Origin of the sequence: Telluria aromaticivorans (genome assembly GCF_013003915.1) — a bacterium.
Taxonomy (GTDB): Bacteria; Pseudomonadota; Gammaproteobacteria; order Burkholderiales; family Burkholderiaceae_D; genus Telluria; species Telluria aromaticivorans.
Window position 1 is genome coordinate 515501 of record NZ_JABAIV010000002.1, and the last position, 57671, is coordinate 573171.

Consider the following 57671-nt stretch of genomic DNA (forward strand, 5'->3'; position numbering starts at 1 on the left):
ACCTTGGTCTGGATACCTCTACCCCTACCGGCAAACTGATGCTTACCATGCTTGGTGCTGTAGGCCAGTTTGAGAGGGAAATTATGCTAGAGCGTCAGAAGGAAGGCGTAGCCAAAGCAAAGGCTGAGGGCAAGTACAAAGGCAGGAAGCCTACCGCGCAGGCCAAGAAGGCCGATGTGCTGGCACTGGTGGCCTCAGGGGCAACCAAGGAAGCCGTAGCGAAGCAGCTTGGTATTGGTGTTGCGAGTGTCTACCGGATGCTTAAGAGCGGCTGAAAATACCTCTTATTTGCTCTGAAAGCCACTGGTCTACACTAGGCTATTCGACCTCCTGCTTTCGGCCAAGAGAGGACATGCTTCGCGAAACACCGAGAACGCCAATGGTGCACTTTCACTGACGATTGAACGGCTGACTAACGATAAATGCGCCCAATGGCAACCGTTTTGCCGCTGTAATAGTTACCTAGTTTGGGACTTCTAGAGGGTGTTTCGCGGATCGCTCCGGTTGAATGAGAAGTAGGTCCAATCAAGCCGCTTGTCAATAATGTACCGATTGTCATAGTAACCCGCTCGTTGGTGAGTACGATCATACGGGTCTTCACGCGGGTACTTCTTTTCAACCAGATTCCGCAACTCGACCAACTGAGCCTTGGCGATTTTGTAGTACTTATTGAAGTCGTCAAAGGCTTCGTGGCGCTTTCGTTTGATGAGTACGCCTTCTGCATTTAGGGAATAGAACTGGCTGTACCCGGTTGTTTCTGCATCAGTCCTACCAAATACGATCACTGGGTGGGCGTCAGTTCGGTGGTGGGCAAACGAGTTGCGTAGCTGAATCACCATCACGAGCGGGTTCTTCTGTAGCTTGAAGCCCATCTCGTTAGCGATTGCCATGACGACCTTCTGTTTCGCAGCGAGAGCCATGACAGAGGTATCCAGAAGGATGTGCCACACGAACGACCACTGATCCTGACGCGTACCGATGTAGTGCGAGATGATCTGGTTGAACAGGTTCTCGACCATGTCTGCACGGTTGATGACGGTCACCAAGTCCGGTTGTGGCTGCTGTTCTACGTCGCTCATGAATTTGTCCCTCATTGACAAAAGTGCATCCTAGCACGACAGGTAGGCGTCGCCCGCCATGGCGACGACAGCGGTTATTAGCATAAGCACTGCTGCCCTGGGAGGGCATTCCTCGCGCTGCTTGCTCTCTCATTTGCTGGAGGTGCGTTGAGAGGTAAAGTCTGGCCCTCTAAAGCGTACGATGAGACCTAGACGACGATCCCTGAGTCGCGCCGATGTAAATACATCGAGTATATAGGGTGGGCAAGAATGGTCTGTTTTGAAAGGTCTCCCTCATAGGGGAAAACCTAATACACACACCTAAAGAGAAGCTATAACCCACAGCTAAGAGAACAGGGTTACCGATTTGGGGGGGTAGGGGGGAAACCTAAGGATACTAGAGATAACCTAAAGACAACTAATGATGCCTAAGTATCCCCTGTAGTGCAATCCAAAAGGAAAAAACCTAATGGTCTTTCTCCTATGATTTGTACTTACAGCCTACCTATGCCGACTTAGGCTATCCAAAGGTATCTATAGGGATGATGGTCTTCCCTGTAGGGGTAGATAGTCTCCCCTTTATTGGGGGCGTATGGTCTCCCTAACCAGTCAGGTGCAATGATCCTGATTGGTGTTTTTTTCTCCCCTACAGCGGGAACGACAGAACCCCTTAGGGAGGCCGTAGAAGGCCGTAGGGGCGTTTTAAGTGGTGAAGGGCAACAACCCACAGGTGAAGCCTGAAAACGCCGTATGCGGCTTCCTAGTGCATTTTGGAGTGCCTCAACTCATACGCGTGTGTGGCTTCGGTATGAATGCCCCTAGGAGGGCCGTACAGCCCCTGCAAGGTGTTTTCAGGAGCAGGTGTATACAACCTAAGGGTTGAGCCTGAAAGCAGCGTATACGGCTTCCTGATGCGGCTGCTTTTGCACAGGGATAACTGTTTCGCAATTCAGCACCAGGTACGCAATACATTAGGCATGGCAGATTACTGTCATCCTATGCCCATACAGCGGCCATGGCCTTTTTGACCCACTCAGCTAATACTGCCAACGGATACCCTTGCCCGTATCCAGCGCCAACCCCACGCGTCGTATGACCAAGGATTTGGTCCTGAATGGAATCAGGGCACTGGACGGCCCGCAAACGGTCTTTCATCGAATGACGCAGGCTATGATTATCCACCTTTGCGTTTTCAAAGCCATTACGACTACGAAGCCACTTAATCAAGGTAGCTGAGACCGTATTAATGTTGCATTTGTCTACCGTCGTGTACCGAGGAAACAGGAACTTGGAACCTTTAGACAGCCCCTGAGCGGCTTTGATAGCCTCAATTGCCCTAGGCGTCAACGGAACCTTGCGAACGCTTGCTTTGTCATTCTTCAATGAGCGCCAAGGGTGTTCCATGAGGTCAATATAAGGGGGTTCGGTATCCAGATGAACATCGGCTGATGCCAAGCCCGTGACTTCTGCCAACCTACAGCCGGTTTCGGCCAAAACCGTGATAATACAGCGGGGCTGGTCCCAACCTTTAGCAGAGACCCACTCATCCACTACGCGATGCAGGGTCTTTAACTGTGATAATTCAAAAGGAAGACGCTCTTGAGCATCCTTACCGGCATTGGGAATCTCAACGCTGGAAAACTGGTTCTTGATGTCGAGTTCGTTTTCCTTGATAGCGCGGCCAACCGCAGCAATGATGCTGTTCAAGTAACGGGCAACGGTCGTCGTCGTGATCGTCTTACCGTCTTTATTGTGTTCACCAGCAAGCAGCCATTTCACGAAGTCATTCACGTCTTGGCGACGGATTGAAGCAAGCCCGCGATCTTCCTTGAAGAAGTCCCTCAGGTAGCCAAAGGCAATCTTTGCCGTCTTAGCGGCCTTCTCAGAGCGCGAAGTAACGTACTGGTCAAGACAATCGCTCAGGGTAAATTCCCGGCGTCCTTGGACGATTTGCAGCGCCGTAGCCACCACAGGGGATAGATGCAGATCAATATCCCGCTTGGGACTAGTCGCGTAATCCTGTTCATAGGCTTCTTGCAAGTTGTCCTTTACCCTACGGGGCAGACTGTCCTCAACAATGTCGAAAAAATGGCTTAGCGCCTGTTCGTCCTCATTGGGTGCAGCAGGGTCAATACCTCTATTCCGAAGTAACGTCTCTGCCTGTGCCAGCGTCCCGACCTTGGACGGATTGCGCAACTCTTCCCATTCCTTGTCATGCTGTGCGGTCAGCTTGACAATCTTGGGCGCTGCGGTCTTGGGGTCGGAGGTTTGAAGGCTAATTACGATTTGCGATTTACCTGCCCACTCGGAACCCGCTGCTTCCAGCAAGGGCTTGAGGTCCTCAGGGATGCGGCGGCGGTAGTACAGAAGGGAACTGTTGGGCTTCTTCCAGATGTGTTTCAGCTTGAGGGACACGATTGGGGAGAGGGAAAATAGGGGCATGTGTCAGCATGAGTGATACGGGTGTGATACCCATTTGTGATACCACTCGTGCTAGGGACTCTAACTAAATCCCAACCAAATCAATGACTTGGAAGGGTTTAGGTATTCAAACTTGGTGCCGCTGACCGGAATCGAACTGGTGACCTTCGCATTACGAATGCGCTGCTCTACCGACTGAGCTACAGCGGCTCTACGTGGGCGAACCCGACGAAGAACCGTATTCTAGCAAACAACCCAGCACACTTGCTAGTCCGACTCGGCAATTCGCTCCAGAATTGCTACAAAGTCATTATTCGTCGTGGTAGGCGGTGACCAGCTCCACTTCCGATTTCGAGCCCAGGAACACCGGCACGCGCTGGTGCAGCTTGGTCGGCGGGATCTCCATGATGCGGCCACGGCCGTCGGTGGCGGCGCCGCCGGCCTGTTCGACGATCATCGCCATCGGGTTGGCTTCGTACATCAGGCGCAGCTTGCCCGGCGACGCAGGGTCGCGCATGTCGGCCGGGTACATGAAGACGCCGCCGCGGTTCAGGATGCGGTGCACGTCGGCGACCATCGAGGCGATCCAGCGCATGTTGAAGTCCTTGCCGCGCGGGCCGGTGGTGCCGAGCAGCATCTCGTCCACGTAGCGCTGCACCGGCGGGTGCCAGTGCCGCTTGTTCGACATGTTGATGGCGAACTCCTTGGTGGTTTCCGGGATCATCATGTTGCTCTCGGTCAGCACCCAGGAACCCATCTCGCGGTCGAGCGTGAAGCAGTGCACGCCGTTGCCGGTGGTGAGTACCAGCATGGTTTGCGGGCCGTACACGGCGTAACCTGCCGCCACCTGCTGGGTGCCCGGCTGCAGGAAGTCCTGCTCGGTCGGTTCGGCCATGCCTTCCGGCGCCTTCAGCACGGAGAAGATGGTGCCGATCGAGACGTTGACGTCGATGTTCGAGGAGCCGTCGAGCGGGTCGAACAGCAGCAGGAATTCGCCCTTCGGATAGCGGCTCGGGATCTGGCGGATGGTTTCCATCTCTTCCGATGCCATGGCCGCCAGGTGGCCGCCCCACTCGTTCGCCTCAAGCAGGATTTCGTTCGAGATCACGTCGAGCTTTTTCTGCACTTCGCCCTGGATGTTTTCGGTGTCGGCGCTGCCCAGCACTTCGCCGAGCGCGCCCTTGCTGACCGAATAGCTGATGCGCTTGCAGGCACGGGCGACGACCTCGATCAGGAGGCGCAGCTCGGCATTGATGGTCTGGTGCTGGCGTTGTTCTTCGACCAGGTATTGGGTGAGGCTGACGCGTTTCATGAATTCCCTTTGGTTTGGATGTTGTAGGGTGGGCGGCTTCGCCGCCCGCGCGTTCAATCCAAACATGCGTTGTGGCTCGGCATGATCTGGTTGAACGCGCGGGCGGGAAACCCGCCCACCCTACGGGTTATTGTTAATTTGCGAGCGCCTTGGTGACCACTTCGCGTACGTCGTTCGACAGGCGCTGCTGCCCCGCGACCTGCTGCAGCGCGGTCTTCATGTGCACCTGCAGGCTCGGGGTGAAACGGCGCCAGCGGTCCATCGCGCGTGCCAGGCGGGCGGCAACCTGGGGGTTGAGCCCGTCGAGCAATGTCACGTGCTCGGCCCAGAACAGGTAGCCGCTGCCATTCGGGGCATGGAACTGCACCGCATTGTTCATGCAATAGTTCGCGACCAGGCTGCGGGCGCGGTTCGGGTTGCGCAGGTTGAAGGCCGGGTGGCGCATCAGCTCGCGCACCTTGGCGATGTCGGTGGTCGGGGCCGAGGCCTGCATGGCGAACCATTTGTCCACCACCAGCGCCTCGCCCTGGAATTCGTCGTAGAAGCGGGCCAGCTCGGCCTCGGCTTCCGGCGCGCGCGCATGGATCAGGGTGCTGAGCGCGGCGGCGCGGTCGGTCATGTTGTCGGCATCAACGCACTGGCGCGCCGCCAGCGCGATGGTTTCCTCGTCCGGCGCGGCGTTCAGGTAGGACAGCGCCAGGTTCTTCAGGGCGCGCTTGCCGGCGGATGCGGCGTCCGGGCTGTACGGTCCGGGCGTCAGGTTGGCCTGGTACTGCGCCATCAGCTCGGTGCGCAGGGCTGCCCCGATATTGGCGCGCATGAATTGGCGCGCCACGTGCACGGACAGCGGGTCGACCTCCGACAGCTGCTCGGCGATCATGGTTTCCGATGGCAGCAGCAAGGCCTGTTCGCGGAAGGCCGGGTCGAGCGATTCGTCGACCAGCATCCGGCGCATCGCCTCGATGAAGGTGTCGTCGAGGCTGAGTTTCGCGTCCACCGCCGTTTCGCCGGTGAGCTTGAGCAGGCGGCCCATCGCCAGGCGCTGGCCGGCCTCCCAGCGGTTGACCGGGTCGCTGTCGTGGTTGAACAGGTGCAGCAGGTCGGCGTCGGTATAGCCGCCCTGCAGGATCACGGGCGCCGAAAAGTCGCGCAGCACCGACGCCACCGGCTGTTCGGTCACGCCGGTGAAGACGAAGGTCTGCCGTTCTTCCAGCAGCTCGAGCACGGCCGTGGTGCCCATGTCCTTGCCGTCCACGGTGAGCGGCATGTCGCGCCCTGCGCGATCGAGCAGGCCGACCGCGACCGGGATGTGGAAGGGCAGCTTGGTCGGCTGGCCGGGAGTGGCCGGGCAGCTCTGGAACAGCGTGATGTCATAGGTCTGCGCCGCTTCGTCATAGCGGGTTTCGAAGCGCAGCTGCGGGGTGCCTGCCTGGCTGTACCAGCGTTCGAACTGGGTAAAATCGCGCCCGCCCGCATCGGCCATCGCCAGGCGGAAGTCGTCGCAGGTGACGGCCTGCTCGTCATGGCGCTCGAAATACAGGTCCATGCCCTTGCGGAAGCCTTCACGTCCCAGCAGGGTCTGGTACATGCGCACGACTTCGGCGCCTTTTTCGTAGACGGTGACGGTATAGAAGTTGTTGATCTCGACGAACGAGTCCGGGCGCACCGGGTGGGCCATCGGGCCGGCATCCTCGGGGAACTGGGCCTGGCGCAGCGTGCGCACCTGGTCGATGCGGGTGACGGCGCGCCCTAGCTCGGTGCCGATCATGTCCGAGGTGAATTCCTGGTCGCGGAAGACCGTCAGGCCTTCTTTCAGCGACAGCTGGAACCAGTCGCGGCAGGTCACGCGGTTGCCGGTCCAGTTATGGAAGTATTCGTGCGCCACCACCGCCTCGATGCCCTGGAAATCGATGTCGGTCGCCACACGCGGGTTGGCCAGCACGAACTTGGTGTTGAAGATGTTCAGGCCCTTGTTTTCCATCGCGCCCATGTTGAAGTCGCTGGTGGCGACGATCATGAAGCGGTCGAGGTCGAGCTCGAGCCCGTAGCGCTCTTCGTCCCAGCGGATGCTGTGCTTGAGCGACTGCATCGCATAGTCGGTCTTGTCGAGGTTGCCCTCTTCGACCCACACCTGCAGCAGCGCGTCGCGCCCGTCTGCAAGGCGGAAGGTCTCTTCCTGGCAGACCAGCTGTGCGGCGACCAGGGCGAACAGGTAGGACGGCTTCTTGAACGGGTCTTCCCATTTGGCGTAGTGGCGGCCATCTGCGAGGTCGCCCTCTTCCAGCAAATTGCCGTTGGACAGCAGCACCGGATAGCGCTCCTTGTTGGCACGCAACATCACCGTGTAGGTCGCCATCACGTCGGGGCGGTCCGGGAAATAGGTGATGCGGCGGAAACCCTCGGCCTCGCACTGGGTGAAGAAATTTCCGTTCGACGTGTACAGGCCGCTCAGCGTGGTGTTCTGCTCGGGCACGCACAGCGTTTCGATCTCGAGCGTGGCTTCTTCCGGCGTGTTCGGGATCGTGAGCAGGGAGCCGTTGACCGCGTAGTCTCCCTCCTGCAATAGCCGGCCATTCAGGCGCAGCGCCACCAGTTCGATGTCTTCGCCGTAGAGCTCGATCTCGCGCTGGGCGCTGTCCGGGTTGCGGCGCAGGGTCAGCCGGTTGGCCACGACGGTGCGCGTGGGGTCGAGGTCGAAACCGAGTTCCACGGTGTCCACCAGGTAGCTCGGCGGAGTGTAGTCACTCCGGTAAATCGTCTGGGGCGTATCGGTGCGCATAGGGAGGGTCCGCTAAGACAGAAGTTGAAGTGCTTATTTTACCAACAAGATTTTCCGGCGCCCGCACCATTTGGCATATGTATCGGAATGTACGCCTAGTAACCGCGAGTAAATTATTCTGCGAGAATGTGGAAGGAGTCCTACGCTAGACGCTCGCACAAGTCCGTATTGACCAGGGAGAGAGTAATGAAACGCCTGATGACCGCCGCCGTGGCGGCCAGCGCGCTGCTGCTGGCCGGCTGCGCCACCACGATCCGCAGCGATGTGACCACCTTCCACCAGTGGCCCGCGCAGATCGACGACAAGACCTACGTATTCGAAGCACCGCCGATGCAGGACGACACGCTGGAATGGCGCGCCTACCAGGACCTGGTGCGCGGCCAGCTGGCGCGCCTCGGTTTCCGCGACGCCGACCAGGGCAAGCCGGCGCTGTCGGTATCGATGCGCTTCGTCACCACCGACGTGCCGGTGCGCGTGATCGAACCGATGATGTCGCCGTTCTACCATCCGATGGTGCACCCGCTGCGCTATTCCTACCGCGGCCGCTACCGGGGCTTCCACAATCCGTATTGGGGTGGCTGGTACAGCCCCGTCCACGATCCGTTCTGGAGCCCGGCCTACCAGGTCTCGGTCGAGCACCAGTACCGCCGCGAGCTGCAGGTTGGCATCAAGGCGGCAGACGGCAAGCGCCTGTTCGACGTCACCGTGCACAACACCAGCCGGCAGATGTCGACGCCGGCGGTGATGCCGGCCCTGGTGCAGAGTGCCTTCGAAGGTTTTCCGGGGCCGTCGGGGGTGGCACGGCGGGTGGAGTTGAAGCAGCAGAATGGTTGATTGTTAGTCAGTTCGGGAAAAATGGGGCCGCGAGGTCCCATTTTTTTATGACCGTGGAGTACGCTCCGCCAGTGACCCGCAGGGTGGGCAAGTTCCTTGCCCACGCGTTCAACCAGTGGAAGAAAAGCCGCGCGGGCAGCAGCGCCGTGATCTGAACGCGTGGGCGTTCGTAATTTCGGGCATTGCCCGAAATTACCCCGCCCACCCTACGATGAGCGTCAATTCTCATGAAGGTAGCCCCAGCCTAGGTCGACATCAGGTGAAGTAAGCCTCGGACCCAATCGTAATCGCCACCACCAGCAAAACCGCCAGCACCAGCACGATCAGCAGGCGCCCGAACTTCGGCGTGCCGTCGCCTTCCGGCCCCGGGCTGGGCGCCGGGCGGTGGTCGTCGGTATCCCTCATGGCAGCAGCACCGTGGAACCGGTCGTGCGGCGGCCTTCCAGCGCGCGGTGCGCCTCGGCAGCATCGGCCAGCGCAAAGGTCTGGTTGACGTCGATCTTCACCTTGCCGCTCTCCACCATCCCGAACAGCTCAAGCGCCATCGCTTCCAGGTCCGGGCGCTTGGCGGCATACGCGAACAGCGTCGGGCGCGTGATGTAGAGCGAGCCGCGCGAAGCCAGTTCGCTCAATGCGAACGGCGGCACCGCGCCGGAGGCATTTCCGAAGCTGACCATCAGGCCGCGTGGCTGCAGGCAGTCGAGCGAGCGGATGAAGGTGTCCTTGCCGACCGAGTCGTACACCACCGGCACCTTGGCGCCGCCAGTGATTTCCAGCACGCGCTGCACGACGTCTTCAGTGTTGTAGTTGATGACGTGGGCGGCGCCGTGCGCCCTGGCCAGCGCCGCTTTTTCTTCCGAGCCCACGGTGCCGATCAGGTTGACGCCGAGCGCACGCGCCCACTGGCAGGCGATCAGCCCGACGCCGCCCCCGGCCGCATGGAACAGGATGGTCTGGCCCGGCTGCAGCTTGTACGTGCTGGTGAACAGGTACTGGACCGTCAGCCCCTGCAGCATCATGGCGGCGCCGGTCTCGAACGAGATCGCGTCTGGCAGGCGCACCAGCACGTGGGCAGGCATGACGCGTGCCTGGCCGTAGGCGCCCGCCGGGCCGCCTGCATATACCACGCGGTCGCCCGGCGCCACGTGGGTTACGCCCTCGCCCACCGCCTCGACCACGCCGGCCGCTTCCTGGCCCAGGCCGGACGGCAGCGCCAGCGGGTACAGGCCGCTGCGGAAATAGGTATCGATGAAATTCAGGCCGATCGCATGGTGGCGCACGCGCGCCTCGCCCGGCCCCGGTTCGCCGACTTCGACATCGACATACTCCAGCACCTCCGGACCTCCGGTGGCGGCAATGCGGATTGCTTTTACCATCATGTGTGACTCCTTCAGGCTTGGTTCGATGCAGCCAGCTGCGACAGCACCAGGCGCGCGGTCGAGACATTGGTCGCGCACGGGATGTTGTGCACGTCGCAGGCGCGCACCAGGGCATTGATATCGGGTTCGTGCGGCTGCGGCGTCATCGGGTCGCGCAGGAAGATCACGCAATCGATCCCGCCTTCGACCAGCATCGCGCCAATCTGCAGGTCGCCGCCCACCGGGCCGGAGTGCTTGCGGTCGACCGCCAGTCCCAGCTCGTTGATCAGGCGCCCGCCGGTGGTGCCGGTGGCCGACAGCGTGCAGCCCTTGAGGAAGTCAAGGTATTCGCCCGCGAGCGTGATCATGTCGTCCTTCTTCTTGTCGTGCGCGATGAGTGCAAGGCGTGGCTTCACCAATGGTTTCTCCAGGAGTGGGGTTGCAGAAGTCATTTTTTGAGCGAGAGCAGGTAGATCCCCACGAGCACGAGGCCGGTGCCGGCCAGCTGCACGCTAGTGACCGGCTCGCCGAGGATCAGCGCGCCGAGGAAGAGCGTGGAGACCGGGCCGATCATCCCGGCCTGCGAGGCGGTCGCGGCGCCGATGCGCTGCACCGCGGCCATGGTCATGAACACGGGAAAGATCGTACAGAATACCCCATTCACGAGGGACAACCAGTATACCTCCGGCGACTGCACCAGCATGCTGGCGGGCCGCAGCAGGAAGAACTGGGCGATGCACGCCACACTCGACACGCACATGGCGTAGGCCACCAGCCGCAGCGAGCCGATGCGGCGCACCATCTCGCCGGTGCCGAGCAGGTAGAGGGCGTAGGCGACGGCCGAGCCCAGCACCAGCAGCGAGCCGAGGATGGTGCTGCCCGAGCCTCCGGCCAGGTCGTGCACGAACACCAGCACGATGCCGCAGTAGGCCAGTCCCAGCGCCGCCCATTCCATCGGCTTGACGCGCCGCTTGAAGATCGCCACGTTGGCGAGCAGGACGAAGGTCGGGGTCAGGAACAGGATCAGCCGCTCGAGCCCGACGGAGATGTGCTGCAGGCCCAGGAAGTCGAGGTAGCTCGACAGGTAATAGCCGAGCAGGCCCAGCCCGGCGATGCGCCAGCGGTCGCGGCTGTCCAGTGGCGGCTGGGTCCGCATCTTCCAGAGCGCCACCGCGGCAAACACCGGAAACGAGAACAACATCCTGAACGCGATCAAAGTAACTGCATCGATGTGGTAGCGATACAGCAGTTTGGCGACTACGGCCTTCGTAGAGAACAGGATGGCGCCACCGATGGCGATCGACAATCCGGCGAGGAGGGCCGCGCGTGGTAAAGGAGCAGCAGCGTCGGCGGTGGCACTTGGTTTCATCCGACGATTGTACGAGCGAACAGCCGTGTTTGCTGGAGGCAGGCTGGAGGGGGCCGGAGAACGGCGGCGCCGGCAGGCTGTCGAACATCGCACAGCAATCACAACGAGGAGAGATCGCATGACGACCCCGATGGCAAAGTGGAATATTGAGCCGAGCACCGACCTGACCGACTCCCGGCTCCCCGCGCCCGCGGCGGAACGGCGGCCGGTGCGGCAGCGCAGGCGCGGTGGAGGTTCGCGATGAGCCTGTTCGTCGTCACTGAGCGCCCGGGCCCGCAGGCCGCGCTGGTGCTGGCCTGGCTCACGCTGCTGGTATGCGCCTGCTGGGCATGGTTCGCTTTCCAGGGCATGCATCCGTCCCCGGGCGGCGCCCTGCGCGACTTCATCGGCTCCTCGCCTGCCCCGCTGCGCGCCGGGCAGCTGGTGCTGGTGTTCGCGATGTGGACCGGGCTGTGCGTGGGGCTGATGCTGCCTGCCGCCGCCGGCGCGGTCTTCGTGTATGCCCGCCTTGCCGAAGACTGCCAAGCACTGCGCTGGCCGCGCCTTGCTGCCGCACTGTATGCGGGCGGCTGCCTGCTGGCGTGGTGCGGCTTCGCGGCGCTGGTCACGCTCATCCACTGGACCCTGCACGACGCAGGCATGCTCGATGCCACGCTGGCGGTGCGGCATCCGGCCGGCGCCGGGCTGGCCATGGTCGCCGCCGGCGTCTACCAGTGGACCCCGGCCAAGCACGAATGCCTGGACTATTGCCGCACGCCGCTGCCGGGCGTGCTGGCCGAGTGGCGCGGCGGCATGGCGGGCGCGCTGTGGCAGGGTGCGGAACACGGGCGCATCTGCCTGGGCTGCTGCTGGCTGCTGCTCCTGCTGCCCCTCGCGGGTGGCCCGGGCGACCCGGGCGTGGTGGCGGCCGTCGGCCTGCTGATGCTGTCGGAACTGCGGCTGAAGGAGGGCTCGCTGGCGGGCTGGGTGTCCGGGCTGGTGCTCGTGGCATGGGGCACGTGGAGGATGTTCCCCTGAGCTTTTCGTGCTGTCGCTGTGGCATCGGGAGACGATTTTGCAGGAGGGCCCTATGTTAGAATGTCGGCCACTCTTGCAATATCGTCTAAGGAATTTTCGACATGGCTGGACACAGCAAATGGGCCAACATCAAGCATAAGAAAGCTGCCACCGATGCCAAGCGCGGCAAGATCTGGACGCGCCTGATCAAGGAAATCACCGTGGCCGCACGCATGGGCGGGAGCGACATTGCTTCCAACCCGCGCCTGCGCCTGGCGGTCGAGAAGGCCGCTGACGCCAATATGCCGAAGGATAACGTCAGCCGCGCGGTCCAGCGCGGTTCGGGCGAGCTCGAAGGCGTGAACTACGAAGAAGTGCGCTACGAAGGCTATGGCATTGGCGGCGCGGCGATCATCGTCGACTGCATGACCGACAACCGCGTACGCACCGTGGCCGAAGTGCGCCACGCCTTCAGCAAAAACGGCGGCAACATGGGCACCGAAGGTTCGGTCGCCTTCATGTTCCAGCACACCGGCCAGTTCCTGTTCGCGCCGGGCGTGGATGAGGACAAGCTGATGGAATCGGCCCTCGAAGCCGGCGCCGACGACGTGGTGCAGGACGAGGAAGGCGGTTTCGAAGTACTGTGCGACCCGTTCGCCTTCTCCAGCGTGAAAGAAGCGCTGGAAGCTGCCGGTTTCAAGGCCGAGGTGGCGGAAGTCATCATGAAGCCTGCAACCGAAACCGTCTTCACGGGCGACGACGCCCTCAAGATGCAGAAACTCCTCGACGCGCTGGAGAACCTGGACGACGTCCAGGAAGTCTTCACCAACGCCGTCATTGAAGAATAAGCTGTAAAACCAAGCTGGAATTCGCCCGTATGAAAATCCTCGTAGTCGGCTCTGGCGGCCGTGAACACGCCCTGTCCTGGAAGCTGGCCCAATCGGAACGCGTCCAGACCATCTTCGTCGCACCGGGCAATGGCGGCACCGCGCTCGACCCGCGCCTGGTGAACATTGATATTACCGAACCGGCCGCGCTGGCCGACTTCGTGGTGGCCGAAGGCATTGCCCTGACCCTGGTGGGGCCGGAAGCGCCACTTGCCGCCGGCATCGTCAATTTGTTCCGCTCGCGCGGCCTGAAGATCTTCGGACCGACGCGCGAAGCCGCGCAACTCGAAAGCTCGAAAGACTTCGCCAAGGCCTTCATGGAGCGCCATGGCATCCCGACCGCGAAGTACCAGAGCTTTTCCGACGCCGCCGCCGCGCACACGTACATCGACGCCAACGGCGCACCGATCGTGATCAAGGCCGACGGCCTGGCCGCCGGCAAGGGCGTGGTGGTCGCGATGTCCCTGGATGAAGCGCATGCCGCGGTCGACCACATGCTGTCCGATAACGCCTTCGGCGACGCCGGCGCGCGCATCGTGATCGAGGAATTCCTGGCCGGCGAAGAAGCCAGCTTCATCGTCATGTGCGACGGCAAGAACGTGCTGGCGCTGGCCACCAGCCAGGACCACAAGCGCCTGCTGGACGCCGATGCCGGCCCGAATACCGGCGGCATGGGCGCCTATTCCCCTGCCCCGATCGTCACGCCGTCGATGCATGCGCGCGTGATGCGCGAGATCATCAACCCGACCATCCAGGGCATGGCGAAGGACGGCATCGTCTTCACCGGCTTCCTGTATGCCGGCCTGATGATCGATGCCGAGGGCAACCCGCGCACGCTCGAATTCAACTGCCGCATGGGCGACCCGGAAACCCAGCCGATCATGGCGCGCTTGAAGAGCGACCTGCTGACGGTACTCGACCATGCCTGCAGCGGCACGCTCGATGCAGTCGAACTGGAATGGGACCGCCGCACCGCGGTGGGCGTCGTGATGGCCGCTGCCGGCTACCCTGACAGCCCGCGCAAGGGCGACACCATCGTCGGGATCCCGGCCGAGACGCCGGAATGCGTGACCTTCCACGCCGGCACCACGCAGGCCGGCGGCACCCTGCAATCGAACGGCGGCCGCGTGCTGTGCGTCGTGGGGCTGGGCGACAGCGTCAAGATGGCGCAGAAGCAGGCCTATGAAACGGTGGAGAAGATCCACTTCAATGGCGCGCAGTACCGGCGCGATATTGGGTGGCGTGGGGTGAAGTGAAGTAATGTTCCGCTGACGGCCGCGTGGACGTTAGCGGTACTTTTAAAGAATTGGGTTCCCGCCTTCGCGGGAACGACGGTTTTAAAGCTAACAATACAAGCATCGCCAGCTTATATCTGTCGGGTCCTAAAACAACGTCATTCCCGCGAAGGCGTGACCAATGCCACTGGCATTGGTCACTCCAAGTTCGTAGCGCAACGCCAGCCTCACCCTCGTTGCAACAGCCAGAACACCGCGCTCGACGAGCGTTATGTTCACCACAATAATAAGAACACCCCCGCAGGTGTACAATCTGCCCCTTCCTTTTCCCCGACACCACCCCGAACGCATGTCCGCCCCCGATCCTATCGCCGTCAAAGCCTGGCTGCTCGATCTCCAGTCCCGCATCGTGCAGGCCCTCGAAGACATCGACGGCAAGCCCTTCCTGCGCGATACCTGGGAACGCCCTGAAGGCGGTGGCGGCATCTCGCGCCTGATTGAAGAAGGCAATGTGTTCGAGCGCGGCGGCGTGAACTTCTCGCACGTCACCGGCGCCAGCCTGCCGCCGTCGGCTGCGGCCGCGCGTCCGGAGCTGGCCGGCCGTGCCTGGGAAGCGATGGGCGTGTCGCTGGTACTGCACCCGCGCAATCCGTATGCGCCGACCGTGCACATGAACGTGCGCTTTTTCGAGGCGACTGCGGAGGGCAAGGATCCGGTCTGGTGGTTCGGCGGCGGCATGGACCTGACGCCCTACTACGGCAACCAGGAAGATGCGCGCCACTTCCACCAGGTTTGCCATGACGCGCTGGCGCCGTACGGCCAGGACCTGCATCCACGCTTCAAGAAGTGGTGCGACGAGTATTTCTACCTGAAGCACCGCAAGGAGCCGCGCGGCGTAGGCGGGATCTTCTTCGACGACTTCAACGAAGCGGGTTTCGACGCTTCGTTCGCGATGCTGCAGAGCGTCGGCAATGGCTTCCTGGATGCCTACCTGCCGATCCTCCAGCGCCGCAAGGACCTGCCTTACGGCGAACGCGAACGCGACTTCCAGGCCTATCGGCGCGGACGCTATGTCGAGTTCAACCTGGTATGGGACCGCGGCACCCTGTTCGGCCTGCAGTCGGGCGGGCGCACCGAGGCGATCCTGATGTCGATGCCGCCGGTCGTGAAATGGCGCTACGACTGGCATCCGGAACCGGGCAGTCCCGAGGCTGCGCTGTACAGCGACTTCCTCGTGCACCGGGACTGGCTGGCGCCGTGACATGTTGCGTCGCCCTGTTGGGCGGTAGTTTTGACCCGGTACACCACGGCCACGTCGCCATGGCGGCGCTGTTCGCCGAGCTGCTCGAGCCGGACGAACTACGCATCCTGCCGGCCAGGCCGTGGCAGAAAAGCGCCCTGCACGCAAGCGACGCCCAGCGCATTGCCATGCTCGAACTGGCGTTTGGCGGGCAGCCGTTCGCGGGATCGAGGACCAGCGTGACCATCGACTTGCAGGAGATCGAACGCGGCAGCGCGACGTATACCGTCGACACCCTGCGCGGATTGCGTGCCGAGCTTGGCGCAGCAGCCTCGATCGTCTTCCTGATGGGAGCCGACCAGCTGCAAAAGCTCGACACCTGGCGCGACTGGCATGAGCTGTTCGCGCTGTGCAACCTCGGCGTGGCTGCACGCCCGGGTTATGACCTGGACCAGGACAAATTGCCTCCAGCGGTGGCACAGGAACTTTCGCAGCGTCTGGCGACGCCCGCGGAAGTACGCACTGCCCCATACGGCAAGGTGTGCCTCGCAAAGACATTGGCGGTAGATATTTCCGCCACACAAGTTAGAAACGCCTTGCGCATGGGGATGAAAACGGGCGCCGACATAAGCGCGCGCCTTCCCTCGCAAGTGCTAGACTATATTCAACAACATAACTTATATAAAAGCTAATGGATATCAAGAAACTACAAACCCTCGTCGTCGACGCACTCGAAGACGTCAAAGGCCAGGAAATCGCCGTGTTCGACACGATGCACCTGACCAGCCTGTTCGACCGCATCGCCGTCGTCTCGGGTACCTCGAACCGCCAGACCAAGGCGCTGGCCGCTTCGGTGCGCGACAAGGTCAAGGCTGCCGGTGGCGACGTGGTCGGCATGGAAGGCGAAGACACCGGCGAATGGGTGCTGGTCGACCTGGGCGACATGATCGTCCACATCATGCAGCCTGCCATCCGCCAGTACTACCGCCTGGAAGAAATCTGGGGCGAGAAGCCGGTCAAGCTGGGCGCGGCCAAGCGCAAGTCGACGGCCGAAGCCGAAGCGGCCGAACCGAAAGCCAAGTCGAAGCACCTGGCGGCCACCCAGGAGCAGCCGGAAGTCAAGCCGATCCGCGAGCGCAAGCCTGCCGCGAAGCGGGCTTCGGCAGTGCCGAAGACGAGTGCAGCCGCTGGTACTTCCGCCGCCAAGAAGCCGGCCGCCAAGAAGGCCCCGGTCGGCAAGACCATCAAGGTCGCGCCAAGCAAGACCGAGATCGCCGCCGTCGAAGCAACCAAGGCCAAGCCGCCGAAGCGCGTGGCCAAGGCCGCTGCGGCACCCGCCGACGCAGCGCCAGTGAAAAAAGTGATCCGCCGTGTGAAGAAGGCTGAAGAGTAAGCCTTTCCGACCATATGCAACTGATCATTGCCGCAGTCGGGCACAAGATGCCGGCCTGGATCGAATCCGGGTTCGGCGAGTACACGAAGCGCATGCCGCCCGAGCTGCGCATCGTGCTCAAGGAAATCAAGCCGGTCGAGCGCTCCGGCAGCAAGACTGCGGCCACCGCGATGGCGCTCGAACGCGAGCGTATCGAGGCGGTGCTGCCGAAGAACGTGCGCATCATTGCGCTCGACGAACGCGGCAAGGACCTGACTAGTGTCGGCCTGTCGCAGATGCTCGAGGCCTGGCAGCAGGATGGGCGCGACACCGCCTTCCTGATCGGCGGCGCCGACGGGCTCGACCCTGAACTGAAAGCCCGTGCCGAAGGCATGATCCGCATTTCAAGCATGACACTGCCGCACGGAATCGTGCGGGTCATGCTCGCGGAACAGTTGTACCGTGCCTGGTCAATTACCCAGAACCATCCGTACCACCGCGTGTGACTTCGATGAAACTCACTGACAAGAAAATCTATCTCGCCTCCAAGAGCCCGCGCAGGCGCGAACTGCTGCGCCAGGTCGGCGTGGAATTCGAACTGTTGATGCTGCGCGGCGATCCGGCACGCGGCATCGACCTCAGCGAGGACGTCCTGCCGGGCGAGGACCCGCACACCTATGTGGCGCGCGTGGCCAAGGAAAAAGGCGCGTTTGCCTGGAATATCCTGCAAATGCGCCGCCAGCCGCTGCGCCCCATTCTTACCGCCGACACCACCGTCACGGTCGACGGCGAGATCCTTGGCAAGCCGGCCGACAATGCGGAAGCGGTCGCCATGCTCGAGCGCCTGTCCGGCCGCACTCACCAGGTGCTGACCTCGGTGGCAATCCAGGCCGAGCGCATCACCGACCAGATCACCCAGGTGTCGGAAGTACGCTTCGCCAAGCTCACCCCGGCCCAGATCAAGGCCTACTGCGCCACGACGGAGCCTTACGACAAGGCCGGCGGCTATGGCATCCAGGGCCTGGCCGCGCTGTTCGTCGAGCATATCGAAGGCAGCCACTCGGGCATCATGGGGCTGCCGCTGTTCGAGACGGCGATTTTGCTGCGCAAGGCCGGGTATCAGATCTGAGGCAGTTCGTAGGGTGGGCAAGTTCCTTGCCCGCGCGTTCAAATTACGCATGCATGGCGGCGACGCATCGACCGGTTGAACGCGCGGTCGGCGGAGCCGACCACCCTACGGTTCGCATCCCGGCGAATCACCCCACCGTGTATCATGGCACCCTGATCCATACCGCGCGACTGGTCCCATGAACGAAGACATCCTCATTAACATCACTCCGCAGGAAACGCGCGTTGCGCTGGTCCTGCAGGGCGCGGTGCAGGAACTGCACATCGAACGCACCCTGACGCGCGGGCTGGCGGGGAATGTCTACCTGGGCAAGGTCGTGCGCGTGCTGCCGGGCATGCAGTCGGCCTTCATCGACATCGGCCTGGAACGCGCGGCCTTCCTGCACGTGGCCGACATCTGGGAAGCGCGCAGCCACGATGGCGCCGCAGCGGCTACGCCCACCCCGATCGAAAAGATGCTGTTCGACGGCCAGGTGCTGACCGTGCAGGTCATCAAGGACCCGATCGGCACCAAGGGCGCGCGCCTGTCGACCCAGATCTCGATCGCCGGCCGCATGCTGGTCTACCTGCCGCAAGACCAGCACATCGGCATCTCGCAGAAGATCGAGAAGGAAGCCGACCGCGACCAGCTGCGCACCCGCCTGCAGAACCTGCTGCCGAAGGAAGAAAAAGGCGGCTACATCGTGCGCACCCAGGCCGAGGAAGCCTCGGACGTGGACATCGCGGCCGACGTCGACTACCTGCGCAAGACCTGGGGCTCGATCGTGCAGGGCGCGCGCACCCGCCCGCCGACTTCCCTGCTCTACCAGGACCTGAACCTGGCCCAGCGCGTGCTGCGCGACTTCGTGCACGACGAGACTGCCGCCATCCAGATCGACTCGCGCGAGAACTTCAACATGCTGGTCGAGTTCGCGCAAGTCTACACGCCGAGCGTGCTGGCGCGCCTGGCCCACTACACCGGCGAGCGCCCGCTGTTCGACCTGTACGGCGTCGAAGAAGAAATCCTGCGCGCGCTGGGCCGCCGCGTGGACCTGAAGAGCGGCGGCTACCTGATCGTCGACCAGACCGAGGCGATGACGACGATCGACGTCAACACCGGCGGCTATGTCGGCGGGCGCAACTTCGCCGACACCATCTTCAAGACCAACCTCGAAGCCGCGCACGCCATCGCGCGCCAGTTGCGCCTGCGCAACCTGGGCGGGATCATCATCCTCGACTTCATCGACATGGAAAACAACGAGCACCGCAACCAGGTGCTGGCCGAGTTGAAGAAGACCCTGGCGCGCGACCGCACCAAGGTGTCGGTGAGCGGCTTCTCGGCGCTGGGCCTGGTGGAGATGACGCGCAAGCGCACCCGCGAATCGCTGGCCCACATCTTGTGCGAACCCTGCCCGGCCTGCAGCGGCAAGGGACAGGTCAAGACCTCGCGCACGATATGCTACGAGATCCTGCGCGAGCTGCTGCGCGAAGCCAAACAGTTCAACCCGCGCGAATTCCGCATCGTCGCCTCGCAGGAAGTCATCGACCTGTTTTTAGAGGAAGAATCGCAGCACCTGGCGATGCTGGGCGACTTCATCGGCAAGCGCATCTCGCTGCAGGTCGAAAAGGGCTATCACCAGGAGCAGTACGACGTCATCCTGATGTGATTCCGCGCGCGCTCAATGCAGCGCGGGAATGCGGCACTTAGTCGGGCACCGGATGCGCCGGCAGCGCATCCAGGAGCTCATTCAGCCGCGCCGGCGCCACCGGCTTCGTGAAATGCTTGTCGAACCCGGCTTCCTTCGAGCGCGCCAAGTCATCCTTCGCGCCCCATCCCGACACCGCCACGATGGTGCTGCGCTCCAGGCCCCCGATCTTCCTGAGCCGGTGGGCCACTTCATATCCCGACATATCCGGCATGCCGATATCCAGGAACACGACATGCGGCTGGAATTCCCCGGCAATCTTCAGCGCCTTCTGTCCGTCGTGCGCAATCCGGAGATCGTGGCCCTTAAGCTCGAGCAGCGAGGCCAGGGTCAGGGCCGCATCCACGTTATCGTCCGTCACCAGGATGCGGAAGCGTTTCCCCGCCCCGGTGGCGGCGCCGGATGCATCCAGCGTGGGGCCGCGGGCGTTCTTGCCGGAGTCGAGCGGCAACCTGACGGTGAAGGTGCTGCCCTTGCCTGCGCCTTCGCTGCAGGCTGCTACCGTGCCGTCGTGCAGGCTGACAAGCTGGCGCACCAACGCCAGGCCGATCCCCAGGCCACCCTGAGAATGATGCATGTTGCGGCCGACCTGGCTGAACATGTCGAACACCGATTCCAGGGATTCGGCCGGAATGCCGATGCCGTTATCGGTCACCGAAATAATCGCTTCGCTACCGTCCCGCACGACGCTCAAGGCGATCTGGCCGCCTGGCGGCGTGTACTTCGCCGCGTTCGTCAGCAGGTTGCCGACCACCTGGGCAATGCGGGTGGCGTCGGCGTGCACCGGCAGCGGCGCATCGTGCAGCGTCATGCTGAACGCATGGCGGCCTTTCTCGATCAGCGGCAGGCTGGTTTCCACGGCGTTGGCGACGATGACCTTCAGGTCGACCGCTTCCTTCTTGATCTCGACTTTCCCGTTGGTGACGCGGGCGATGTCCAGCAGGTCGTTGATCAGGTGCGACAGCTGCTTGACCTGTCGTTCGATGATGCCGCGCACGTTGCTGACGGTGTCCAGGCTGTCTGCGCGCATGCGCATGATTTCCAGGCCGGTCAGGATCGGGGCCAGCGGATTGCGCAACTCGTGCGCAAGCACCGCCAGGAACTCGCTGAGGTTGCGGTTCGATTTGGCGACCTCGTCGAACAGGGCGCGCTGCCGGGTTTCGGCCTGGCGCAGCGCCGCTTCGGTTCGCTTGAAGGCATCGATGTTGGTCACGATCGAGACCTGGCCCTTGGGCAGGTCGGCGCTGTCCTTCAGCGGCACCGCGGCAATCTGGGTCCAGATCTCGCTGCCGTCGTCCTGCGTGTAGCGCGCTTCGATACCCGGCACCACCCGCTCGCCACGCAGGGCGCGCGCACCCGGGAAGTCCTGGGGCGAATAAGGGCGGCCGTCTTCATGGAAGGCCTGCCAGCGGCCATAGCGCGCCTCGTCGAGGGTTGGCGAGACCCTGGCGGGCAGGTATTGGTGCATCTCCTGGTTGGACAGCAGCAAAGCGCCTGCGTGGTCGATCACGGCCACGCCGACCGGCAGCGCCTCGAACACTGCGGACAGCATGTTCCGCGTGTCGTGCAGTGCCTGCTCCGTCTGCTTGCGGTCGCTGATGTCGAGGACATTGCCGACGAATCCCAGAAAGTTGCCGGCGGCAGCGAACCGCGGGCGCCCCGCATCGATGACCCAGCGGTAGCTGCCATCCACGTGCAAGACCCGGTGCTCGAGGCTGAATTCGGCCTTGCGCTCGTTGGCGTCCTGAAAGGCCAGTGTCGCCGCTGTGCGGTCGTCCGGGTGGATGGCCGAGGTCCAGCCGATCCCCAGGCCCTCTTCCTCGCTTTGCCCGGTGAATTCATACCATCCGCGCGACAGGAAGGAGCAGTTGCCGTCCGGCTCCGTGACCCAGAGCATCGCGGGCGCCGCGTCCGCCAGGTCGAGGAAGCGCGACTCGCTGCGTCTGAGTGCGCGCTCGGCCTGGTGGCGCTGCAGCACGACGGTCGCCTGGTTGGCGCCGACGCCCAGCAGCAGGCGCTCGTTCTCGGACGGGAAACCGGGCCGTGGGGAAGCGACGAGGATCGTGCCGATCTCGCCCGAGATCCCGAACCGGGTCACGCTCACGCGCAGGACTTGTCCACCGGCGGGGTCGGGCATCGTCGCCGTCGCCTGTTCTCCCCGCGCAGCCTGTGCGCCCTCCAGCATGGTACGCGCCGCCGGCAGGAACTGCGCCTCGGCACCCTTGTGCCTGCTGCGCACCACCTCGATCTCGCCGATGTCGCCGCGGCCGCACAAGCGGATGTAGGCCAGGTCCAGGTCCAGTGTTTTCAGCAGGACGCCGGCCAGGCTCTCGACCACGCCGGCGGGCGGGAGATCGCCCCAGATGGCGGGCAGCGTCGTCATGGCGACGAGGTCGCGCGTGGTTTGCCGCAGGCTGTCGGCCTCTGGGTCGTGCTTTCCTTGAGTGTTCATACCGGTCGTGCAGTGTCAGCTGGCCGCACCAGGCTGGGCAGTACCCGCTGCCTTGCGCGCTTCCAGCTCCGCAATCATTTGTTCAGGCGGAATGAAGAACGGATTTTCCTGGAGGATGCCGCCAATGATGACCATCGGGTGCGTGCGCAGGATGTCGATCACGACCGTGGCATCGAACTGGGACAGGTCATAGGTGCAGACCACCGGATCGTGCTGCGCGGGGAGCGCCTGGTTCAGGCGCGCTTCGTATTCGACGATGTCGCCGGCGCCGGGCCGGTCTTCCAGTGCCCACGACATGCTGGCGATATTGCGCGATATTTTTCCGGGCGGGGAATTTTCTGGTGCAATCAGTTTGAGCAAGGTCTCGATCATGCGGTGCTGGTTGAAATGGCCATCCTGCAGGTAGGTTTCGTCCCAGGTCCGGACTTCGAGCTGCCCCTGCATTTCCGCCGCGGCGGTATCGATACCCGCCGCCTGCAGGCGCTCCATATGGGCGCCACGCTGCGCCTGGCTCACGATGTGGAAGGCGCGGTCGCCGTTCTCGAACCCTTCCTGGATGAAAGGCATGAGCACGCCGTACTCTTCTTCCTTGCTATGGAAAAAGGCACAGGCGTGGCAGGAATGCGTGAGGGTGGAACCGGCCAGGTTCACGGGCTTGCGGACGAATGACATGAAGAGTGGGCACCGATATAGGGACGACGGAAGTATGCCATGCCGACTATATTTACTCACCAACAATTAACCAAAAGTAATTAACTGTGGCGAAAATATAGCCGTTCAGGCGGGGCAAAAACCATACTGGGCCAGCGTGCGCCTGAGGTTTGCGTTGAACTCGGCGTAGTCCATGGCCTTCTCCACGAATTCGCAGGCGCCGAGCATCCGGGTGCGCATCCGGTCTGTTTCGTCCCTGGTGTCCGACAGGACGATCACGGGTATATCGGACAGGAAGGGTTTGGAAGAGATTTCTTTCAGGACTTCGAAGCCGTCGACCTTCGGCAGTTTCAGGTCGAGCAGGACGACATCGAAATCGTGGGCCTGGTTCAGTTCGCGCAGCGCTTCTTCCCCATCCGACGCCACCACGATTTCATGTTCCCCGCCGCAACTTTGCAATACCCGCCGCGTCAATTCCACGTCGAGCGGCATATCATCGACAATCAGGGCTTTTTTGACCATGCCGGCATCTTACATCAGTAGCAGCATTGTGTCTTCGCCGATAACTGTAGGTAACATGCGCACCACGACGCAGTGCTGTAGATGCCATTTTTGCCACTTTCATGCATACCGCATGAACCACACCGACGCTTATGGCTGTGCTTGACTTGGCATCCCATTACGCCTAGGGTCAGGGAGCGGTACTCGATTTCGTCAGTTTATGTTTTGCGGTTGATCAGCTAGCTCATCCACATGCGCACACAACTTTCTGGCCGCGACACCCCTGCGCAAGGCCAGCGCAATACTGTCGAGCAAGAGCACAACGAGAGCAACCACGATGCTGCCACGGCTGCGCTCGAAGCGGCGGTGGCGCATCTCACCCAGGACCAGATGATGGTCAACCAGGCCCTGGTCGAAAAAATCCTCTCCAGCGAACATACGGAAAATGCCTTGCGCGTTTCCGAGCAAAAGCTGCATGACTTTCTGGCCCACCAGCTCGCCAACCGCGAAGCCGAGCGCAAGCGGATCGCAGGCGAAATCCACGACACCCTCGCCCAGAACCTGCTGGCGCTGCGCATCGACATCGTCATGCTGTACCAGCATACGGCCAGCCGCCACGGGCGCCTGCATGACTGGGTCGGCGCCGCGCTCGACAATGTCGACACGACGCTGCGGACGGTCAAGCAGTTGATGGGAGACCTGCGACCCACCGGCCTCGAGCTGGGACTGCAGGCCACGCTGGCCATGGAAGTACGCAAATTCATCCGGGCCAGCGGCATTGACTGCCAGCTGGAGGCCTCGGCAATCGCCAACCTGGAGCTCGACGAGGAAACCGTGCTCACCGTCTGCCGCGTGCTGCAGGAATGCCTGAACAATGTGTTTCGCCATTCCCTGGCCAGCCGCGTCACGGTGGTGCTGGGCGTCACGGACGGCGCGCTCGAGATGGTCGTGTCCGACAACGGCATCGGCTTCGACCCGTCCGCGCCGCGCCGGTCCAGCAGCTACGGCCTGTTCGAGCTGGAAGAACGCCTCGCGCCCCACGGCGGCAGCTTGTCCGTCACCAGCGACAGGACGCATGGTACGGCGGTGTCCATGCACCTTCCCATCATTTCGCCGCCCGCCGATGCCTCCGCCGCCCCTGCGAGCGGATAAAATCCTGTCCTGAACACATCTTTCACCGGACCGGACGGGAAAGCTTCATCGTCATCGGGCCTTAGCAGCCGTTGCGTGACATCATGCCGATAAGGGACGAGCTGCTTGCCAAGATGATCAACCTGCTGGCGCCGGACGGTGGACCACCGACGGCCTTCCACGCCGTTGATGTCTGGACAAGGTATGCGGCAGCAAGCACAGCCGGCAGATCCGCCGCTTCGGGATCACCGACGCGGCATCGTCATCGGCGACAAGGCGGCCCCCTATAACGGCGTGCTGCCCGGGAATCCGCGGCTGTGCGAATGAATCGACTCTGTCGCAGCCGCGGCCAGGTTCAGCGGCTGGCAGACGGGAAGAACAGCTGCTCGCCTTCCGGCCGGAAGGCGGCGATGCGCGCCTGTCCGTCCGCCGAGGTGATCCAGTCGATCAGGGCCTTCGCGCCCTTGTAGTTCACGCCCTTGTGCTTCGCCGGATTGACCGCGATGATCCCGTAGGGGTTGAACATGCGCTTGTCGCCTTCCACCAGCACCGCCAGGCCGGTTTTCGCGCGGTAGGCGCCATAGGTGGCGCGGTCGGTCAGCGTATAGGCGCGCATTTCGGCGGCCATGTTGAGTACTTCGCCCATGCCCAGGCCGGCCGACACGTAGCTGGCGCCCGCCGGTTTGCTTGCCGCTGCTTGCCAGTAGCCCTTCTCCATTACGTCGGTGCCGGAATTGTCGCCGCGCGAAATGAAGCGGGTGCCGCTGGCGGCGATCTTCCGGAATGCGGCAATGACGTCCTTGCCGCCCTTGATTGCGGCCGGGTCGTTCGCAGGGCCGACCACGATGAAGTCGTTGTACATCACGTCGCGCCGGTCCACGCCCCAACCCTCCTCCACGAATTTATCCTCGAGCGCGCGCGCATGCACCAGCGTCACGTCGACGTCGCCGTTCTTGCCCAGTTCGAGCGCCTTGCCGGTGCCAACCGAGATCACGTGCACCTTGCTGCCCGTCTTCGCTTCGAAGGCCGGCAGCAGGACCTTGAGCAGGCCGGAGTTCTCGGTACTGGTGGTGGTCGACAGCTTGATGACGTCCTGGGCCTGCGCCAGCGGCGCGGACAGGAAGAGGCTTGAGAGGACGATGGTAAAGATGCGGCGTTGCATGGTGTTCTCCTGGTTGGTCGGCAAATCGTTTAACGAAGTTCGAGGCGTCCGTCGCGCAGCTTCAGGCGCTGGATGCCGGGCAGCCCGATCAGGTCGCGGTCGTGGCAGGCCATCACCACGCTGCTGCCTGCATCGAGCAGGGTCGGGATCAGGGCCATCACCTGTTCGCGCGCCGGGCCATCGAGGTTGGCGGTGGGCTCGTCCAGCAGCAGCAGGCGCGGTTGCAACACGCGCGCCCGGGCCAGCGCCACGCGCTGCTTTTCGCCGCCCGACAGGCGGGCCGGGTCGGTATCGCGCAGGTGCGCCACGCCGGCCCATTCCATCGCTTCTTCCACCGCGGGCGCCACGCTGCGCCGGCTTTCGCCGCGCGCCAGCAGGCCGTAGGCGATGTTGTGAAACACGCTGGTCGAGAACAGGATCGGGTGCTGGTGCACGAAGACGATGGCGCGGCGCAGCGCCGGCGGGTACGGGTAGAGCGGGAGGTGCCGGCCATCGAATTCGACCGAGCAGGCATCGCAGCGTTCCAGGCCCGCAAGGGTGCGCAGCAGGGTCGACTTGCCGGCCCCATTTACGCCGGTCAGCACATAGGCGCTGGCCGTTTGAATGGCGAGCGTGTCGATGTCGAACAGGGTGCGCTCGCCATGGCGCTTGCGCAGCCCGTGCACGGTCAGGAGCGCGCCCGCAGCCGGCTTCAGAGCGTGGTTCACAGCCTGGTTCACAGCCTCCCTCCGGCCGCATGCGCTTCGCCCTGCAGCAGCACCAGCGCGCCATTCATCACGAGCGCCAGCGCCACCAGCACGATGCCCAGCGCGATGCCTTGCGCGAACTCGCCCTTGCTGGTCTCGAGTGCGATCGCGGTGGTGATGGTGCGGGTCTGGCCTTCGATATTCCCGCCTACCATCAAGGCGCAGCCCACTTCGGAAATCACGCGCCCGAAGCCGCTGATCACCGCCGCCATGACACCGTAGCGCGCTTCGTGCAGCACGGTCATCATCACGCGCCAGCGCGAGGCGCCCAGCGCGACGGCGGTTTCGGCATAGCGCGGATCGGCTGCCTGCACCGCCGCCAGCGTGAAGGCCAGCAGCACCGGCAGGCCGATGATCATCTGGCCCAGGATCACGCCCTGCTGGGTGAACAGCCATTCCAGCCCGCCCATCGGCCCGCGCCGCGACAGCAGCAAATACAGCAGCAGGCCGATCAGGACGGTCGGCAGCGAGAGCGCGGCCTGCGCCAGCCAGATCGCCAGGCGGCGGCCCGGGAAACGGTGCAGCGCGATCACGTAGCCGAGGAAGACGGCCGGCGGCGCCGCCAGCAGCAGGCCGATGATGCTGGTCTTGAGCGAGACCCAGACGATATGCCACAAGGCCGCGTCGCCCGAGAACAGCAGCGCGAACGCGTGCGAGGTGGCTTCCAGCACGGTCAGGCCATCCGGGGGGCGTGGATGGGGGCGTTGAGGGGTTCCAGCAGCTCCGGCTCGAATACGAGCCGTTCGTGCCCCGCCAGCAGCAGGAAGTGCTTGCCGGAGCAGCGCGCCAGCAGCGACATGCCGACCTTTTCCGCCACCATGTGGCCCATCTGGGTCGTGCCGGAGCGCGACAGCAGGAAGGGAATGCCCATCTGGGCGCCCTTGATGACCATCTCGGAAGTCAGGCGGCCGGTGGTATAGAACACCTTGTCGCCGCCGCTCATGCCGTCAAGCCACATCAGGCCGGCGATGGCGTCCACCGCGTTGTGGCGGCCGACGTCCTCGACGAAGTACAGCAGCGTGCCGTCACTTGAGAACAGCGCGCAGCCGTGCACCGAGCCGGCCTGCTTGTAGATCGATTGCTGGGTGCGGATGGTCTCGACGATGCGGTAGACGACCGACTGCGCCAGGCGCGCGTCATGAGGGAGCGCGATCTGGTCGACTTCGTCCATCAGGCCGCCGAAGACCGAACCCTGGCCGCAGCCGGTGGTGACGACCTTCTTCGCGGTGCGCTCTTCCACGTCCGCGATGCCGTTACGGGTGCTGACGGCCACCGCATCGACCGCCCAGTCGACCTGGATCGAGACGATGTCCTCGATCGCGCGCACCAGGCGCTGGTTGCGCAGGTAGCCGAGGGTGAGCGCTTCCGGCGCGCCGCCCAAGGTCATCAGGGTGACGATCTCGCGCTTGTCGACATACACCGTGAGCGGGCGTTCGGCGGGAATCGCGATGGTCGAAGGTCGGCCGCGCTCGTCCAGCGCGCTCACCTCGTGCGTGAGGGGCGCGCTGGTGCTTGACAGTTCAGGTCGGTAGCGTGGCAGATCGGTATGGTTCATCTTGCCAATTGTGCCATGCCGGCCAGGATTTGGCCGCCACCGTAGCTCCCTTGCTGCGCAACCTCCCCGCCCGGCGTGACCTTGATCGCGCAATATTTGAACTCCGGGATCTTGCCGAAGGGGTCGAGCGCCGCATTCGTCAGGCGGTTGATCGCCGCCTCGTAGTAGCAGAACGGTACGAAGATGGCCCCGACCGGCGAGCTGTCGTCGGCCCGCGCATACAGCACCACTTCGCCGCGGCGCGAAGCGATCGTGATCGGCTGGCCGGGCTGGATGCCCATGCTTTCCATGTCGAGCGGGTGCACCAGCGCCACCGGATCGGGTTCGATCGCATCCAGCACCGTGGCGCGGCGCGTCATGCTGCCCGTGTGCCAGTGCTCGAGCTGGCGGCCGGTAATCAAGACCAGCGGGTACTCGGCATCCGGGCGTTCGTCGGCCGGGATGATATCGGCCGGCACGAAGCGCGCCTTGCCGCCCTCGCGCGGGAAGATCTCGGTGAAGACCACCGGCTGGCCGACGTCGCCCTCGTTCATGCACGGGTAGACCACGGCGCCATTGCGCTCCAGGCGTTCCCAGGTGATGCCGCCGATGCTGGCCATCGTGTGGCGCATCTCGTCGAACACTTCCGACACGTGCCCATAATTCCACGGCAGGCCGAGGCGGTTGGCCATCTGCTGGATGATCCACAGGTCCTGCTTGGCGTCGCCCGGCGGGTCGATCGCCTGGCGGCCCAGCTGCACCAGGCGGTCGGTATTCGTAAACGTGCCGGTCTTTTCCGGGAAGGCGGACGCCGGCAGGATCACGTCGGCCAGGTAGGCTGTCTCGGTCAGGAAGATGTCCTGCACCACCAGGTGCTCGAGCGCGGCCAGCGCGGCGCGCGCGTGGTTGGCGTCCGGGTCGGACATGGCCGGGTTCTCGCCCATTATGTACATGCCCTTGATCTGGCCATGATCGATCGCGTCCATGATCTCGACCACGGTCAGGCCCGGGTTCGGGTCGAGCGTGGCGCCCCAGGCGGCCTCAAAACGAGCACGCGCGACCGGATTGTCGACGCGCTGGTAATCGGGCAGCATCATCGGGATCAGGCCGGCGTCCGACGCCCCCTGCACGTTGTTCTGGCCGCGCAGCGGATGCAGGCCGGTGCCGGGACGGCCGATCTGGCCGGTCATCAGCGCCAGCGCGATCAGGCAGCGGGCGTTATCCGTGCCGTGCACGTGCTGCGACACGCCCATGCCCCACAGGATCATCGATCCCTTCGAAGTCGCGTACAGGCGCGCGACATAGCGGATGGTCTCTGCATCGATGCCGCAGATCGGCGCCATTGCTTCCGGGCTGTACTCGGCCACGTTCGCTTCGAGCTGCTCGTAGCCGATGGTGCGGCTGGCGATGAAGCCGGCATCGACCAGGCCTTCGGTGACGATCACGTGCATCATGGCGTTGAGCAGCGCCACGTCGGTATCCGGCTTGAACTGCAGGTAGCGGTGTGCGTGGCGTGCCAGCTCGGAGCGGCGCGGGTCGAGCACGACCAGTTTCGCGCCGAGCTTTACCGCGTTCTTGATCCAGGTGGCGGCCACCGGGTGGTTCACGGTCGGGTTGGCGCCGATGATGACGATCACCTCGGCGCGGGTCACGTCCATCACCGGGTTCGAGACGGCGCCCGAACCGATCCCTTCCAGCAGGGCCGACACCGAAGAGGCGTGGCACAGGCGGGTGCAGTGGTCGACGTTGTTGGTGCCAAAGCCCGTGCGCACCAGCTTCTGGAACAAATAAGCTTCTTCGTTGCTGCCCTTGGCCGAGCCGAAGCCGGCCAGCGCATTGCCGCCATGGGTGTCGCGGATGCGCGCCAGCTTGCCGCCGGCCAGCGCCAGCGCTTCTTCCCAGCTGGCTTCGCGGAACACTTCCAGCACGCGGTCCGGGTCCATCGTGAAGTCGCCGGTCTTCGGCATGCCTTCGCGGCGGATCAGCGGTTTCGTGAGGCGGTGCGGGTGGTGCGCATAGTCGAAACCATAGCGGCCCTTCACGCACAGGCGCCCCAGGTTGGCCGGGCCGTTGCGCCCTTCCACGAACAGGATCTTGTTGTCCTTGATGTTATAGGTCAGCTGGCAGCCGACGCCGCAGTAAGGGCAGACCGAGTCGACCTGCTTGTCGGGGATGTTCAGCGCCACTTCGCGCGCCGGCATCAGGGCGCCGGTCGGGCAGGCCTGCACGCATTCGCCGCAGGCCACGCAGGTGGAGGCGCCCAGCGCGTCGTCCTGGTCGAACACGATCTTGGCATTCTCGCCGCGGAAGGCCAGGCCGATCACGTCGTTCACCTGCTCGTCGCGGCAGGCGCGCACACAGCGGGTGCACTGGATGCAGGCATCCAGGTTGACGGTGATGGCGGCATGGGTGGCGTCGATCTGCGGCTGCGCGCGGGTCGCGGCAAAGCGCGGCTTGCCCACGCCGAGCTTGCCGGCCCAGATGTCGACTTCGTTCTTGCGGGTGTATTCGGCTTCCGGCATGTCGGACATGAGGAGCTCGAGCACCATCTTCTGGGCCGCAAGGGCGCGCGGGCTGTCGGTGCGGACCTTCATGCCGGCGACCGGGGCACGGCAGCAGGATGGCGCCAGCACGCGTTCGCCGTCGATCTCGACCATGCAGGAGCGGCAGTTGCCGACGGCTTCGTAACCTTCCTTGTAGCACAGGCGCGGGATCTCGACGCCTTCGCGCGCCGCGACCTCGATCAGGGACTCGTGCTGCAGGGCCGCCACCTGGCGGCCATTGAGTTCGAATGTAACGGTAGGGGTCATCGCGTTCATGGTTGCACCAATGGGTTCGTCACGGGCTGCGCGAGCTCGTGCGGGAAGTATTTGATGACGCAGTCGAAGGGATTCGGCGCCGCCTGGCCGAGGCCGCAGATCGATGCATCGCGCATCACCTGCGACAGCTCGCCCAGCAGCGGCACGTCCCATACCGGCTTGCGGATGATGTCGAGTGCCTTGGCGGTGCCGTTGCGGCAGGGCGTGCACTGGCCGCAGGATTCGTCCTTGAAGAAGGCCAGCGTGTTGCGCGCGGCGGCCGTCGCGCTGTCGTGGTTGGACAGCACCACCACCGCGGCCGAGCCGATGAAGCAGCCATAGGGCTGAAGCGTGTCGAAGTCGAGCGGGATGTCGCCCATCGATGCCGGCAAGATGCCGCCGGAGGCGCCGCCCGGCAAGTAGGCGTAGAACTCGTGGCCGTCCTGCATGCCGCCGCAGAACTCCTCGATGAGTTCAACAATCGTGATGCCGGCCGGGGCCAGTTTCACGCCCGGCTGCTTCACGCGGCCCGAGACCGAGAACGAGCGCAGGCCACGGCGGCCGTTGCGGCCGAAGCCGGCGAACCAGTCGCCGCCGCGCTCCAGGATCTCGCGCACCCAGTGCAGCGACTCGAAATTGTGTTCCAGCGTCGGCCGGCCGAACAGGCCCACTTGCGCCACGTAGGGTGGACGCAGGCGCGGCATGCCGCGTTTGCCCTCGATCGATTCGATCATGGCCGACTCTTCGCCGCAGATATAGGCGCCCGCGCCGCGGCGCAGGATAATCGGCGGCATGCCCTGCACCGGCGGATCCGCGCGCAGCTGTTCCAGTTCGGCTTCCAGCATGCTGCGGCAGCCGTGGTACTCGTCGCGCAGGTAGATATAGATGGCCTCGATGCCGACCGCCCAGGCGGCGATCAGCGCGCCTTCCAGGAAGCGGTGCGGGTCTCCTTCGAGGTAGACGCGGTCCTTGAAGGTGCCCGGCTCGCCTTCGTCGATGTTAATCGCCATCAGGCGCGGGCCTGCCTCGTTGCGCACGATGCGCCATTTGCGTCCCAGCGGGAAGCCGGCGCCGCCCAGGCCGCGCAGGCCGGAACTTTCCAGCGTGCCGATCACTTGTTCGACGTCGTGCTGCCCCGCGATGCAGGCGCGCAGCAGCGCATAGCCGCCGCCCTCGCGGTAGGCGGCGTAGTCGACGTGGCCCCCTGGCGCGTCGCGCGTTTCGCCGCGCGCCACCTTGGCCACCAATTTTTCCACGCTCGCATGCGGCACCGCATGCTGTCCCACGGTCGCCGCCGGCGCCTGTTCGCAGCGCCCGATACAGGGTGCTTCCAGCACGCGCACTTCGCGGCCCAGCAACGCCGGCAGTTTCTCCAGCAGCGCCGCGGCGCCCGCCATCTCGCACGACAGCCCGGCGCACACGCGCACGGTCAGCGCGGCAGGCGCGGCCTCGCCCTCTTTCACCACGTCGAAGTGGTGGTAGAAGGTGGCGACCTCGTAGACCTCGGTCTGCGCCAGGCGCATCTCCTGCGCGAGTGCGGCCAGGTGCCGGCTCGACAGGCAGCCGAAATGGTCCTGGATCTTGTGCAGGTGCTCGATCAGGAGGTCGGGCTGGCGCGATTCGGTGCCGAGCAGGGCCTGGACCTCGCTCAAGGCTTGCGGATCGACGCGGCGGCCCTTGGGGGCTTCGCGCTTGCGCTGGCGGGTCGCGCCGGAGATGGCGATGGGGATGATGGGGTGGTTCATGGGGTGTCCCAATTGTTCGATGTTGCGTTAATTCAATTGTTCGATGTTGCGTTAATTCGTTTGTTGCCAGCGTCGCGGCAATTCATACGATGGTTGAACGCGTGGGTAGGTAAAACAGTCCAGTGGCCTGTTTTACGCCCACCCTACGAGTTGCGGCGACTCGTAGGGTGGGCAGGTTTCCTGCCCACGCGTTCAAATCACGCCTGAGCAGACGTCAATTAAACATCGCCGACGCCTTCTGCAGCGTCACCCAGATACCGAACATCAGGGGAATGCCAACCGCCATCCAGGCAAACGCCGTCACGGCCGGCTTGTTGGCGGCGGCGACCGCGCTGCGGCCGGCGGCGCGCACACCGCTGGTGGCGGTGACTTCCTTCTCGCGCGCCAGCTTCTTTTCGGCGGCCAGTTCATCGTCGGTCATGAAGTGGCGGTTGTCCAGCGGACGGATCATCGCATTGAGCCCGATACCGATCACGACCAGCCCGGTCAGCACATACATCGTCACGTCGTAGGCCTGCGCCTTCGGCACGCCGTTGGCGATCTGGTACTCGCGGATGTAGTTGATCAGGAGCGGACCGACCACGCCGGCTACCGCCCAGGCGGTCAGGAGGCGGCCGTGGATCGCGCCGACCATCTGGGTGCCGAACAGGTCGGCCAGGTAGGCCGGCACCGTGGCGAAGCCGCCGCCGTACATCGACAGGATGATGCAGGTGCAGGCCACGAACAGCGCCAGCTGGCCGGCATGCCCCGCCGAAGGAATCGTCACATACAGGATGGCCCCGAGGATCAGGAAGATGAAGTAGGTCGCCTTGCGGCCGATGTAGTCGGAGCACGATGCCCAGCCGAAGCGGCCGACGATGTTAAACAGCGACAGCAGGCCGGTAAAGCCGGCGGCAATCGCCGCGATCTGGCTCTTCTGCGCCGCATCGAGGTCGTTGATGCCCAGGTCGACGCCGATCAGGCGTCCGCCGAACACTTCCTGCAGCAGTGGCGAGGCCATGCCCAGGATGCCGATGCCGGCCGAGACGTTCAGGAACAGCACGCCCCAGATCAGCCAGAACTGCGGGATGCCCCAGACGCGGCTGGCGTGTACGTGGCGCGTGGTGATCATGGTGTTGGCGTTCGGGGCCGGCGGGGTCCAGCCTTCCGGCTTCCAGCCGGTGGCGGGCACGCGGTAGGTCATCGCGCCGGCCACCATGAAGACGAAATAGATCGCAGCCAGGGCCAGGAAGGTTTCCCAGACGCCGACCGAGTTGGCGGTAGCGAAATGCTTCATCAGCTTGTCGGCCAGCGGTGCGCCGATCACGGCGCCGCCGCCGAAGCCCATGATGGCCATGCCGGTCGCCATACCGCGGCGGTCCGGGAACCATTTGATCAGGGTCGACACCGGCGAGATGTAGCCCAGGCCGAGGCCGATGCCGCCGATGACGCCGGAACCGAGCCACATCAGCCAGATCTGGTGGGTATAGACACCCAGCGCCGAAATGACCAGGCCGCCGCACCAGCACAGCGCCGACACCAGGCCGGCCTTGCGTGGACCCGCGTGCTCGAGCCAGCCGCCGAACAGCCAGGCCGCCAGGCCCAGGAAGACGAAGAACAGCGTATACATCCAGCCCAGCATCGAGATCTTCCAGTCGCAGCTGGTCGCGAAGACTTGCGCCATGAAGCCCATATCGGCCGGGCAGGCCAGCGATTCGCTGATGCCGAGCGCTTTCGACAGCGGCAGCCAGAACACCGAGAAGCCGTAGGCCATGCCGATGCAGAGGTGGATCGCAAGCGCCGCAGGGGGCACTAGCCAGCGGTTGAAGCCCGGCCCCGCGATAGTGTGTTCTTTGTCAAGAAAACTCAGTACAGACATGTTGTCTCCAGATTTTTATAGTATCGGAATATGCTTTTTAAAGCATATTATTTCGTCAAATTTTGTTATTTCGGCGAGACTAACATGATGTTTTCTAGCTAGAAATAGGTTATTTTGAGCATATGCTTAACATTCACATCCGCCCGCACTGGGAAATCAGCATCAAGGGAGAGGCGCCGCTGGACACGGGCGACCTGCTGGGCTTGCTGCTGTCGATCCAGGACACCGGCTCGATCGCGCAGGCAGCCAAGTCGGTGAAGCTGTCCTACCGCTATGCCTGGGGACTCCTGCGCGCGGCCGAACAGCTGTTCGGCCAGCAGCTGCTGCAAACCGGGCGCGGACGCGGCACGGTGCTCACGCCGCTGGCGCAAAAGCTGGTCTGGGCCGACCGCCGCATTGCCGCGCGCCTGTCGCCCACGCTGCAAAGCCTGGCCTCGGAACTGGAAGCGGAACTGGTGCGCATCACGGCTGGCCGGATGCGCGCGCTGCGGCTCGACGCCAGCCACGGCTTCGCGGTGGCAGCCCTGATGGGCTGCGTCGACCGCGACGCCCTGGCGATCGATTCGCGCTACCGCACCAGTACCGATGCGGTGGTGGCGCTGGCCCGGCGCGAATGCGACCTGGCCGGTTTCCACGTCCCGATTGGCCGCTTCCAGGAACAGACCGCGGCCTGGTACCTGCGCTGGCTCGACCCGAACCAGCATTGCCTGCTGCGGGTAGCGGGCCGCGAGCAGGGCCTGATCACGGCACGCGACAACCCGCTCGGGCTGCGCGGCCTGGCCGACCTGGCCGGCCCCGGCGTGCGCTTCGTGAACCGCCAGGCCGGCTCCGGTACCCGCATGCTGCTCGAGATGATGCTGGCGGACGAGGGCTTGCCGGTCGATGCCATCCAGGGCTTCCACAGCGCCGAGTTCACCCATTCCGCGGTGGCGGCCTATATCGCCAGCGGCATGGCCGACGCCGGCGTCGGCATGCGCGCGGCAGCCGCCCAGTTCAAGCTCGATTTCATCCCGCTGGTGCGCGAGGTCTATTATTTCGCGGTGCGCCGCGAAGCGCTCGACGAACCGGCCATGGGGCAGCTGCTGGAGCTGATGCGGGCGCCGTCGTATCACAAGCAGGTGGCGGCGCTGCCTGGGTATGATGCCAACGGGACGGGGGAGGTGGTGTCGATTGCCGAGGCGTTTGGGTTGCCGGCGTAACGGCGCGGGTTTTCGTCGGTTGCGGCAATGCGGGCAAGCAGCTAGCGTAGCCACGATACCGTAGGGTGGGCAGATTCTGCCCACGCGTTCAATCAAAGCAAGAACAGCCGCACAGGCAGCATTAGCCAGGTTTGAACGCGTGGGCAAGGAACTTGCCCACCCTACGGGTTGCGGCATGCGAACAAGCAGCCACAAAGCAGGCCGCCGGCCTGACACCGGCGACCAGTCAGCGGCGCCGCTTCTTCCAGTTGTAATCGGCGCCGGTGACGTCCACGCCGGGATGGCCGACCAGGTCCGGGTGCTCGGACGCCATCGTGATGAAGCGCACGCCCTCGCCATCGCGCTGGCGCTTGCGCAGCACTTCCATCTGCTGCATCGCCGCCACCATGTCCGCAGTGTCGAACAATTTCTCGTGCGGCGTGCACTTGTCGCCTTCGACGACAGTCCAATACACCATATACATTGCTTCCTCCTGTGACCGTATTCTCGCCCAAACCCACTGCCACGTGGCGCACCCCGGCATTTCCCGATGCCAGTAGAAATTTCCAGATAGCAGAATTTAGCCCCAAAAACTGAGATATTGCCTACAGAAAGTAGGACTTGTCCGAAATAGCCTTTATATGTGCGCTATTTCACACAACCCGTCGCACTCGCCAATTAGGCTGGTGCCTGTCTCAATAAACGCGGGTCAGAACATGAACACACAGATGAATTCCCAACCGGCAGGCACGGCAACGAATAATACCGAGCTGGCGCTTTGGGGCGGACTGGAATGCACGGTCAACCGCGTACGCGACAATTACTTCAGCCAAATGGAACGCAATGGACACGCTGAACGCCTGCAGGACATCGAGCGCTTCGCTTCGCTGGGTATCAAGGCGATCCGCTACCCGGTACTCTGGGAACGCACTGCACCCGATGGCATCGATTCAGCCGACTGGTCCTGGCCCGACGAGCGCCTGCCGGCACTGCAGCAACTGGGGGTCACCCCGATCGTCGGCCTGATCCACCATGGCAGCGGACCGAGGCATACCAGCCTGGTCGATCCCGCCTTTCCCGAAAAGCTCGCCGAGTACGCCGGTGCGGTAGCCCAACGCTACCCCTGGGTCGAGTACTACACCCCGGTCAATGAACCACTGACCACGGCGCGCTTTTCCGGCCTGGCAGGCGTCTGGTACCCCCATGGCGGCGACGAAGCCACCTTCGTGCGCGCCCTCCTCAACCAGTGCCGCGCTACCGTGCTCTGCATGCGCGCGATCCGCGCCGTCAATCCGGATGCGAAGCTGGTGCAGACCGACGACCTCTCCAAGACCTATGGCACCCCGGAGATGGAAGAGATCGCGACCTTCTTCAACGACCGCCGCTGGCTGGCCTGGGACCTGCTGTGCGGGATGGTCGACGAGCAGCACGCGCTCTGGAACTACCTGCTCGAGTCGGATGCGACGGCCGAAGAACTGCTCTGGTTTCGCGACAACCCCTGCCCGCCCGACATCATGGGCGTCAACTATTACGCGACCAGCGAACGCTGGCTCGACCACCGGCCGGAACGCTATCCCGAATCGCGCCGCCACGTGTACCGCGGCGTGCCGCATGCCGACATCGAAACCCCGCGCGCGCTGGCCACGCCGACGCCCGGCATCGCACCGCTGCTGATGGAAACCTGGGAGCGCTACCGCCTGCCGATCGCCATCACCGAAGCCCACATCGACGCCAACCGCGAAGACCAGCTGCGCTGGCTGGTGGAGATCTGGAATGCCGCACGCAAGGCGCGCCAGCAGGGCGCCGACATGCGCGCCGTCACCGTCTGGGCCCTGCTCGGCTCCTACGACTGGAACTGCCTGGTGACCGAATGCCGCGGCTATTACGAACCGGGCCCGTTCGACGTGCGCGGCGGCGAGCCGCGCCCGACGGCGCTCGCCACCCTGATGCGCGAACTCGCCACCAACCGCCCGCTCACCAGCCCCGTGCTGCAGGGCGAAGGCTGGTGGCGCCGTCCCGGACGCTTCCTGTGCAAACCCGTGGCGACCCGCACCGCGGTGGCCGACATTGCGATCCGCAGCCAGTTCAAATCGCACGTGGTGCAGCCTATCCTGATCACCGGCGCGACCGGCACCCTCGGTTCGGCCTTCGCCCGCATCTGCGACAAGCGCAACCTGTCCTACCACGTGCTGACGCGCCAGGAAATGGACATCACCGACCCGCAGTCGGTGGAAGCGGCTGTCAATCGCTTCCGGCCCTGGGCCATCATCAATGCGGGCGGCTACGTCCGAGTCGATGACGCCGAGGGCGACGCCGAGCGCTGCATGCGCGAGAACACGCTGGGGCCGACCGTGCTGGCGCTGGCCTGCATCCGCCACCAGCTGCGCTTCATGACCTATTCCACCGACCTGGTGTTCGACGGCAGCAAGGGGGCGGCGTATGTCGAGTCGGACGCGCTCAACCCGCTGGGCGTGTACGGGCGCAGCAAGATGGAAGCGGAGCAGCGGGTGCTCGACGCCGACCCGCAGGCCCTGGTAATCCGCACCAGCGCCTTCTTCGGCCCCTGGGACCGCCACAACTTCGTGACCCAGGCGCTGAATGCGCTGGAAGCCGGGCAGTCGTTCCAGGCAGCGGGCGACATGGTGGTCTCGCCGACCTATGTGCCGGACCTGGTGAACGTCTCGCTCGACCTGCTGATCGACCGCGATCGCGGCGTGTGGCACCTGACCAATGCCGAGGCCATCAGCTGGGCCGACCTGGCGCGGCGCGCCTGCGATGCGGCCGGGGTGGATGCATCGAGGCTGGAGGTGGTGTCGGTTGACGACTGCGGCTTCGCCGCGCGACGGCCGGCGTTCAGCGCGCTGTCGAGCGAGCGGGCGCTGATGCTGCCGTCGCTGGACGATGCGCTGCGGCGCTACCTGGAGGCGATGCAGGACCGGGCGCATGGCCGGGATGCGGAGCGGCCGGGGGAGGCGGCGCATTACGCGAGTTGAGGGTTGCGTAGGGTGGGCGGGTCTTCCCGCCCACGCGGTGATAGTTGGGGCATGAATAACCGCGCGGGCGGAAGCACCGTAATTTGAACGCGCGGGCGGGGAACCCGCCGACCCTACGATTCGGCCACGAATTGAAGTCGATACAAATTCGCATACATCCCATTCGCATCGAGCAGCTCGGCATGCGTGCCCTGCTCGACGATCCGTCCGTGCTCCATCACCACGATGCGGTCCGCCCGTTCGATGGTCGACAGGCGGTGCGCGATCACGATCGTGGTGCGGCCTGCCATCAGCGTTTCCAGGGCAGCCTGCACGGCGCGCTCGGATTCGTTGTCGAGCGCGGAAGTCGCTTCGTCCAGGATCAGGATTGGCGCATCCTTGTAGATTGCGCGCGCGATCGCCACGCGCTGGCGCTGGCCGCCGGACAGGCGCATGCCGTTTTCGCCGATGCGCGTGTCCACGCCCTCTTCCAGCTTGGCCACCACGCTTGTGAGGTGCGCCGCCTTCACTGCCGCAGCCAACCGTTCGTAGTCGATGGTCTCGAAGCCGTAGGCGATGTTCGCCGCCAGCGTGTCGTCGAACAGCACCACGTTCTGGCTCACCATCGCCAGCTGGCCGCGCAGGCTGGCCAGGCGGATGTCCTGGTAGGGCACGCCGTCCAGGGTCAGGCGTCCCTCTTGCGGATCGTAGAAGCGCGTGACGAGGTTGACGAAGGTCGACTTGCCGCCGCCGGAGATGCCGACCAGCGCCACGGTTTGCCCGGGCTTTACCTCGAGCGTCACGTCGTTCAGCGCCAGGTTCATCGCGTTAGGGTAGCGGAACGAGACGTTCTCGAAACGCAGGTGGCCCTGGGCCCGCCCCAGCTCGCGGGTGCCGGTGTCGACTTCGGCCGGGGCATCGATCAGGCCGAATACCGTCTCGGCCGCCGCGATCCCGCGCTGCATCGGGCCGTTCACCTCTGCCAGCGACTTCAGTGGCGTAAGCAGCATCAGCATCATCGTGACGAACTGGACGAACTGGCCCTGGGTCATGTCGGCCTGGATCGCCAGCACGATCACCAGCGACAGCGCCATCGCGGTGGCGATCTGGGTAATCGGCGTGGTGGCGGCAAAGGCCACCGTCATGCGCTGCGAGAAACCGCGCAGGGCTTCACTGCGCGCATGGAAACGCGCGCGCTCGTAGCGTTCGCCAGAGAACACGCGGATCACCTGGTGGCCGCGGGTGGCTTCCTCGACCACTTGCGTCATCTCGGCGGTCACGCGCTGGTTGTCGCGGTTCAAGCGGCGCAGGCGCCCGGTGGTGGTGCGCACGATGACGGCGGTCAGCGGGATCACGACGATTGCCACCAGGGTCAGTTTCCAGTTCAGGTAAAGCAGCGTTGCCAGCAGGCCGATCACGACCAGGGTGTCGCGCACGCAGGCCACGAACACCGACTGCAGCATGTCCACCACCTGGCGCACGTCGCCCACCACGGTGTTGATGATCTTGCCGGTCGACTCTTCGTGGAAGCGCGCTACCGGCAGGCGCAGCACGCGGTCAAACACCATCGCGCGCAGGTCGTTGAGCACGCGGCTGGTGACCCAGTTGTTCAGGTAGGCCGTGGAGAAGGTGCCGATGCCGCGCAACACGAAGATCGACACCAGCACGCCCGGAATCCACCACAGGCTGAACGGCACCTTGTCCTTGAAGCCGAGGTCGATCAGCAGTTGTAGCGCCCAGCCCAGCAAGGGCTGGGTGGCGGCGGTGAGCGCCATCGACAGCAGCGCCAGCCAGGAGCGCGTCTGGTAAGGCTTGACGATCGCCAGCAGGCGTTTGACGATTACTTTATTTTCCAATTGGTTTATCCGATCCGTCTTTCACGTTCAGGCAGAAGCCCATGAGCAGGAACACCATCAGCGTATAGAACATGCTGCCCTTCAAAGACCAGAAGATCACTTCGGTCAGGCCGAAGCTGAAGTAACTGAGCACCACCAGCATGCCCGCGAGGGCCGGCGCAAACTGTGGCTTGTCCATCTGCGCCTCGCGCCCGAGCACGCGCGCAAAGAAGGCAAAAGGCATGGCCAGGATGCCGATCCAGGCCAGCAGGCCGAATATGCCGCCGGTGGCCAGCGCCTGCAGGGCGTCATTGTGCAGGTGCTCGGCCGGCAGGATCACGTCCTGGATCTTGCCCTCCGAGGCCAGCTGGCGCAATCCGGCGCGCACCGCCTCCGGGTCGCGCCCGAACAGCGGGCGCTCCTCGATCAGGTAGCCGGCGGCCTTCCACAGCTCCAGGCGCACGCCGACATTGGTAAACGCGCTGCCGCCGTCGAGCCAGGTGCGCACGTCATCGATGCCCTGCCCGACCCGCGCCTGCACCCCGGCCGCCGGGATGAAGAAGGTGGAGGCGAACAGGGCGAAGCTGCCGACCAGCAGCAGGCGCACGCGCCGGCTGCGCAGCAGGTGCGCGTAGGTGAGGAACAGGATGGCGGCCAGCGCCAGGGCGATCCAGCCGCCGCGGGTGCCGGTCATGACGGTGCCTGCCAGCCCGGCCACGGCGCCGAGCGCCGGCAGGATGGCCTTGCGGGTGCTGTGGCGGTAGTCGATGGCCGCGGCCAGCGCCACCAGCGCCAGGCACAGGGCGATGTCGCCGAAGGTGATGGCGTTGAGCCAGCCGCCGGGCCGGTCGATGCCGAGCACGATGCGCTGGTAGCCTACGAAGGGCAGCGCGCAGGCCGCGCCCAGCACCACGCCCGACCACAGCGTGGCACGCGGCGGGCGCGCCAGCACCACCAGGGCGGCCGCGCTCAGGCCAAACAGCATGCGCGAGGGATTATCGAGGTATTCAAGGCGCGCTTCCGGGCGCGCCAGTACGCACACGAGCGCAAACAGCAAATTGAAGCCGAATGCCACCACCACCCAGCGAATGTCGCGCCAGTGCGGCGCCAGCGCGGCCCACGCCTGGCGCGGCACGCAGAGCGCGGTGAGCAGGAAAACGAGGCTGCTGAAGCCGATACCGGAAGGGGTGATGAGGCTGAGGAAAGGGAACAGGAAAACCAGGAAACCGACCCAGCGCTGCATCGGTACCCCGATTTTCGTCTGATTATTGTTCATTCATGTTCTTGTAGGATAATCTTGCCGACCCTGAGTGCTTGAATAATTTGTGACCTGAGCGGATACCCATGCAGCAAGACCAAACCATTTCTGTCGTCATCACCACCTATAACCGCCCGGACGCCCTGGCGGCGGTCGTGGAAGCCTGCTTCATGCAGGACGACAGGAATTTCGAAATCATTATCGCTGATGACGGCTCCACTGCCAACACGCGGGAGACCCTCGACCGCCTGCGTGCGCGGGCGCCGGTGCCCCTGAAACACGTGTGGCAGCCCGACGACGGCTTTCGCGCCGCGATGGCGCGCAACCGCGGCACGCTGGCGGCAACCGGCGACTATATCATCTTCCTCGACGGCGACTGCATCCCGCAACGCGACTTCGTCTCGCGCCACCGGCTGCTTGCGCGGCCGGGCTTCCTGGTGTCGGGCAGCCGCATCCTGCTCAGCGCCGCGCTGACGCAGAAGGCGCTGGCGGAACACATCGACCTGCCGGCGATGGGATTGGCGGACAAGCTGCGCTACCGCCTGCGCGGCGACATGAACAAGGTGCTGCAGCTGCTGTTCCACTTGCCGGACGCCGGGCGCGAGCGGCGCAGCTTCAGCTGGCGCCGCATCAAGAGCTGCAACCTGGCGGTGTGGCGCGCGGACCTGAACAAGGTCAACGGCTTCGACGAGAGTTTCGTCGGCTGGGGCCACGAGGATTCGGACCTGGTGGTGCGCCTGTTCCATGCCGGCGTGCTGCGCAAGGACGGCGCCTTCGCGACCGAAGTGCTGCACCTGTGGCACCGCGAGGCCAAGCGCGACGAGGAATCGAGTAACCGCCAGCTGGTGCTGGAGCGCGCTGCGAACAAGACCACGCAGGCGGCGCGCGGGCTGCGCGAGCATGTGGGCGAGGATTTCGCCGCCCCACGCTGAGCCGATTCGTGGCATGCGCGGCGCATTGACCCTCTCCTGCCTGCGTGGAAGTATCGGACTATCGTCAAACCAACAACAGAAAGAGAGTCCCCGGTGCGCCAATTGATCGCCATGCTCGTCGCCGCAGTCGTCTCCAGCGCAGCTGCTGCGCAGGGCTACCAGCCCGGGTTCAATCCCGCCGCGCTGAAAGGCCCGGCCGCGGGACCGGCGAACGAGGTACTGGTACTGGGCTCGCCGCACCTGTCCAACCTGCCGCCGTCCTTCGACCCCGCCAACCTGCGCCTGCTGAACGAGCGGCTGGCCGGCTGGCGCCCGCAGGCGATCGCCGTCGAAGACCTGTCGGGAGCCCAGTGCGATTTCCTGCGCCGCCATCCGCAGCGCTACCAGGACACGGTCAAGTCGTATTGCTGGGACCCGGCGCCGGCCAAGGCGGCCACCGGGCTGGACGTTCCCGCGGCCACGGCAGAGGCGGAGCGCCTGCTGGCTGCCTGGCCGGCAGCGCCCTCCCCGTCGCAGCGCCGCCGGCTGGCGGCCGTGTTCCTGGCCGGAGGCGAGCGCGCTTCGGCCCTGGTGCAGTGGCTGCGCCTGCCGGAAGCCGAGCGCCGCGCCGGCGACGGGCTCGACGCGGCACTGGTCGAACGCCTGAACAAGCAGGCCAGCCAGCGCAACGAAAGCTACCTGATCGCCGCCCACCTGGCGGCGCGCTTGGGCCATGAGCGGGTCTACCCAATGGACGACCATACCGCGGACAGCGAAAGCCCAGACAAGAAAGCGGCGGGCGAAGCGATGATGAAGGCCTGGGACAACCCCGCAACCGCGCAGCACAGGCGCAGCGACGACGCGCTGCGGGCGCGGCTCGGCACACCGGAAGACATACTGGCGCTGTACCGCGCCAACAATGCGCCGGGCCAGGCAAAGCTGACCTTCGACAGCGATTTCGGCGCGGCGCTCGAAGAGCCGTCGCCCCAGCAATTCGGCCGCGACTACGTCGGCTACTGGGAGACCCGCAACCTGCGCATGGCGGCGAATATCCGCGAAGTCCTGGGCGCCCGGCCCGGCATCCGCATGCTCGTCATCGTCGGCGCCTCGCACAAGGGCTATCTGGAAGCCTACCTGCATCAGATGCATGACGTGCACATCGCGGACACGACACCCCTGCTGCGCTGACGATGGAGGTTCGACGCTTGCAACGCTGGGTACGCGGCACCCACAAATGGATCTCGCTGGCCATCGGCCTGCAGGCGCTGCTGTGGTGGCTGCTGGTCGTCAGCCTCCTACCCCGGCTTCGAGCTATCTCGTAGGGTGGGCAGATTCTGCCCACGCGTTCAACCTGCTGCGGAGTATTCGAAACGCGAGCTTTAGTTGAACGCGTGGGCAAGGAACTTGCCCACCCTACGAGGCGCGGCGGAGCAAAGCTCACGAAGCGCGGTCAGGAAAAAATCAGTACTCCACCGCCACATCCTTCGCCCCCACCACCAGCTCCAGCTGCTGCTTGAGCGTATCGGACGGCGCCACGCGCCACTCATCGCCCAGTTGCAACACGGCCTCGATCCCCTGCGGCTTGATGCGCAGGCTGACCGGCATGCCGTCCTGCTGGCGGTGCGGCTGCAGCACCTCGGCCAGCTTGGCCAGGTTCAGGTTCGTATCCACATCCATCTCCAGCTTGAAGCCATACTGGATGCGGGCCGCGGCGATGTCGTAGGCTTTTTCGGCGGTGATGCGCAGGCCGCCGTTGAAGCGGTCTTCCGAGACCTTGCCGACCACCAGCAGGAACTCGTCTTCCTTGAAGATGTTCTTGTTCTGCTCCAGCAGCTCGCTGTACACGGTGACTTCGACCACGCCGGTCTTGTCGTCGAGCGACACGATCAGGAGCTTGCCACGCTGGGTCATCTGGGTGCGCACGCCGGTGATCACGCCGCACAGCATGCGCGGGTCGCGCGAGGGCTCCAGGTCTTTCAGCTTGGTCTTGGCAAAGCGCCGCACTTCGCCCGCGTACGAGTCGAACATGTGGCCCGACAGGTAGTAGCCGAGCGCGATCTTTTCTTCGGCCAGCTTCTGGCGGTCGGTCCAGGGCGTGGCTTTCACGTATTCCGGCGGGGCCACCAGGTCGGAATCGTCGCCGCCGAACAGGCTGACCTGGTTGGCGGCGGCCGCGGCCTGGCCGGCCGCCTCCATGGCGAAGCCTACCGAGGCCAGCAAAATCGCGCGGTCGACGCCGAAGCAGTCCATGGCGCCGGCGCGAATCAGGGATTCGATGGTGCGGCGGTTGATCTGCTTGCGGTCCACGCGCAGGCAGAAGTCGAACAGGTCCTTGAATTTTCCATCAAGGCGCGCGGCGATGATCGCTTCGATCGCGCCCTGCCCCGCACCCTTCACGCCGCCCAGGCCGTAGCGGATATTGGTGACCTGCTTGCCGGTGACCGACTTCGGCTGGCCTTCCGGCGTGAAGCGGAACTGCGATTCGTTGACGTCCGGCGGCAGCAGCGTGAGCTTGCAGACGTCCAGCGCGTCCTCGACCAGGATCTTGATCTTGTCGGTGTCTTCCATCGCCGACATGTTGGCCGCCATGAACGCGGCGGTGTGGTGCACCTTCAAATATGCGGTGTGATAGGACAGCAGCGCGTAGGCGGCCGCGTGCGACTTGTTGAAGCCGTAGCCCGCGAACTTCTCCATCAAGTCGAAGATCTCGTCGGCCTTGGCGGTGCTCAAGCCGTCCTTGGCGGCGCCGGCGCGGAAGATCTCGCGGTGCTCGGCCATCTCTTCGGCCTTCTTCTTGCCCATCGCGCGGCGCAGCATGTCGGCGCCGCCCAGCGAATAGCCGCCGACGATCTGCGCCATCTGCATGACCTGCTCCTGGTAGACCATGATGCCGTAGGTCTCGGACAGGATCGACTCGGTGCGCGGGTCCGGGTAATCGAACTTCTCGCCGTGCTTGCGCTTGCAGAAGTCGGGAATCAGGTCCATCGGGCCCGGACGGTAGAGCGCGACCAGCGCAATGATGTCCTCGAAGCGGTCGGGACGCGCGTCTTTCAGCATGCCCTGCATGCCGCGCGACTCCAGCTGGAAGATCGCGACGGTCTTCGCATCCGACAGCAGCTTGTACGAGGGCCGGTCGTTCAGCGGCAGGGTTTCTAAGTTGAAGCCGGCGTCCACCGGATCGAGCGCGCGGATATAGTTCACCGCGCGGTCCAGGATGGTCAGCGTGGTCAGACCCAAGAAGTCGAACTTGACCAGGCCGACGGCCTCCACGTCGTCCTTGTCGTATTGCGAGACCACGCCGGTGTCGCCGCTTTGCGAATACAGCGGGCAGAAATCGGTGAGCTTGCCCGGCGCGATCAGGACGCCACCCGCGTGCATGCCGATGTTGCGGGTGATGCCCTCGACCTGCTGCGCCAGGTCCAGCAGCTGCTTGACCTCTTCCTCGTTTTCCAGGCGTTCCTTGAGCAGCGGTTCTTCTTCGATCGCCTCGGCGATCGACACCTGCTTGCCCGGCTTGAATGGGATGAGTTTCGAGATGCCGTCGCAGAAGTTGTAGCCGAAATCGAGCACGCGGCCGACGTCGCGGATCGCGCCTTTCGCGGCCATGGTACCGAAGGTGGCGATCTGCGAGACCGCGTCGCGGCCGTACAGGTCCTTGACGTGCTGGATGACCAGTTCGCGCTTTTCCTGGCAGAAGTCGATGTCGAAGTCGGGCATCGAGACGCGCTCAGGGTTCAGGAAACGCTCGAACAGCAGGTTGTATTTCAGCGGATCGAGGTCGGTGATCTTCAGCGCATACGCCACCAGCGAGCCCGCACCCGAGCCGCGGCCCGGGCCGATCGGCACGCCGTTGTTCTTGCCCCACTGGATGAACTCCGCCACGATCAGGAAGTAGCCCGGGAACTTCATGTTGATGATGGTGTTGTTCTCGAACTCCAGGCGCGCCTCGTAGCGCGCACGCTCCGCCTCGCGCTTGGCCGGATCGGGGTATAGCTGGACCAGGCGTTCTTCCAGGCCCTTTTTGGTCTCGGCGATCAGGAAGTCGCCGATGCTCATGCCGTCGGGCGTCGGGAAGTCCGGCAGCTGCGGCTTGCCCAGTGTGAGGGTCACGTTGCAGCGCTTGGCGATTTCCACCGAATTGGCGAGCGCGCCCGGCAAGTCGGCGAACAGGGCCGCCATCTCGTCCTGCGACTTGAAGCACATCTCTTCGTTGAAGCGGCGCACGCGCTTGGCGTTGGCCAGCATCTCGCCTTCGGCGATACAGGTGCGCGCCTCGTGGGCGATGAATTCGTCCTTGCTGATGAACTGCACCGGGTGGGTCGCCACCACCGGCAGGCCCAGGCGAGAAGCCAGCGCCACCGAATGGCGCACCTGCTGTTCCTGGTTCGGCTGGCCGGCGCGCTGGATCTCGATGTAGAAGTGGCCCGGGAACATGGTGGCCCAGCGCTCGGCGGCGCGTTCGGCGCGCACGATGTCGCCCTGGTCGATCGCCTGGCCAATGTCGCCGAAGCCCGCGCCGGACAGCACGATCAGCGCATTGTCCTGCGGTGCGTCGGGTTCGAGGACAGAGGTGCTGGTGGCCAGGGCCTCCAGCCACTCGGCGCGGATCTCGGCGCGGCCCTTCCACTGGTTGGTGAGCCAGGCTTTCGAGAGCAGGTCGCACAGCTGCAGGTAGCCGGTGTGGTTCTTGGCCAGGATCAGCAGGCGCGAAGGCTTGTCGCGGTTGTCGTCGTTGGTGATCCAGGCGTCGACGCCGACGATCGGCTTGATCCCCTTCCCGCGCGCCGCCTTGTAGAAGCGCACCAGGCAGAACATGTTGGCCAGGTCGGTCACGGCCAGCGCCGGCTGCTTGTCCTTCGCAGCCGCCCCGACCAGGTCGTCAATACGGACCAGGCCGTCGACGATCGAGTATTCGGAGTGGATGCGGAGGTGGGTAAAAGTCGGGGAAGTCATGCCGACATTTTACCCCGTCGGGGCGCTCGGCTGGCGAGGAAGCCGTTGCATTTAAGCATCGTAGGGTGGTCGGCTCTGCCGACCACGCGTTCAACGAACGGGGGCGAACCACGGCGTGTCCAGATTGACGTGATTTGAACGCGCGGGCGGGAGGACCCGCCCACCCTACGACATCAGCCTTCCGGGTAATCCTGCTTGTACTTGACCATCGCCGGATCCTTGTCCGAGCAGACAAAGTCCTTGTTCGGGATGGACGAACCGGTGAACTGGAAGGTGCCGTTGGACCCGTTCGTGGTCGACCACGTCTGCGTCTTGCCCTTGTCGATGCCTGCCGCGCCACAGTCGTTGGTGCCGGTGGCCCGCTTGTTACAGAACCGTGCGAACACATGCGCCTGGCAATTGTTGGTGTAGGTGACCGTGTACCGGCCGTTTTCCAATTTTGCAGTGTGCGCCAGGCAGGACGGATTACGCTGCGGGATATAGCAGCCGTCCTTGTCGGGCACTCCGCCCGACGGTGGCGGCGGAGTCGGCGTCGGGGTGGGCGTCGGCGTTGGCGTCGGCGTCGGGGTCGGCGTCGGATTGGGCGACGGCGTCGGGTCCGGATACGGCACGAACGGGGCCGCCGAGGTCCGGAAACTCCACTTGAATTCGCCCGACAACGGCGTGCCGCTGGCCGAACGCACGCCCGTGGTCAAGGTGACTTCGTACCAGGTGTACGAGGCCATCATATCGGGACGGAAACGAACCTGGTCCGGACGGATCTCGAACCTGCCGGTCACCTGGGCGTTGTTGTTCAGGTTGACCACTTTCATCGTGTTCGCGTTGATCGAATTCGGATCGACCGAAATACCTTCGTTGAACACGACCGAGACCGGCGATTCGGGCGGGACGTCGACGATGCCCGGTTGCGGATACACGGTCAGGTCGCCCCGCACCCCGAAATACACGGTCAGCGAGGGCACCGGCAGCGAACGGCCGCCGGTATCCTTGATCTGGCTGTTCAGCGTGATGGTGTAGCTGTCCGGCGGGAATCCGGTGGTCGAGGTCGTGGTGAAGCTCACGGTGCGTCCCGACACCGCGATCGTGCCCTGGAACTGCCGTCCCATCGACTCGTTCCTCACGACGAAAGCGGTCGAGCCCACGGTGGCCGGATTGACGTCCTTGTCGAAGGTGATCGACACGGTGCGGGCCACGCCGGCGCCGAAGGCCGGGGCGCTGCGCAGCACGGTGCCGTAGGCGGGGCTGGTGGACACGATATTCAGGTAGTTCGCCGGGGTGCTGCCCTTGGTGCAGACGTTGCCCACGACGGTCAGCGGATACGGGCAGCCGCTCGGCGCCGGGCCGGTGTATGGTGGCGACGGGGTCGGGTTCGGGGTTGGCGTCGGGTTCGGCGTCCCACTCGACGGTACGCAGGCGCCATTGCTCAGCACCTGGCCCGAGGGGCAACTGGTCGGCGGCGCCACGCATACGCCGTTCTGCAGCGTGCCGGTCGAACAGGTGGCACCGGTCGTGAACGACCAGGTGACCGGCGCATCGAGCGTGGCGCCGGATGCGGCCTGCAGGCCCTGTTGCAGGGTGATGGTATAGCGGGTGCCCGGGCGCAGTTGCAGGCTTTCGGCCTGTCCCTGCGGCCAGCCATAGCTCCACACGTTGCCGCTCACCTGCTCCATGCGCCCCGGCAGCGCCGGCGAGATCGTGATCTTGCCGTTGTTGAGATGGGAGACGGCCGCCAGCGGCGCATTGAAGGCGGCCATCAGGCGCGTCAGCGTGGCGACATTGGTCGCGCCATTCGGCGGGTCCATCGACACCACGGCCAGCTTGGCCACGCAGGTGTTATTGGCCAGCACTTCGCCGGCCTTGCACGAGGCGGCGGGCAGCTTGTAGGCGATGCCGCGCTGGATCAGCGGCAGCACCTGGTCCTTGTTCTCCTTCGATTCCGAGAACGAGGTCATGACCGCAGTGCGCGTCATCGCGCGCGAATCCAGGTGGCCGACGAAGAAGCCCAGGCCGGCCGCATCGGGCAGGCGGTGCAGCACGTTCTGGTAGACGCGTTCGACGAAGGCCTTGTTGTCCAGGCTGCCGTAGCGGTCGCGGAACTCGGTGCTGCCGACGAAGCCGCCGGCCACCGCGTCCAGCGACAGCGGTGCGCGCTCGGCCAGGTCGATCCAGTAGCCCAGGCCTTCCATGTCGGGCTGCCGGTTGAAGGCGGCCTGGTAGATGCGGTAGACCTGGCCGGGCACGCCGTCGAGGTCCAGCGCCACGGTCGAATCCAGGAAATTGAGGCGCTTGGTGCCGGCGATCGGCGACTGGGTGCGGCCCGCGCTGTCCACGATCAGGATCTGGCCATTGACCGACAAATCGATGCGGTAGGCGCTGCGGTTGGTCGGGAACGTCATGGACTGCGCCGCGCCGGGTGCAGGTGTGGGTGCGGGCGCGGGGCCGGCCGGCACGGCCGCGGTCAGGGTCACGTCGTCCAGCAGGATATGGCTGACGCCCGCCGCATCGCTGGTGCCGGTGAAACGCAGGCGGATGGTCTTGCCCTGGTAAGCGGCGAGCTCGATCTCCTGGCTCTGGGTCCACGAGGTGTTCAGCACGGCGTTGCTGTGCACGGCCAGCGCCGCCAGCACGCGTCCGGTGGCCGGATCGACGGCTTCCACCGTCATCTTGTCGCCGCCCGGGGCCAGGTTGGCCGCGTCGCTGGCCGTCACGCCATACCAGTAGCGCAGGATCGCCGAGGTGGCGCCGGCCGGGATGGCGACGTCCTGGTACAGCACGTCGTTCGCATTGTTATAGCCGGCCAGGTAGGCGAAGCCAGTGCCCTGGAACGAGAATTCGGGGTCCATCGTCAGCACGTCGGCCGTGGCCTGCCAGCCGGAGCTGCCCTCGAAACCCGGATTCGCCACCAGCTGGGTGGTGGGTACGGTCGATGAGCCCCCGCCTCCCGCCATCCTGCCCGTTCCCGGCGCGCCGAGCGACACACCGGACAGGTCGGAGCGGTCGGCCTTGCTGGTAACGGTATCGGGACCTCCGCATCCTGCCAGCAGGAGGGAAAGGAGTAAGGCAGCACTACGGGGGATCAGGTTCATCGAGAAAGACCGGTAAGGATTCGCAAAACTCTTTTTATCAAAAGAGCAAAGGGCGAATTTTAATTTACCGCAACTTTCAACGCAGCATTAAATCCTTGAAGACAGAATGTGAATGCATTTTTACAACATATGTTAAATATTGGAAACCTTACCCTTTCCGCAATGTCACATCTTAGCCAACCGACTTCACCAGCACAGGCTGTTCCCGCCCGGCGCCGTAGCTGCGCCGCATCCGCAGGAAGGGCTCTTCGACGATGTGGTAGCACAGCGTCGACAGCGCCCAGGTAGCGCCATAGGCGAATGCCAGCATGATGGCGACGTCGGCCCAAGGCGTGCCGGTGGGGCTGACGATGCCGATGCGGGTGGCGACGATGTGCAGCAGCGCCATGTGCAGCAAATAGAACGAGAAGCTGATCTTGCCGCCCTGGCTGAGCGCGCGCTCGATGACGCCGGGCAGGCGCGGCTGGAACGAAACCCAGGCCAGGATCAGCGCGGCCCAGCCGGCGCTTTCCAGCATCGACCAGAACACCCAGAACCCCGACTTCGGGGTGGCGCCGAAGGGGGCGACGCGGTGCATCCAGGCGGTGTCCCACATGACCAGGGCGACGGCCGCCACCAGCAACAGCGGCGCAAAACGCGCCAGCGTCGCACGCCAGCGCGCATAGAGCATCGCCGCTGCCATGCCGATCAGGAACTGGTCGAAGCGGCCGACCCAGGTGCTGAAATACATCAGCGTGCTGTTGGGGTTGACCGTGTACGCGGCGACCTTGAAGAAGGCCAGCAGCACCAGCCAGCCGCCGAGGTAGACGATGCCGCGCTCCATGGTGAAGCGCGCCAGGAACGGGAACACCATATAAAACAGGAATTCCAGCGAAATGGTCCAGGCCGCGCCGGTAATCACCGTGCCGGAGGTCGGCGCCAGGCCCAGGTTCGAGGCGAACAGGTAGAGCAGGTCTTGCGGCGCGAACTTGTCGCGGCCGATCGAGGTCGCCAGCAGGAAGATCACGAGGTAGAGCGGGACGATGCGCAACAGGCGGTTGCGCAGGAAATCGCGGTAGACGATGTGCTGCTGGTGCAGCGCGATCTGCATGAACAGGAAGCCCGACAGCGTGAAGAACAGGCCGACGCCGGTATGCCCTTCCGTGACCAGCGCCCACCACGGGCCGGACAGTCCGGCGCCGCCGAGGCCGCGGTATTCGAGGTGGAAATGGAACAGGAAGACCAGGGTAGCGGCAAGCCAGCGCAGCTGGTCGATGCGCGGGTTGTACTGGATGTTCAGCGAGTGCATGGTGAGTCCTGCTTGAAGTGCCCCAATGCCGGTTATTTAGTTGCCCCTCGCACGTCATCCCCGCGCAGGCGGGGATCCAAGTTCTCGTCGCGTTATCGAAACGCATGCAAAATTGGGTTCCCGCCTTCGCGGGAACGACGTTCATAGGCTGGCAATGAAAGGAAATTCGGCTTAAGTGCTGGTGGTATACGGCCCGGCCTTCATAGCCCGCCTTGTTGTACAAAACCACGTATTGTAATGCCAATCCCGCCCAATTCCCCTCAGCAACCGTCGTGAAAGGCCGCGGCTGGCTTATAATATCGGCCTGTCTTTATCAGCCCTCCTGCCATGTCCTCCGCAGCCCAATTCGTCAATATCGCCGCCTACAAATTCGTCACCCTCGAGCAACTCGAAGACCTGCGCCCGCAATACCAGGCGCTGTGCAACGAGCTCGGGCTGAAGGGTACCGTCCTGCTGACGCCGGAAGGCATCAATATGTTCCTGTCGGGTTCGCGCGAGCATATCGACCAGTACCTAGCCTGGGTACGCAGCGATGCGCGCCTGGCAGACCTGGAGTGGAAGGAAAGCTTGTCCAGCGAGCAGTCGCACAAGCGCATGCTGGTGAAGATCAAGAAGGAAATCATCACGATGCGCATGCCGCTGATCAAGCCGGAACTCGGCCGCGCGCCATCGGTCGACCCGAAGACGCTCAAGCGCTGGCTGGATGCGGGCCATGACGACGACGGCGTGCCGGTGGTGATGATGGAAACGCGCAATGCCTTCGAAGTGGACGTCGGCACCTTTACCAACACGCTCGACTACCGCATCGACAAGTTCACGGAATTCCCGGAAGTGGCGGCCAAACACAAGGATGAGCTGGCCGGGAAGACGGTCGTGACCTTCTGCACCGGCGGTATCCGCTGCGAAAAGGCGGCCATCCACATGAAGGAAATCGGCTACGACCGCGTGTTCCAGCTCGACGGCGGCATTTTGAAGTATTTCGAGGAAGTCGGCGGCGATCACTACAGCGGCGATTGCTTCGTGTTCGACTACCGCACCGCGCTCAACCCGAAACTCGAGCCGACCGAAACCGTGCAGTGCTTCGCTTGCCGCGCCGTGGTCACGCCACGGCAGCAATTGTCGCCGGACTATGTGTATGAAGTATCGTGCCCACACTGCACATGCGCGTCCGCGACGCCGGCCCTGCGTTCAGCGAACGCAACGACCGACAGCACAGCAGCGGCAGACCAATCCTGAAATATTATTTCAACGCGACGCTGCGTTTGAAATAATATTTCAGTTTGCGCGGACGCCAGGTCCGAGCGTGTTCTTATACGAAGAAACCTGCGTCGTCGATTCCCGACGTTCCGCTACCCACGATCCTCGCGATCACGCCGTCCACGACGCCGATGTCCTGGGCCGCTGCACCCGTCATCAGGTCCTTGATGCCTGCAATCCAGTCGAGCGCGATCTTGTTTGCTGCCGCGCCCGAGTAGGCCGTCTTTTCGTTCGGCAGATCGAGGCGGGCAGTGAACACGTCGGCGGCGGCTACTTTGCCGTTGAAGGCAACTCGGTCGTTGCCCTGTGCGCCAGCGGCGATCTGGGTCACCATGTTGTCGACGGTGATCTGGTTGTTGTTGAGCAGGTTGGCCCAGTAGTCGATGCCTGCGGTTTCCGCCGCACGGCTGAACAGGTTGTCGTAGACCTCGGCCACCTTGGCGCGGTTGTCCATGCCGGCATAGGTCGTGACATATTCCTGCGACAGCGAGAACTGGCGCGACATCTCTTGCAGGGCGTTTGGATTCGCGGACAGGGCGCCTGTCCAGTAGGTAAGACCCGCGGCGTCAGCCGGGCGGCTGAAGTAGGAAATATAGAGTTTCTGTACCGCGGTGGTGTTAGCGTCTGCCATGTCGACCTCCATGTGGTTGGAAAATCGATCCTACAACAGGACGAAAATCTGCGGCGCAGATTACTGAACAGTGCGCAGTTACTTGCTTTTAGGAGATATTTCCTGAAAGATAAATGAACTTGGGCGACGATGACGATCAGCAAGTATCGGTGGGGTCGATACTTGCTGCCGTTTAACGGAAATAGGCCGCGATCTCGCGTACTGAATCGGATTGCAGCGTACCAGCTGCAGCGCGCAGGCGCATCAATCCTACGAGGTAGGAGTAGCGGGCCTGCGCCAGGTCGCGCTGGCTGGTGAACAACTGTTGCTGGGCATTGAGCAGGTCGAGGTTGATGCGCACACCACCTTTAATAGATTGCTCGGTGGCAGTCATCAGGAGCTTGCCCGAGTCCACCGCCTTAATCAGCGCGTCTATCTTGCGGGCACTGCTCGCCACCAGGCTGTGGGCTTTTCGCAACTCGACCGTGATTTCATTGGTGCGCGCATCGAGCTCGGCCTGAGCGCGCCCGTAACCGGCGGCAGCCTGACGCGTGGACGCGTTGATCGCCCCGCCCTGGTAGATCGGAATATTCACCTGCAGGCCAAGCTGGCGGTTCGTGTTCTGCTGGGTGAGGGTCGTAAGCGTTTCGCTGTCGCTCTTGCTGTAGACCCCGACGAAATCCACGCGCGGATAATGACCGGCGCGATTGCGGCCGATGTCCAGGCGTGCGTTTTCGACCGCCAAGCGCGAAGCGGCAAGCGTGTTGTTGCGCTCGAGCGCCAGCTTGCGCCAGTCCTCGAACGAAGACGGGTTCAGTTCGGGAGGGCGGAAATTATCGCCCAACCGGTCCAGCTCGCCCGGATCCATGCCGATCACGCCTTGCAGCGTGTTGCGGGTGGCGACCAGGTTGTCCTGCGATTCGATCAGTTGTGCTTCGGCCAGGTCGAGCCGGGCTTGGGTTTCGAGCATGTCCGTCTTGGTGCCCTCGCCTTTTTCGAACAGGCGCTGGTTGACTTTCTGGCTCTCGACATTGGCATCGCGCTGGACCCGCGCCAGTTCGAGCTGGTCCTGGGCGAACAACACGTCTAGATAGGCGCTGACCACGCGCACCGAGACCTCGTCGATGCCGGCCTCGTAGGCCTCTTCGCTCTGGGCGGTCTGCACCTTGCCTTGGCGGTAGCGCGCGATGGCCTCTATGTTAAGCAGCGGCTGGCGCAGCTGGACGACGGCGGAGCGGCTCGTGTACTTAGGGTGGTCGGTCGTCGGGATTACTCCCAAGCGCAGGTATTCCTGGTCAGCCACATTCTTGCCGTAGGAATAGTTAGCCGAGACTTGGGGCAGCAACTGCGCGCGGCCCAGGATGCGGTTTTCCTTGCCCGACTCGTTCTCGTAGAAGCGCATGCGGAAGACCGGATCATGCTTGATGGCAGCGTCATACGCCTGCTGCAGCGTGACCGCGCCAGCGCTGCCAGCAGCAGCCAGCAGCACACCTAGTACGATCGCGCGCAAGCTAGCCTTGCCCTGCAGGGTTGTCATGGATGCGTGCATATCAATCCTCGCTCATCGACGACTGGGCACGGTCCATGAGCGGCTTGAGCAGGTAGTTCATCATCGTGCGCTCGCCGGTCTTGACAAACAGCTCCACCGGCATGCCGGGGCGGATGTCCATCTTGTTCTCGGCAATCTTCTTGGCGCCAGCCGGGGTCACCTTCACGTGCACCACGTAGTACGGCATGCCAGTGCGCTCCTCGACGTTGCGGTCCGCCGCCACGCTTACGACCTCGCCTTCGATATGGGGCGTGCGGTTGGTATTGAATGCCGAGAACATCAGCTCGACCTTCAGGCCCGCATGTACCTTGTCGACCAGGTTGGTCGGCAGCTGGCCTTCGACGACCAGCGCGTCGTTAGTCGGCACGATGTCCATCATCTTGAAGCCGGGCGCGACCACGCCGCCGTTGGTAAAGACTGCCAGGTTCACGACGGTGCCGTCGGCCGGTGACTTGACTTCGACGTTCGACAGTTCGAAGCTTTGCGCCTGCAGGCGGGCACCCTGGCCCTGGGCCTCGCGCTGGACATCGGACAGCTGGGTGCGCACTTCTTTCTGGTAGTCCTGCATGCGCTGCGATTTACGCAACACCAGCTCGGTGACTTGGCGCTGGGAACGACCGATGTTGCCGATGTCCTCCGAGATTTCGCCGCCCAGCTGCGCATAGGTACGCTCCAGGTCGAGCAGGCGGTTACGCGCGACATAGCCATCCTTGGCCAGGTCGCGCATGCCGCCCAGCTGCTCCTTCAGGAAGGTGACCTGCTCCTTCTTGCTGTTGCGCGACTCTTCGAGGCCGCGGATCTGCAGCTTGAGGCCGGTGATATTCTCGTCCAGCGCGCCCAGCTCGCTTTGCAGCGAGGCCTGGCGCGACGACAGCAGCGAGTTCTGCAGGCTGATCAGGTCGGCCACGAGCGGCTCGTTACGGCGCTTTTCCAGCTCAGGCGGGAATGTGATCTGTTTGCGACCATCGCGCTCGGCAGACAGTCGCGCTTCGGCAGCCAGCGCCGCCAGGTACTGGCTCTCGGTCGCTTGGACGCCCGACTGGGCCATCACCGAATTCATGCGCACCAGCACCTGGCCGGCCTTGACGACGTCGCCATTACGCACCAGCAGTTCCTGCACGGTGCCACCGGACTGGTGCTGCACGGCCTGGCGGTTCGATTCCTTGGCCACGGTGCCGCTCAGGGGCACGCCCTTGTCCAGCGGGGCCAGCAGCGCCCACAACAGGAAACCGCCAACACCGAACAGGACGATGATCCAGCCGAGCCGGCTATATGAGCTGGCATCGGTGTTGACTTCCAGCGGCGTCGCGTCGTGGGTGACGACGTCTGTCGTTTCATTCTTCAACAACTTCATTATTTGGTCTCTCCGCTAGTGACAGGGGCCTCTGGGGTGCCTTCATGCTGGGCCTTTCCAGCAGCGGCGGCCTGCGCAGCTTGGGCAGCTTGTATCTGCGCCGCCTGCAGCGCTTTGGCATTGGCCTCCTGCAGGGCTGCCAGCACCTGCTGCGTCGGGCCAAACATGTGAACGGTGCCCTCTCGCATCAAGAGTAGCTTGGTGGTGATGCCGATCGCACTCGGGCGGTGAGTGATCAGGATAATCGTCTTGCCGCGCTGGCGCAGGTCGTTCACGGCCGCAGTCAGCGCCGCCTCGCCGGCTTCGTCGAGGTTCGAGTTCGGCTCGTCCAGCACGATCAGCGAGGGGTCGCCGTACATCGCGCGTGCCAGGCCGAGACGCTGCTTCTGGCCGCCCGACAGGCCGGCGCCGCCGTCACCCAGGCGGGTGTCGTAGCCTTCCGGGAAATGCAGGATCATGTCGTGCACGCCGGCACGCTTGGCAGCCTGCACGACCTTCTCGGAATCAATTTCGCCAAAACGGGCGATGTTTTCGCTCACGGTACCGCTGAACAGCTCGATATCCTGGGGAAGGTAGCCCATAAAGGGGCCCAGCTCGGCCTTGTTCCAGCTGTAAATGTCGGCGCCATCAAGGCGCACCTTGCCCATCATTGCCGGCCAGACACCGACCAGCAAACGTGCCAGGGTCGACTTGCCGGATCCGCTCGGGCCGATCACGCCCAGCACGTCGCCCGGCACGATGCCGAAGGATACGTTCTTGACGATCGGATTACGTGTACCCGGCGGCGCGGCGGTGACGCCTTCCAGGACCAGCTTGCCCTGCGGCGCTGGCAGCGCCATGCCGGCCGGGCGCGGGGGATTCGCTTCCAGCAGTTTGGTCAGGCGGTCGTAAGCACTGCGGGTGCTAGACCAGCTCTTCCAGACGCCGATCACCTGCTGCACCGGCGCCAGCGTACGGCCGACCAGGATCGAGGCGGCGATCATCATGCCGGGAGTAATTTTGTTCTCAAGCACCAGCAAGGCACCGAAGCCGAGCACCAGCGACTGCAGCGCGGTCTGGACGAACTTGGTGACCGCGCCAATCGTGCCTGCCTTTTGGCTGGCATCGGCCTGCAAATTCAGGAACTTGCCGTGCAGTTTGAACCAGCGGCCGATCAGGTTGGGCAGCA

The 57671-nt window shown here is 64.0% G+C and carries 46 protein-coding genes and 1 tRNA gene (2 of these 47 running past the window's edge); 18 read left to right on the forward strand and 29 right to left on the reverse strand.

The features are described 5' to 3' along the window. Positions 1–275, forward strand: partial view of a recombinase family protein gene (locus HGB41_RS07715; RefSeq protein ID WP_171082834.1) — the 3' portion only. The gene continues 274 nt to the left of window position 1, outside the view; only the last 275 of its 549 coding nucleotides appear in the window; its start codon lies beyond the left edge, outside the window; it ends in the stop codon at positions 273–275. Between the two features lie 201 nt (positions 276–476). Here HGB41_RS07715 and HGB41_RS07720 read toward each other — a convergent pair whose 3' ends face one another. The 5 genes from HGB41_RS07720 to pepN form a co-directional block, all read right to left on the reverse strand. Next, the gene (locus tag HGB41_RS07720) at positions 477–1079 is read right to left on the reverse strand and encodes a hypothetical protein (protein WP_171082836.1); all 603 of its coding nucleotides are present in this window, start codon (positions 1077–1079) and stop codon (positions 477–479) included. Between the two features lie 975 nt (positions 1080–2054). Next, positions 2055–3500 carry a site-specific integrase gene (locus HGB41_RS07725; RefSeq protein ID WP_171082838.1) on the reverse strand — a complete coding sequence of 482 codons (1446 nt, stop codon included), beginning with the start codon at positions 3498–3500 and terminating at the stop codon, positions 2055–2057. Between the two features lie 113 nt (positions 3501–3613). Further along, positions 3614–3689 (reverse strand) — tRNA-Thr (locus tag HGB41_RS07730). Between the two features lie 100 nt (positions 3690–3789). After that, entirely contained in the window at positions 3790–4791 is a 1002-nt protein-coding gene (locus HGB41_RS07735) for a class 1 fructose-bisphosphatase (RefSeq protein ID WP_171082840.1), read from the reverse strand. Positions 4792–4924: 133 nt separating this feature from the next. Next, on the reverse strand, positions 4925–7570 hold the full coding sequence (gene pepN / locus HGB41_RS07740; protein WP_171082843.1) for an aminopeptidase N: 2646 nt from the start codon (positions 7568–7570) through the stop codon (positions 4925–4927). Positions 7571–7756: 186 nt separating this feature from the next. Between pepN and HGB41_RS07745 the strand changes: the two genes are divergently transcribed. Then, positions 7757–8404, forward strand: coding sequence for a DUF4136 domain-containing protein (locus HGB41_RS07745; protein WP_171082844.1), 648 nt, complete (start codon positions 7757–7759; stop codon positions 8402–8404). Between the two features lie 255 nt (positions 8405–8659). Here the strand turns inward: HGB41_RS07745 and HGB41_RS07750 are convergent, their stop codons facing one another. From HGB41_RS07750 to HGB41_RS07765, 4 genes are read right to left on the reverse strand one after another with little or no spacing between them, the layout of a single operon-like run. Further along, positions 8660–8809: a hypothetical protein gene (locus tag HGB41_RS07750; RefSeq protein WP_171082846.1), complete on the reverse strand. Its 150-nt coding sequence runs from the start codon at positions 8807–8809 to the stop codon at positions 8660–8662. Next, positions 8806–9780 carry a quinone oxidoreductase family protein gene (locus HGB41_RS07755; RefSeq protein WP_171083488.1) on the reverse strand — a complete coding sequence of 325 codons (975 nt, stop codon included), beginning with the start codon at positions 9778–9780 and terminating at the stop codon, positions 8806–8808. The genes HGB41_RS07750 and HGB41_RS07755 overlap by 4 nt, the downstream gene beginning before the upstream one ends. A gap of 14 nt (positions 9781–9794) precedes the next feature. Next, positions 9795–10178: a methylglyoxal synthase gene (locus HGB41_RS07760; protein ID WP_171082848.1), complete on the reverse strand. Its 384-nt coding sequence runs from the start codon at positions 10176–10178 to the stop codon at positions 9795–9797. Between the two features lie 32 nt (positions 10179–10210). Further along, positions 10211–11131: a DMT family transporter gene (locus HGB41_RS07765; RefSeq protein ID WP_171082850.1), complete on the reverse strand. Its 921-nt coding sequence runs from the start codon at positions 11129–11131 to the stop codon at positions 10211–10213. A gap of 240 nt (positions 11132–11371) precedes the next feature. Between HGB41_RS07765 and HGB41_RS07770 the strand changes: the two genes are divergently transcribed. From HGB41_RS07770 to rng, 9 genes are all read left to right on the forward strand, one after another. Continuing rightward, a complete protein-coding gene (locus tag HGB41_RS07770) occupies positions 11372–12148 on the forward strand; it encodes a DUF2182 domain-containing protein (RefSeq protein WP_171082852.1) in 777 nt (258 codons plus the stop codon). Between the two features lie 101 nt (positions 12149–12249). Continuing rightward, on the forward strand, positions 12250–12975 hold the full coding sequence (locus HGB41_RS07775; RefSeq protein ID WP_171082854.1) for a YebC/PmpR family DNA-binding transcriptional regulator: 726 nt from the start codon (positions 12250–12252) through the stop codon (positions 12973–12975). Between the two features lie 29 nt (positions 12976–13004). Further along, on the forward strand, positions 13005–14270 hold the full coding sequence (purD, locus tag HGB41_RS07780; protein ID WP_171082856.1) for a phosphoribosylamine--glycine ligase: 1266 nt from the start codon (positions 13005–13007) through the stop codon (positions 14268–14270). A 328-nt stretch (positions 14271–14598) separates the two neighbouring features. After that, entirely contained in the window at positions 14599–15510 is a 912-nt protein-coding gene (hemF, locus tag HGB41_RS07785; protein WP_171082858.1) for an oxygen-dependent coproporphyrinogen oxidase, read from the forward strand. Further along, a complete protein-coding gene (locus HGB41_RS07790; protein ID WP_371868478.1) occupies positions 15507–16181 on the forward strand; it encodes a nicotinate-nucleotide adenylyltransferase in 675 nt (224 codons plus the stop codon). Before hemF ends, HGB41_RS07790 begins: the two co-directional genes overlap by 4 nt. Next, entirely contained in the window at positions 16181–16882 is a 702-nt protein-coding gene (gene rsfS / locus HGB41_RS07795; RefSeq protein ID WP_171082862.1) for a ribosome silencing factor, read from the forward strand. The genes HGB41_RS07790 and rsfS overlap by 1 nt, the downstream gene beginning before the upstream one ends. 14 nt (positions 16883–16896) lie before the next feature. After that, complete coding sequence (gene rlmH, locus HGB41_RS07800; protein ID WP_171082864.1) at positions 16897–17367, forward strand: 23S rRNA (pseudouridine(1915)-N(3))-methyltransferase RlmH; 471 nt, start codon at positions 16897–16899, stop codon at positions 17365–17367. 5 nt (positions 17368–17372) lie between these two features. Next, on the forward strand, positions 17373–17990 hold the full coding sequence (locus HGB41_RS07805; RefSeq protein ID WP_171082866.1) for a Maf family protein: 618 nt from the start codon (positions 17373–17375) through the stop codon (positions 17988–17990). Positions 17991–18168: 178 nt separating this feature from the next. Further along, positions 18169–19635, forward strand: coding sequence for a ribonuclease G (gene rng / locus HGB41_RS07810; protein ID WP_171082868.1), 1467 nt, complete (start codon positions 18169–18171; stop codon positions 19633–19635). 37 nt (positions 19636–19672) lie between these two features. Here the strand turns inward: rng and HGB41_RS07815 are convergent, their stop codons facing one another. From HGB41_RS07815 to HGB41_RS07825, 3 genes are all read right to left on the reverse strand, one after another. Beyond that, a complete protein-coding gene (locus HGB41_RS07815; protein WP_171082870.1) occupies positions 19673–22126 on the reverse strand; it encodes a hybrid sensor histidine kinase/response regulator in 2454 nt (817 codons plus the stop codon). Positions 22127–22141: 15 nt separating this feature from the next. Beyond that, complete coding sequence (locus HGB41_RS07820; protein WP_171082872.1) at positions 22142–22798, reverse strand: MEDS domain-containing protein; 657 nt, start codon at positions 22796–22798, stop codon at positions 22142–22144. Positions 22799–22903: 105 nt separating this feature from the next. After that, complete coding sequence (locus HGB41_RS07825) at positions 22904–23299, reverse strand: response regulator (RefSeq protein WP_171082875.1); 396 nt, start codon at positions 23297–23299, stop codon at positions 22904–22906. A gap of 231 nt (positions 23300–23530) precedes the next feature. On the opposite strand from HGB41_RS07825, the gene HGB41_RS07830 reads away from it, so the two are divergent. Next, on the forward strand, positions 23531–24430 hold the full coding sequence (locus HGB41_RS07830) for a sensor histidine kinase (RefSeq protein ID WP_171082877.1): 900 nt from the start codon (positions 23531–23533) through the stop codon (positions 24428–24430). A gap of 183 nt (positions 24431–24613) precedes the next feature. Then, positions 24614–24736, forward strand: a complete 123-nt coding sequence (locus HGB41_RS23725; protein WP_267874175.1) for a hypothetical protein — start codon at positions 24614–24616, stop codon at positions 24734–24736. Between the two features lie 28 nt (positions 24737–24764). Here HGB41_RS23725 and HGB41_RS07835 read toward each other — a convergent pair whose 3' ends face one another. The 7 genes from HGB41_RS07835 to HGB41_RS07865 all read right to left on the reverse strand — a co-directional run bounded on the left by HGB41_RS07835 (position 24765) and on the right by HGB41_RS07865 (position 34252). Beyond that, entirely contained in the window at positions 24765–25571 is an 807-nt protein-coding gene (locus tag HGB41_RS07835; protein ID WP_171082879.1) for an ABC transporter substrate-binding protein, read from the reverse strand. 29 nt (positions 25572–25600) lie between these two features. Next, entirely contained in the window at positions 25601–26266 is a 666-nt protein-coding gene (locus tag HGB41_RS07840; RefSeq protein ID WP_212760889.1) for an energy-coupling factor ABC transporter ATP-binding protein, read from the reverse strand. A gap of 20 nt (positions 26267–26286) precedes the next feature. Continuing rightward, positions 26287–26994, reverse strand: coding sequence for an ABC transporter permease (locus HGB41_RS07845; RefSeq protein ID WP_171083490.1), 708 nt, complete (start codon positions 26992–26994; stop codon positions 26287–26289). After that, positions 26991–27872 carry a formate dehydrogenase accessory sulfurtransferase FdhD gene (locus HGB41_RS07850; RefSeq protein WP_229422899.1) on the reverse strand — a complete coding sequence of 294 codons (882 nt, stop codon included), beginning with the start codon at positions 27870–27872 and terminating at the stop codon, positions 26991–26993. Before HGB41_RS07850 ends, HGB41_RS07845 begins: the two co-directional genes overlap by 4 nt. Further along, positions 27869–30670 (reverse strand): formate dehydrogenase subunit alpha, encoded by a 2802-nt coding sequence (gene fdhF / locus HGB41_RS07855; RefSeq protein ID WP_171082883.1) that lies wholly within the window; start codon positions 30668–30670, stop codon positions 27869–27871. Before fdhF ends, HGB41_RS07850 begins: the two co-directional genes overlap by 4 nt. Continuing rightward, the gene (locus HGB41_RS07860; RefSeq protein ID WP_171082885.1) at positions 30667–32394 is read right to left on the reverse strand and encodes an NAD(P)H-dependent oxidoreductase subunit E; all 1728 of its coding nucleotides are present in this window, start codon (positions 32392–32394) and stop codon (positions 30667–30669) included. Before HGB41_RS07860 ends, fdhF begins: the two co-directional genes overlap by 4 nt. A gap of 214 nt (positions 32395–32608) precedes the next feature. Continuing rightward, entirely contained in the window at positions 32609–34252 is a 1644-nt protein-coding gene (locus tag HGB41_RS07865) for an OFA family MFS transporter (protein WP_171082887.1), read from the reverse strand. 122 nt (positions 34253–34374) lie between these two features. Here HGB41_RS07865 and HGB41_RS07870 point away from each other — a divergent pair, with 122 nt between their 5' ends. Then, positions 34375–35451, forward strand: a complete 1077-nt coding sequence (locus tag HGB41_RS07870; protein ID WP_171082889.1) for a substrate-binding domain-containing protein — start codon at positions 34375–34377, stop codon at positions 35449–35451. Between the two features lie 226 nt (positions 35452–35677). Here the strand turns inward: HGB41_RS07870 and HGB41_RS07875 are convergent, their stop codons facing one another. After that, positions 35678–35914 (reverse strand): hypothetical protein, encoded by a 237-nt coding sequence (locus tag HGB41_RS07875; RefSeq protein WP_171082891.1) that lies wholly within the window; start codon positions 35912–35914, stop codon positions 35678–35680. A 232-nt stretch (positions 35915–36146) separates the two neighbouring features. Between HGB41_RS07875 and HGB41_RS07880 the strand changes: the two genes are divergently transcribed. After that, the gene (locus HGB41_RS07880; RefSeq protein WP_171082893.1) at positions 36147–38423 is read left to right on the forward strand and encodes a family 1 glycosylhydrolase; all 2277 of its coding nucleotides are present in this window, start codon (positions 36147–36149) and stop codon (positions 38421–38423) included. A gap of 113 nt (positions 38424–38536) precedes the next feature. Here HGB41_RS07880 and msbA read toward each other — a convergent pair whose 3' ends face one another. Both msbA and HGB41_RS07890 read right to left on the reverse strand, forming a co-directional pair. After that, positions 38537–40258 (reverse strand): lipid A export permease/ATP-binding protein MsbA, encoded by a 1722-nt coding sequence (msbA, locus tag HGB41_RS07885; protein WP_171082894.1) that lies wholly within the window; start codon positions 40256–40258, stop codon positions 38537–38539. Further along, positions 40248–41513, reverse strand: a complete 1266-nt coding sequence (locus HGB41_RS07890) for an O-antigen ligase family protein (protein ID WP_171082896.1) — start codon at positions 41511–41513, stop codon at positions 40248–40250. Before HGB41_RS07890 ends, msbA begins: the two co-directional genes overlap by 11 nt. A 68-nt stretch (positions 41514–41581) precedes the next feature. Between HGB41_RS07890 and HGB41_RS07895 the strand changes: the two genes are divergently transcribed. Beyond that, positions 41582–42427: a glycosyltransferase family 2 protein gene (locus HGB41_RS07895; RefSeq protein WP_171082898.1), complete on the forward strand. Its 846-nt coding sequence runs from the start codon at positions 41582–41584 to the stop codon at positions 42425–42427. A 93-nt stretch (positions 42428–42520) separates the two neighbouring features. Beyond that, complete coding sequence (locus HGB41_RS07900) at positions 42521–43594, forward strand: DUF5694 domain-containing protein (protein WP_371868480.1); 1074 nt, start codon at positions 42521–42523, stop codon at positions 43592–43594. A 273-nt stretch (positions 43595–43867) separates the two neighbouring features. Here HGB41_RS07900 and dnaE read toward each other — a convergent pair whose 3' ends face one another. From dnaE to HGB41_RS07915, 3 genes are all read right to left on the reverse strand, one after another. After that, positions 43868–47359, reverse strand: a complete 3492-nt coding sequence (gene dnaE / locus HGB41_RS07905) for a DNA polymerase III subunit alpha (protein WP_171082900.1) — start codon at positions 47357–47359, stop codon at positions 43868–43870. A 173-nt stretch (positions 47360–47532) separates the two neighbouring features. Beyond that, the gene (locus HGB41_RS07910; RefSeq protein ID WP_171082902.1) at positions 47533–50445 is read right to left on the reverse strand and encodes an Ig-like domain-containing protein; all 2913 of its coding nucleotides are present in this window, start codon (positions 50443–50445) and stop codon (positions 47533–47535) included. Between the two features lie 172 nt (positions 50446–50617). Next, a complete protein-coding gene (locus HGB41_RS07915) occupies positions 50618–51733 on the reverse strand; it encodes an acyltransferase family protein (RefSeq protein WP_171082905.1) in 1116 nt (371 codons plus the stop codon). Positions 51734–52060: 327 nt separating this feature from the next. Here HGB41_RS07915 and HGB41_RS07920 point away from each other — a divergent pair, with 327 nt between their 5' ends. Then, a complete protein-coding gene (locus HGB41_RS07920) occupies positions 52061–52969 on the forward strand; it encodes a sulfurtransferase (protein ID WP_229422900.1) in 909 nt (302 codons plus the stop codon). 73 nt (positions 52970–53042) lie between these two features. On the opposite strand, the gene HGB41_RS07925 is transcribed toward HGB41_RS07920, so the two are convergent. The 4 genes from HGB41_RS07925 to HGB41_RS07940 form a co-directional block, all read right to left on the reverse strand. After that, positions 53043–53621 carry a DUF4214 domain-containing protein gene (locus HGB41_RS07925; RefSeq protein ID WP_171082907.1) on the reverse strand — a complete coding sequence of 193 codons (579 nt, stop codon included), beginning with the start codon at positions 53619–53621 and terminating at the stop codon, positions 53043–53045. 172 nt (positions 53622–53793) lie between these two features. Beyond that, on the reverse strand, positions 53794–55137 hold the full coding sequence (locus tag HGB41_RS07930; protein WP_171082910.1) for a TolC family outer membrane protein: 1344 nt from the start codon (positions 55135–55137) through the stop codon (positions 53794–53796). A 13-nt stretch (positions 55138–55150) separates the two neighbouring features. Beyond that, positions 55151–56503 carry an HlyD family type I secretion periplasmic adaptor subunit gene (locus HGB41_RS07935; protein WP_171082912.1) on the reverse strand — a complete coding sequence of 451 codons (1353 nt, stop codon included), beginning with the start codon at positions 56501–56503 and terminating at the stop codon, positions 55151–55153. Further along, on the reverse strand, positions 56503–57671 hold the 3' portion of the coding sequence (locus tag HGB41_RS07940; protein WP_171082914.1) for a type I secretion system permease/ATPase. The gene runs 634 nt beyond the window's last position; only the last 1169 of its 1803 coding nucleotides appear in the window; the start codon falls outside the window, past its right edge; it ends in the stop codon at positions 56503–56505. The genes HGB41_RS07935 and HGB41_RS07940 overlap by 1 nt, the downstream gene beginning before the upstream one ends.

Coding starts and splice junctions, on each gene's coding strand:
- HGB41_RS07720 (WP_171082836.1), bottom strand. CDS start 1,079: ATGAGCGACGTAGAACAGCAGCCACAACCGGACTTGGTGACCGTCATC.
- HGB41_RS07725 (WP_171082838.1), bottom strand. CDS start 3,500: ATGCCCCTATTTTCCCTCTCCCCAATCGTGTCCCTCAAGCTGAAACAC.
- HGB41_RS07735 (WP_171082840.1), bottom strand. CDS start 4,791: ATGAAACGCGTCAGCCTCACCCAATACCTGGTCGAAGAACAACGCCAG.
- pepN (WP_171082843.1), bottom strand. CDS start 7,570: ATGCGCACCGATACGCCCCAGACGATTTACCGGAGTGACTACACTCCG.
- HGB41_RS07745 (WP_171082844.1), top strand. CDS start 7,757: ATGAAACGCCTGATGACCGCCGCCGTGGCGGCCAGCGCGCTGCTGCTG.
- HGB41_RS07750 (WP_171082846.1), bottom strand. CDS start 8,809: ATGAGGGATACCGACGACCACCGCCCGGCGCCCAGCCCGGGGCCGGAA.
- HGB41_RS07755 (WP_171083488.1), bottom strand. CDS start 9,780: ATGGTAAAAGCAATCCGCATTGCCGCCACCGGAGGTCCGGAGGTGCTG.
- HGB41_RS07765 (WP_171082850.1), bottom strand. CDS start 11,131: ATGAAACCAAGTGCCACCGCCGACGCTGCTGCTCCTTTACCACGCGCG.
- HGB41_RS07770 (WP_171082852.1), top strand. CDS start 11,372: ATGAGCCTGTTCGTCGTCACTGAGCGCCCGGGCCCGCAGGCCGCGCTG.
- HGB41_RS07775 (WP_171082854.1), top strand. CDS start 12,250: ATGGCTGGACACAGCAAATGGGCCAACATCAAGCATAAGAAAGCTGCC.
- purD (WP_171082856.1), top strand. CDS start 13,005: ATGAAAATCCTCGTAGTCGGCTCTGGCGGCCGTGAACACGCCCTGTCC.
- hemF (WP_171082858.1), top strand. CDS start 14,599: ATGTCCGCCCCCGATCCTATCGCCGTCAAAGCCTGGCTGCTCGATCTC.
- rsfS (WP_171082862.1), top strand. CDS start 16,181: ATGGATATCAAGAAACTACAAACCCTCGTCGTCGACGCACTCGAAGAC.
- rlmH (WP_171082864.1), top strand. CDS start 16,897: ATGCAACTGATCATTGCCGCAGTCGGGCACAAGATGCCGGCCTGGATC.
- HGB41_RS07805 (WP_171082866.1), top strand. CDS start 17,373: ATGAAACTCACTGACAAGAAAATCTATCTCGCCTCCAAGAGCCCGCGC.
- rng (WP_171082868.1), top strand. CDS start 18,169: ATGAACGAAGACATCCTCATTAACATCACTCCGCAGGAAACGCGCGTT.
- HGB41_RS07815 (WP_171082870.1), bottom strand. CDS start 22,126: ATGAACACTCAAGGAAAGCACGACCCAGAGGCCGACAGCCTGCGGCAA.
- HGB41_RS07820 (WP_171082872.1), bottom strand. CDS start 22,798: ATGTCATTCGTCCGCAAGCCCGTGAACCTGGCCGGTTCCACCCTCACG.
- HGB41_RS07825 (WP_171082875.1), bottom strand. CDS start 23,299: ATGGTCAAAAAAGCCCTGATTGTCGATGATATGCCGCTCGACGTGGAA.
- HGB41_RS07830 (WP_171082877.1), top strand. CDS start 23,531: ATGCGCACACAACTTTCTGGCCGCGACACCCCTGCGCAAGGCCAGCGC.
- HGB41_RS23725 (WP_267874175.1), top strand. CDS start 24,614: ATGCGGCAGCAAGCACAGCCGGCAGATCCGCCGCTTCGGGATCACCGA.
- HGB41_RS07835 (WP_171082879.1), bottom strand. CDS start 25,571: ATGCAACGCCGCATCTTTACCATCGTCCTCTCAAGCCTCTTCCTGTCC.
- HGB41_RS07850 (WP_229422899.1), bottom strand. CDS start 27,872: ATGAACCATACCGATCTGCCACGCTACCGACCTGAACTGTCAAGCACC.
- fdhF (WP_171082883.1), bottom strand. CDS start 30,670: ATGAACGCGATGACCCCTACCGTTACATTCGAACTCAATGGCCGCCAG.
- HGB41_RS07860 (WP_171082885.1), bottom strand. CDS start 32,394: ATGAACCACCCCATCATCCCCATCGCCATCTCCGGCGCGACCCGCCAG.
- HGB41_RS07865 (WP_171082887.1), bottom strand. CDS start 34,252: ATGTCTGTACTGAGTTTTCTTGACAAAGAACACACTATCGCGGGGCCG.
- HGB41_RS07870 (WP_171082889.1), top strand. CDS start 34,375: ATGCTTAACATTCACATCCGCCCGCACTGGGAAATCAGCATCAAGGGA.
- HGB41_RS07875 (WP_171082891.1), bottom strand. CDS start 35,914: ATGTATATGGTGTATTGGACTGTCGTCGAAGGCGACAAGTGCACGCCG.
- HGB41_RS07880 (WP_171082893.1), top strand. CDS start 36,147: ATGAACACACAGATGAATTCCCAACCGGCAGGCACGGCAACGAATAAT.
- HGB41_RS07890 (WP_171082896.1), bottom strand. CDS start 41,513: ATGAACAATAATCAGACGAAAATCGGGGTACCGATGCAGCGCTGGGTC.
- HGB41_RS07895 (WP_171082898.1), top strand. CDS start 41,582: ATGCAGCAAGACCAAACCATTTCTGTCGTCATCACCACCTATAACCGC.
- dnaE (WP_171082900.1), bottom strand. CDS start 47,359: ATGACTTCCCCGACTTTTACCCACCTCCGCATCCACTCCGAATACTCG.
- HGB41_RS07910 (WP_171082902.1), bottom strand. CDS start 50,445: ATGAACCTGATCCCCCGTAGTGCTGCCTTACTCCTTTCCCTCCTGCTG.
- HGB41_RS07915 (WP_171082905.1), bottom strand. CDS start 51,733: ATGCACTCGCTGAACATCCAGTACAACCCGCGCATCGACCAGCTGCGC.
- HGB41_RS07920 (WP_229422900.1), top strand. CDS start 52,061: ATGTCCTCCGCAGCCCAATTCGTCAATATCGCCGCCTACAAATTCGTC.
- HGB41_RS07925 (WP_171082907.1), bottom strand. CDS start 53,621: ATGGCAGACGCTAACACCACCGCGGTACAGAAACTCTATATTTCCTAC.
- HGB41_RS07930 (WP_171082910.1), bottom strand. CDS start 55,137: ATGACAACCCTGCAGGGCAAGGCTAGCTTGCGCGCGATCGTACTAGGT.
- HGB41_RS07935 (WP_171082912.1), bottom strand. CDS start 56,503: ATGAAGTTGTTGAAGAATGAAACGACAGACGTCGTCACCCACGACGCG.